Origin of the sequence: Bradyrhizobium sp. NBAIM14 (assembly GCF_020193895.1) — a bacterium.
Lineage (GTDB): Bacteria > Pseudomonadota > Alphaproteobacteria > Rhizobiales > Xanthobacteraceae > Bradyrhizobium > Bradyrhizobium yuanmingense.
The window spans coordinates 113,320-170,048 of the sequence record NZ_JADYVQ010000013.1; the positions used below are offsets into that span (position 1 = coordinate 113,320).

At 62.1% G+C, this 56,729-nt stretch carries 55 protein-coding genes, 1 tRNA gene and 1 pseudogene (1 of these 57 running past the window's edge); 30 read left to right on the forward strand and 27 right to left on the reverse strand.

Translation table 11 applies throughout. From position 1 onward, the window contains the following. From I6F28_RS26050 to I6F28_RS26075, 6 genes are all read right to left on the reverse strand, one after another. Positions 1-238: the start of an ABC transporter substrate-binding protein gene (locus I6F28_RS26050; RefSeq protein WP_225141811.1), read on the reverse strand. It extends 734 nt beyond the left edge of the window; only the first 238 of its 972 coding nucleotides appear in the window; the start codon lies at positions 236-238; its stop codon lies off the left edge, out of view. A gap of 112 nt (positions 239-350) precedes the next feature. Continuing rightward, positions 351-1,955, reverse strand: a complete 1,605-nt coding sequence (locus I6F28_RS26055) for an MOSC domain-containing protein (RefSeq protein WP_225141813.1) — start codon at positions 1,953-1,955, stop codon at positions 351-353. A 124-nt stretch (positions 1,956-2,079) separates the two neighbouring features. Then, a complete protein-coding gene (locus I6F28_RS26060; protein ID WP_225141815.1) occupies positions 2,080-3,126 on the reverse strand; it encodes a carbon-nitrogen hydrolase family protein in 1,047 nt (348 codons plus the stop codon). 215 nt (positions 3,127-3,341) lie between these two features. Continuing rightward, positions 3,342-4,259, reverse strand: coding sequence for a LysR family transcriptional regulator (locus I6F28_RS26065; protein WP_225141816.1), 918 nt, complete (start codon positions 4,257-4,259; stop codon positions 3,342-3,344). Between the two features lie 278 nt (positions 4,260-4,537). Next, positions 4,538-5,527 carry an NADPH:quinone reductase gene (locus I6F28_RS26070; RefSeq protein ID WP_225141818.1) on the reverse strand — a complete coding sequence of 330 codons (990 nt, stop codon included), beginning with the start codon at positions 5,525-5,527 and terminating at the stop codon, positions 4,538-4,540. A 394-nt stretch (positions 5,528-5,921) separates the two neighbouring features. Beyond that, entirely contained in the window at positions 5,922-6,545 is a 624-nt protein-coding gene (locus I6F28_RS26075) for an isochorismatase family protein (protein ID WP_225141820.1), read from the reverse strand. Positions 6,546-6,907: 362 nt separating this feature from the next. On the opposite strand from I6F28_RS26075, the gene I6F28_RS26080 reads away from it, so the two are divergent. The 5 genes from I6F28_RS26080 (at position 6,908) to I6F28_RS26100 (ending at position 11,964) form a co-directional block, all read left to right on the forward strand. Continuing rightward, complete coding sequence (locus I6F28_RS26080) at positions 6,908-7,525, forward strand: glutathione S-transferase family protein (RefSeq protein WP_225141823.1); 618 nt, start codon at positions 6,908-6,910, stop codon at positions 7,523-7,525. Between the two features lie 57 nt (positions 7,526-7,582). Beyond that, positions 7,583-9,661: an FAD-binding oxidoreductase gene (locus I6F28_RS26085; protein ID WP_225141825.1), complete on the forward strand. Its 2,079-nt coding sequence runs from the start codon at positions 7,583-7,585 to the stop codon at positions 9,659-9,661. A 182-nt stretch (positions 9,662-9,843) separates the two neighbouring features. After that, complete coding sequence (locus I6F28_RS26090) at positions 9,844-10,308, forward strand: nuclear transport factor 2 family protein (RefSeq protein WP_225141829.1); 465 nt, start codon at positions 9,844-9,846, stop codon at positions 10,306-10,308. 137 nt (positions 10,309-10,445) lie between these two features. Further along, on the forward strand, positions 10,446-10,676 hold the full coding sequence (locus I6F28_RS26095; protein ID WP_225141830.1) for a hypothetical protein: 231 nt from the start codon (positions 10,446-10,448) through the stop codon (positions 10,674-10,676). A gap of 397 nt (positions 10,677-11,073) precedes the next feature. Further along, positions 11,074-11,964, forward strand: coding sequence for a LysR family transcriptional regulator (locus tag I6F28_RS26100; RefSeq protein ID WP_225141832.1), 891 nt, complete (start codon positions 11,074-11,076; stop codon positions 11,962-11,964). Positions 11,965-12,026: 62 nt separating this feature from the next. Here the strand turns inward: I6F28_RS26100 and I6F28_RS26105 are convergent, their stop codons facing one another. From I6F28_RS26105 to I6F28_RS26115, 3 genes are all read right to left on the reverse strand, one after another. After that, positions 12,027-12,326, reverse strand: coding sequence for a hypothetical protein (locus I6F28_RS26105; RefSeq protein WP_346656747.1), 300 nt, complete (start codon positions 12,324-12,326; stop codon positions 12,027-12,029). Positions 12,327-12,669: 343 nt separating this feature from the next. Next, positions 12,670-13,152 (reverse strand): nuclear transport factor 2 family protein, encoded by a 483-nt coding sequence (locus I6F28_RS26110; protein WP_225141833.1) that lies wholly within the window; start codon positions 13,150-13,152, stop codon positions 12,670-12,672. A 99-nt stretch (positions 13,153-13,251) separates the two neighbouring features. Continuing rightward, positions 13,252-13,677, reverse strand: a complete 426-nt coding sequence (locus tag I6F28_RS26115; RefSeq protein ID WP_225141836.1) for a DoxX family protein — start codon at positions 13,675-13,677, stop codon at positions 13,252-13,254. Positions 13,678-14,017: 340 nt separating this feature from the next. Between I6F28_RS26115 and I6F28_RS26120 the strand changes: the two genes are divergently transcribed. Further along, entirely contained in the window at positions 14,018-14,530 is a 513-nt protein-coding gene (locus tag I6F28_RS26120) for a Dps family protein (protein WP_225141838.1), read from the forward strand. A 113-nt stretch (positions 14,531-14,643) separates the two neighbouring features. On the opposite strand, the gene I6F28_RS26125 is transcribed toward I6F28_RS26120, so the two are convergent. The 3 genes from I6F28_RS26125 to I6F28_RS26135 all read right to left on the reverse strand — a co-directional run bounded on the left by I6F28_RS26125 (position 14,644) and on the right by I6F28_RS26135 (position 18,747). Beyond that, positions 14,644-15,267 (reverse strand): isochorismatase family protein, encoded by a 624-nt coding sequence (locus I6F28_RS26125; protein WP_225141839.1) that lies wholly within the window; start codon positions 15,265-15,267, stop codon positions 14,644-14,646. 723 nt (positions 15,268-15,990) lie between these two features. Continuing rightward, a complete protein-coding gene (locus I6F28_RS26130; RefSeq protein WP_225141841.1) occupies positions 15,991-17,598 on the reverse strand; it encodes an MFS transporter in 1,608 nt (535 codons plus the stop codon). After that, positions 17,599-18,747, reverse strand: coding sequence for an HlyD family secretion protein (locus I6F28_RS26135; protein ID WP_225141843.1), 1,149 nt, complete (start codon positions 18,745-18,747; stop codon positions 17,599-17,601). A gap of 182 nt (positions 18,748-18,929) precedes the next feature. Here I6F28_RS26135 and I6F28_RS26140 point away from each other — a divergent pair, with 182 nt between their 5' ends. Next, positions 18,930-19,793, forward strand: a complete 864-nt coding sequence (locus tag I6F28_RS26140; RefSeq protein ID WP_225141845.1) for a LysR family transcriptional regulator — start codon at positions 18,930-18,932, stop codon at positions 19,791-19,793. A 455-nt stretch (positions 19,794-20,248) separates the two neighbouring features. Here the strand turns inward: I6F28_RS26140 and I6F28_RS26145 are convergent, their stop codons facing one another. Next, complete coding sequence (locus I6F28_RS26145; RefSeq protein WP_225141847.1) at positions 20,249-20,479, reverse strand: hypothetical protein; 231 nt, start codon at positions 20,477-20,479, stop codon at positions 20,249-20,251. Positions 20,480-20,642: 163 nt separating this feature from the next. Between I6F28_RS26145 and I6F28_RS26150 the strand changes: the two genes are divergently transcribed. After that, a complete protein-coding gene (locus tag I6F28_RS26150; protein WP_225141849.1) occupies positions 20,643-21,539 on the forward strand; it encodes an alpha/beta fold hydrolase in 897 nt (298 codons plus the stop codon). 497 nt (positions 21,540-22,036) lie between these two features. Continuing rightward, the gene (locus I6F28_RS26155) at positions 22,037-22,300 is read left to right on the forward strand and encodes a hypothetical protein (RefSeq protein WP_346656748.1); all 264 of its coding nucleotides are present in this window, start codon (positions 22,037-22,039) and stop codon (positions 22,298-22,300) included. A 109-nt stretch (positions 22,301-22,409) separates the two neighbouring features. Here the strand turns inward: I6F28_RS26155 and I6F28_RS26160 are convergent, their stop codons facing one another. From I6F28_RS26160 to I6F28_RS26180, 5 genes and pseudogenes are all read right to left on the reverse strand, one after another. Then, a complete protein-coding gene (locus I6F28_RS26160) occupies positions 22,410-22,955 on the reverse strand; it encodes a hypothetical protein (protein ID WP_225141851.1) in 546 nt (181 codons plus the stop codon). A 420-nt stretch (positions 22,956-23,375) separates the two neighbouring features. After that, complete coding sequence (locus I6F28_RS37855) at positions 23,376-23,519, reverse strand: hypothetical protein (protein ID WP_524536116.1); 144 nt, start codon at positions 23,517-23,519, stop codon at positions 23,376-23,378. A 172-nt stretch (positions 23,520-23,691) separates the two neighbouring features. Continuing rightward, a complete protein-coding gene (locus I6F28_RS26170; protein WP_225141853.1) occupies positions 23,692-23,916 on the reverse strand; it encodes a 5'-nucleotidase in 225 nt (74 codons plus the stop codon). Between the two features lie 9 nt (positions 23,917-23,925). Then, a pseudogene (locus I6F28_RS26175) lies at positions 23,926-24,275 on the reverse strand (SOS response-associated peptidase family protein); the annotation flags it as partial. Between the two features lie 174 nt (positions 24,276-24,449). Further along, positions 24,450-24,539 (reverse strand) — tRNA-Ser (locus tag I6F28_RS26180). A 137-nt stretch (positions 24,540-24,676) separates the two neighbouring features. On the opposite strand from I6F28_RS26180, the gene I6F28_RS26185 reads away from it, so the two are divergent. Then, on the forward strand, positions 24,677-25,540 hold the full coding sequence (locus I6F28_RS26185) for an alpha/beta fold hydrolase (RefSeq protein WP_225141856.1): 864 nt from the start codon (positions 24,677-24,679) through the stop codon (positions 25,538-25,540). 174 nt (positions 25,541-25,714) lie between these two features. Here I6F28_RS26185 and I6F28_RS26190 read toward each other — a convergent pair whose 3' ends face one another. Then, the gene (locus I6F28_RS26190; protein WP_036008710.1) at positions 25,715-26,842 is read right to left on the reverse strand and encodes an ROK family protein; all 1,128 of its coding nucleotides are present in this window, start codon (positions 26,840-26,842) and stop codon (positions 25,715-25,717) included. 332 nt (positions 26,843-27,174) lie between these two features. Between I6F28_RS26190 and rplU the strand changes: the two genes are divergently transcribed. The 3 genes from rplU to I6F28_RS26205 all read left to right on the forward strand — a co-directional run bounded on the left by rplU (position 27,175) and on the right by I6F28_RS26205 (position 28,690). Continuing rightward, a complete protein-coding gene (gene rplU / locus I6F28_RS26195; RefSeq protein ID WP_036008712.1) occupies positions 27,175-27,561 on the forward strand; it encodes a 50S ribosomal protein L21 in 387 nt (128 codons plus the stop codon). 103 nt (positions 27,562-27,664) lie between these two features. Further along, the gene (gene rpmA, locus I6F28_RS26200; protein WP_025032812.1) at positions 27,665-27,934 is read left to right on the forward strand and encodes a 50S ribosomal protein L27; all 270 of its coding nucleotides are present in this window, start codon (positions 27,665-27,667) and stop codon (positions 27,932-27,934) included. Between the two features lie 162 nt (positions 27,935-28,096). Beyond that, positions 28,097-28,690, forward strand: coding sequence for a GNAT family N-acetyltransferase (locus tag I6F28_RS26205; protein ID WP_225141857.1), 594 nt, complete (start codon positions 28,097-28,099; stop codon positions 28,688-28,690). Between the two features lie 174 nt (positions 28,691-28,864). On the opposite strand, the gene I6F28_RS26210 is transcribed toward I6F28_RS26205, so the two are convergent. Further along, complete coding sequence (locus tag I6F28_RS26210) at positions 28,865-29,779, reverse strand: DMT family transporter (protein ID WP_225141859.1); 915 nt, start codon at positions 29,777-29,779, stop codon at positions 28,865-28,867. 270 nt (positions 29,780-30,049) lie between these two features. Here I6F28_RS26210 and I6F28_RS26215 point away from each other — a divergent pair, with 270 nt between their 5' ends. The 4 genes from I6F28_RS26215 to I6F28_RS26230 all read left to right on the forward strand — a co-directional run bounded on the left by I6F28_RS26215 (position 30,050) and on the right by I6F28_RS26230 (position 35,028). Further along, positions 30,050-30,532 (forward strand): MaoC family dehydratase, encoded by a 483-nt coding sequence (locus I6F28_RS26215; protein WP_225141862.1) that lies wholly within the window; start codon positions 30,050-30,052, stop codon positions 30,530-30,532. A gap of 85 nt (positions 30,533-30,617) precedes the next feature. Then, complete coding sequence (gene obgE, locus I6F28_RS26220; RefSeq protein ID WP_025032816.1) at positions 30,618-31,658, forward strand: GTPase ObgE; 1,041 nt, start codon at positions 30,618-30,620, stop codon at positions 31,656-31,658. 230 nt (positions 31,659-31,888) lie between these two features. Further along, on the forward strand, positions 31,889-33,178 hold the full coding sequence (locus tag I6F28_RS26225; RefSeq protein ID WP_225141864.1) for an IS4 family transposase: 1,290 nt from the start codon (positions 31,889-31,891) through the stop codon (positions 33,176-33,178). A 215-nt stretch (positions 33,179-33,393) separates the two neighbouring features. Beyond that, positions 33,394-35,028 carry an alkaline phosphatase family protein gene (locus I6F28_RS26230; RefSeq protein WP_225141866.1) on the forward strand — a complete coding sequence of 545 codons (1,635 nt, stop codon included), beginning with the start codon at positions 33,394-33,396 and terminating at the stop codon, positions 35,026-35,028. Between the two features lie 160 nt (positions 35,029-35,188). On the opposite strand, the gene I6F28_RS26235 is transcribed toward I6F28_RS26230, so the two are convergent. Further along, complete coding sequence (locus I6F28_RS26235) at positions 35,189-36,154, reverse strand: Bug family tripartite tricarboxylate transporter substrate binding protein (protein WP_225141868.1); 966 nt, start codon at positions 36,152-36,154, stop codon at positions 35,189-35,191. Positions 36,155-36,345: 191 nt separating this feature from the next. Here I6F28_RS26235 and proB point away from each other — a divergent pair, with 191 nt between their 5' ends. The 10 genes from proB to I6F28_RS26285 all read left to right on the forward strand — a co-directional run bounded on the left by proB (position 36,346) and on the right by I6F28_RS26285 (position 46,110). Next, positions 36,346-37,467 (forward strand): glutamate 5-kinase, encoded by a 1,122-nt coding sequence (gene proB / locus I6F28_RS26240; RefSeq protein ID WP_036008728.1) that lies wholly within the window; start codon positions 36,346-36,348, stop codon positions 37,465-37,467. A 106-nt stretch (positions 37,468-37,573) separates the two neighbouring features. Then, a complete protein-coding gene (locus I6F28_RS26245) occupies positions 37,574-38,869 on the forward strand; it encodes a glutamate-5-semialdehyde dehydrogenase (RefSeq protein WP_225141869.1) in 1,296 nt (431 codons plus the stop codon). Positions 38,870-38,888: 19 nt separating this feature from the next. Further along, positions 38,889-39,533, forward strand: a complete 645-nt coding sequence (locus I6F28_RS26250) for a nicotinate-nucleotide adenylyltransferase (protein ID WP_036024650.1) — start codon at positions 38,889-38,891, stop codon at positions 39,531-39,533. A 209-nt stretch (positions 39,534-39,742) separates the two neighbouring features. Continuing rightward, positions 39,743-40,099 (forward strand): ribosome silencing factor, encoded by a 357-nt coding sequence (gene rsfS, locus I6F28_RS26255; RefSeq protein ID WP_024338888.1) that lies wholly within the window; start codon positions 39,743-39,745, stop codon positions 40,097-40,099. A gap of 93 nt (positions 40,100-40,192) precedes the next feature. Beyond that, positions 40,193-40,675 (forward strand): 23S rRNA (pseudouridine(1915)-N(3))-methyltransferase RlmH, encoded by a 483-nt coding sequence (gene rlmH / locus I6F28_RS26260; protein WP_036008734.1) that lies wholly within the window; start codon positions 40,193-40,195, stop codon positions 40,673-40,675. A gap of 32 nt (positions 40,676-40,707) precedes the next feature. Continuing rightward, complete coding sequence (locus I6F28_RS26265) at positions 40,708-42,105, forward strand: murein hydrolase activator EnvC family protein (RefSeq protein WP_225141935.1); 1,398 nt, start codon at positions 40,708-40,710, stop codon at positions 42,103-42,105. Next, complete coding sequence (locus I6F28_RS26270) at positions 42,102-43,463, forward strand: S41 family peptidase (protein ID WP_036008736.1); 1,362 nt, start codon at positions 42,102-42,104, stop codon at positions 43,461-43,463. The genes I6F28_RS26265 and I6F28_RS26270 overlap by 4 nt, the downstream gene beginning before the upstream one ends. A gap of 146 nt (positions 43,464-43,609) precedes the next feature. Beyond that, complete coding sequence (locus tag I6F28_RS26275; protein ID WP_225141872.1) at positions 43,610-44,830, forward strand: divergent polysaccharide deacetylase family protein; 1,221 nt, start codon at positions 43,610-43,612, stop codon at positions 44,828-44,830. Positions 44,831-44,905: 75 nt separating this feature from the next. Continuing rightward, positions 44,906-45,412: an RNA pyrophosphohydrolase gene (locus tag I6F28_RS26280; protein ID WP_225141874.1), complete on the forward strand. Its 507-nt coding sequence runs from the start codon at positions 44,906-44,908 to the stop codon at positions 45,410-45,412. Positions 45,413-45,609: 197 nt separating this feature from the next. After that, positions 45,610-46,110, forward strand: a complete 501-nt coding sequence (locus I6F28_RS26285) for an RNA pyrophosphohydrolase (protein ID WP_036024643.1) — start codon at positions 45,610-45,612, stop codon at positions 46,108-46,110. Positions 46,111-46,279: 169 nt separating this feature from the next. Here the strand turns inward: I6F28_RS26285 and I6F28_RS26290 are convergent, their stop codons facing one another. The 5 genes from I6F28_RS26290 to I6F28_RS26310 form a co-directional block, all read right to left on the reverse strand. Then, positions 46,280-46,687, reverse strand: a complete 408-nt coding sequence (locus I6F28_RS26290; protein ID WP_036008748.1) for a F0F1 ATP synthase subunit epsilon — start codon at positions 46,685-46,687, stop codon at positions 46,280-46,282. Positions 46,688-46,775: 88 nt separating this feature from the next. After that, positions 46,776-48,218, reverse strand: a complete 1,443-nt coding sequence (atpD, locus tag I6F28_RS26295) for a F0F1 ATP synthase subunit beta (protein WP_036008750.1) — start codon at positions 48,216-48,218, stop codon at positions 46,776-46,778. A 34-nt stretch (positions 48,219-48,252) separates the two neighbouring features. Next, positions 48,253-49,125, reverse strand: coding sequence for a F0F1 ATP synthase subunit gamma (locus tag I6F28_RS26300; protein ID WP_225141877.1), 873 nt, complete (start codon positions 49,123-49,125; stop codon positions 48,253-48,255). A gap of 171 nt (positions 49,126-49,296) precedes the next feature. After that, positions 49,297-50,826 carry a F0F1 ATP synthase subunit alpha gene (gene atpA, locus I6F28_RS26305; RefSeq protein ID WP_036008755.1) on the reverse strand — a complete coding sequence of 510 codons (1,530 nt, stop codon included), beginning with the start codon at positions 50,824-50,826 and terminating at the stop codon, positions 49,297-49,299. Further along, the gene (locus tag I6F28_RS26310; RefSeq protein WP_109141817.1) at positions 50,826-51,386 is read right to left on the reverse strand and encodes a F0F1 ATP synthase subunit delta; all 561 of its coding nucleotides are present in this window, start codon (positions 51,384-51,386) and stop codon (positions 50,826-50,828) included. Before I6F28_RS26310 ends, atpA begins: the two co-directional genes overlap by 1 nt. A 659-nt stretch (positions 51,387-52,045) precedes the next feature. Here I6F28_RS26310 and I6F28_RS26315 point away from each other — a divergent pair. Further along, the gene (locus I6F28_RS26315; protein ID WP_225141879.1) at positions 52,046-52,543 is read left to right on the forward strand and encodes a septal ring lytic transglycosylase RlpA family protein; all 498 of its coding nucleotides are present in this window, start codon (positions 52,046-52,048) and stop codon (positions 52,541-52,543) included. Positions 52,544-52,768: 225 nt separating this feature from the next. Here the strand turns inward: I6F28_RS26315 and I6F28_RS26320 are convergent, their stop codons facing one another. Beyond that, positions 52,769-54,973: a primosomal protein N' gene (locus tag I6F28_RS26320; protein ID WP_225141880.1), complete on the reverse strand. Its 2,205-nt coding sequence runs from the start codon at positions 54,971-54,973 to the stop codon at positions 52,769-52,771. Positions 54,974-55,086: 113 nt separating this feature from the next. Between I6F28_RS26320 and I6F28_RS26325 the strand changes: the two genes are divergently transcribed. Together I6F28_RS26325 and I6F28_RS26330 are read left to right on the forward strand one after the other, a co-directional pair. Then, positions 55,087-56,052 (forward strand): tyrosine recombinase XerC, encoded by a 966-nt coding sequence (locus I6F28_RS26325; RefSeq protein ID WP_225141890.1) that lies wholly within the window; start codon positions 55,087-55,089, stop codon positions 56,050-56,052. Between the two features lie 85 nt (positions 56,053-56,137). Further along, positions 56,138-56,725, forward strand: a complete 588-nt coding sequence (locus I6F28_RS26330; RefSeq protein ID WP_036008765.1) for a DUF4337 domain-containing protein — start codon at positions 56,138-56,140, stop codon at positions 56,723-56,725. The last annotated feature ends 4 nt before the right edge of the window (positions 56,726-56,729 follow it).

The following is a 56,729-nucleotide window of genomic DNA, read 5'->3' on the forward strand; positions in this document are numbered from 1 at the left end:
CGCCGGCGACGGAGATCAGGGTCGCGGTGCCGTGCGGCGAGGGAATGGTGGTCGGCGCGATGCCCTCGGCCTGCCAGAGCTTGCGCTCATAGGCGACGAACAATGGTAGCCATGCCACCGGTAAATCGTGCGCTATACGCAGCGGCGCGGCATCATTGGCCGATGCGGTGCGCAGCCCGCCCGCAAATGCGGCGAGCATCATCGCGCTCACCTGACGTCGTGTGATGTTCACGTTCATCTTCAAGTCCCTCGACAATCGCGTGAATCCGGCCGACCCGGCGCGTTCTTCCCTGACAGACATCGCACTCTTGATGGCGGCGCGACTTGAAGATCGATGACCATTCTCGACCTCAGAGATCGAGAACGAGCTTTTCGCTAAGCGGGAAGCCGCAGCACAGCAGCGCTTCCCCGTCTTTCACCGGCGCGACCGGTTCGAAATCGTATCCGACCTCGCCGGAGATCACCCGGGCGGCGCAAGCGCCGCAGGTGCCTGAGCGGCAGTCGCTCACGACCGGCAATCCCTCGGACTCCGCGAGATCGAGCAGCGAGCCGGAACCGTTCATTTCCAGCGATCGAGCCGACCGCGCGAAGCTGACGCGCGCGTGATCGGGACGGCGCTTTCGATCCGCGCTCGCTGCGGCGCCGGAAGGCACGAATGCTTCCGTCATGACGCGAATACCTGATTGCTCGATCTCGCCAATCCAGCGACTGACATTGGCCATGAAGGCGATGGGGCCGCAGATGTAGACGTTGCACGCGCCGAGCAGCGCAATCGTCCGATGGATCAGATCTCGATCGATGCGACCGACGCTGTCATGCGTGACGCCGATCCGGTCTTCCGCGCCCGGCCGGCTGAAGCGCGTGTGAAACGATACCGACGGATGCCTTGCACGGATGTCGGCCAGTTGCGCCCTGAAAGCGTGATGGCTGGAATCCCGGGCGCAGTGGATGAACGATACACCCTTCGGCACGATTCTGGCGCCGTTATTCGTCGTCGCCGCCTGCAGCATCGCCATCATCGGGGTGATGCCGACTCCGGCCGAGATCAGGACCAGCGGCAGTCCGCTGGTGCTTTCCAGTTGAAACGAGCCGCGAGGACCAAGCACGTTGAGCCGGTCGCCGGCCTTGACGCGCGTGTGCAGCCACTCCGAGAACCCGCCGGTCTCCCGTTTGACGCTGATCTGCAGGTGGCCGTTGGCGATGGCCGAAATCGAATAAGGACGAGACATCTTTCGACCGTCGGCCTGAGCGCTGATGACGAGATGCTGGCCCGGCTGAGCGGCCGGAATTCCGCCTCCGTCAGCGGGGGCGAGTTCGAACGAGCGGATCGTGGCACTCTCGTCGATGGTCTTGACGACGATGAATTCCCGGAATGCAGTCTTGCGCGCAGCAGCCTCTCCCGCGAGCGCTGCCGCCTGCACCTGGGCGCGCCAATTGCCGGCGAGTTCGGGCAGAGCGGCCAACTTGCGTAACTCAGTCGGATCAGCGTCGGGCTGAATGCTGAGGTCGTTGACGCGGCGGATGCACCATTCCGGATGCAGCCGCTCGAGAAGAACTGCCTCGTCGCCCTCCGCGATCGCGCCCGGCTCCAGCACGCGATAGTACCATCCGCAGCGGCCGGTCTCGACTAGTCGTCGCGGCAGACGCAGGTCGTCGAAGCGCAGCGCCAGTTTGAAGCACGGTTTCCGTGGCCGCGTGACCTGAAGGATGGCACCGCCAACGCGAACGATGTCGCCGATGCAGACATCGGTTTCTTCCCATCCGTGCATGGCGAGGTTTTCGCCCAATGCGCCGCTGCCCCACAGGCCTGCATGCTCGGGAAACTCCGCTATCCAGCGATCGTAATGCGAGCAGGCATAGGCGTAGATCGCCATATCCGGGCCGCCGTGTACCCTCCGATCAGCCTGTTCGTCGCCCGGCAGTCCATCGATACCAGCCTCGATCGATTTGCTCACCCGTGTCTTCACGAAACCGCTCGGTACGCGCCCGTCGCCAAGCGGTGCAGCGCGGCCAACGTAGATTCCCTGTATGCGAGCGTTAGTCACGGGCGTTATCCAACACGGCCATCACCAAGTGCCATTATTCCGCCGCCTGCGGCGAGCGCGACCAGACAATGTCGGCATCATCGGTGAGGTCGAGACCGACATGCTCGCGGCGGCCACGCACGGCCGAGAACGTCACGGGATCGTTGGTGGAGCGATCGACCGTCAGGTCGAAGATGTCGAAACGGTTCATATATCCGGCGAGATCGTGGAACTGCTTCTGCACGATGCAGTCGTTGACGTCGATGTCGGCGTAGAGGATGCCCTCGTCGTCGCGCAACACCGGCGCCTTCAGCTCGGCACTCGGGCCCATGATCATGCTCGGGTTGCGCTCGCCGGCGTCCATAGCCTCACGCAGCTTCATGTCGCCCTCGGCGAGGAGGTCCTTCGCGGTGTCCGTGAGATACATCGATGCAGCAACGGTGAAGACCTTGGCTTCGGTGCAGTGCGCCTCGGTGCGGATGCGGACGCCTTCGGCGAGACTCATGCCGCCGCCGTTCAGCCAGGTGGACGGGTAGGTCGCGATGTGCACCTGTTCGCCCTGCGCGATCAGGGCATGGCGCGCCAACGGGTTGCAGTTCTCCGCACAGATCAGCCCGCCGATGCGGCCGAGCGGCGTATCGACCACGCGGAGGCCGGCGCCGTCGCCGTTCGCCCAGGTCAGCTTTTCCATGTAGGTTGGCACGATCTTGCGATGATGGTTCAGCAGGCAGCCGTCGTTTCCAATCAGGATGTTGGTGTTCCAAAGGCAGCCGATGCTCGCCGTGGTTCCTTCGTTGATGCCCATGGAGATGACAACGTCGCGTCGCTTGGCAAGCTCCGCGAGGCGACGCACCTCCGGTCCCGGCACATGCACGGCGGCCGCAGCTAGACGTTGGAAATATCCATGGTTGAGGCCGGGTGCGCGCAGCGAGTGCCAGATCGGAAAGCATGGGATGAAGGCTTCCGGGAAGACGATCAGGTTGGCGCCGTTGTTGGCCGCCTCTTCGATCAGGGAGCAGGCCTTGTCCACCGTCTTCCTGGTATCCAGAAACACGGGACTTACATGCATGGCAGCGGCTTTGAACTTTGGGTAGGTTCGCATCGCTGCGCCTCCTTTTTCCAACAGAAGATGCATTCATATCGGCGAAAGAAACGCGGAAGCTCAAGTCCAAATAGTCCGCTGCTAGGGCAGCTTTGTTGAGCAAAAGCGCCTTATCACGCAGTCAATTTTACTTATGAGGTGACAGACACCTGCGTCCGAGAGAGATCAGCGCCCCCTCAAGAAGATGCAATACTTTGGGAAATCGGACGATCCGGTCAGTTGCGGTAACGGTCGAGTTGTTTGCCTATGAGGGCCTCCTGCGCGACTTCTACGAATGCCCGAATATTCGGTGAGATGGGATCGCGCTCGTGTATGACGAGACCGATCGTCGCAGTCGTCGCGGGATTGACGATGGGTATCGACCTGATGAACAGCCAGTCGCCCAAAAGATAGAAGTAGGAATGCGGTACGATAGTCAGCCAGTTCCCTGTTCGCATGTGCGCGAATAGCCCCAGACTGCAATTGGTTTCAATCACTGCCTTTGGCGCGACGCCGACGCTCGCGAAGATTCGATCGATGATGATCCGGTTGTGAAGGTTGGGGCTGAGCAGGCACAACGGCATCTCGCCGACCTCCGCCCAGTCGATCGATTTCCTGTCGCTAAGAAAATGGTCCTTCGGGACCAGCAGGTAGTAGGTCTCGTCATAGAGCGAGTAGGGTCGTAGACCGCCAAGTGTCAGGCCGTCCAGGTAAGTAACGCCCACATCATATTCGAACTCCTTGAGGCCGCGCTCAATCTCCGGCATCGTCTTGCATAGAACTGAAATCGTGATGCCGGGATAACGTTCTGCGAAGGGGGCCGTCAGGAGCGAAGTGATCGTCATGGCGACCGGAGACAGCGCAAGGCGCAGACTGCCCTTCAATTCGGTTGGGTTGTCGTGCTGGCCCGCATTCAACAGCCGGTCGTGGTCGGCAAGCGATTGTCGCGCCCAGCTGAGAATTGCTTCACCCTCCCGCGTGAAACCTTGGAATCCGCTTTGATCCCTCAACACGATCGGTGCGCTGAAATGCTTCTCCAGATGCTGAATGGCTTGCGAGAGGGCCGACTGGCTGATTGCCAAGGTACTCGCCGCCCGTCCGAAGTGCCGCTCCTTGGCCAAGGCAACCAGGTATTGAAGGTGCTTGAAATGCAAGTCGGTCTCCAATCTTGAATGGCTACTTCCTGTTGCACTTTCGCCCACTTTATGGGGTTCGAGCAAGTCTCCGGCGCCGTGGCCCTGCCGCACGCCGAGCAAGCTCTTTGACTTGCGTCGATCTGCGGGCTGGACGTTTATTGAAGTTGCGTCGAAAGTCCGCAATGAACATCAGGAACCGTTGTCGCGCCCGTCATACGGCGGCGTCGACAGAACATCTCGCGTCTACTCCCTGTGGGACCGAGCGGCCCCTGCAAAGAGCCTGTTTGCAGGGACGCTCATTCCGCATCCAATCGTATCAAGGTCTTTCCGATCGTTCCCGACTCCACAGCAAGATGACCTTCGACCGTCCTGCGCAGCGGCAGAATCAGTCCGATTTTCGGGTTGTATACCTTCGTCAGTAGGCACTCGCTGATCTCGCGTATGGCCATCCTCTTCGCACTCGTAGGCATCGTGTAGACGTAAACGAAACGGACTGCGGCGTTGCCGAGCATGGCCGGCATCGTCGGGAGTAAGATCGATTCCTTGGGATTGTGCGTCGAATAGGCGGAGATGGAGCCACCGCTTGCAAGACATTTCAAATCCACATCCAAGTTGGCACTGAGGTCTACTTCGACAATGCGGTCGACGCCTTCGCCCCTCGTATGGCTGGTGATTTCGGTCTCGACAGAGTCGGCAGCGAGGTCGATCACGAGATCGGCCCCAGCCGCGCGCGCGACCTCTAACTGCCCGGGGCGCCGGACGGTGGCGGCCACCCATGCCCCCGCCCACTTCGCAAGTTGTATTGCGCCGGAACCGACCGCTCCTGCGCCGCCCTGTACCAAGACGCGACGCCCGCGAAGTTCTCCACCGGCAAAAAGGCATCGATGCGCCGTCATAGCCGGAACGCCGAGTGACGCTCCGATCTCAAAGGAGGTCTCATCAGGAAGCGGAACGGCATTGTCGCTGGGCACTGCGACGTACTCGGCGGCAGTCCCTCTCGCACGGCCCGTCTGAGCTTCGAATATCCAGACGCGTTCTCCAACTCTGCTCCGCGATACGCCTTCACCGACGTCCTCAACGACTCCTGCGCCATCTTGATGCGGCACAATCAGAGGGAAAGGCATCTTGAATGCGAACCCGCTTCGATTCTTGATATCGCTCGGATTGATGCCGGAAACTTCGATTCGCACGAGAACCTCTCCTCGTGCGGGCACCGGCTTTGGTAAGTCGCCGAGCTCTAGAACCTCTGCCGCTGCACCCTGGCGCCTGTAATAGACCGCACGCATTCTCAACTCCGTACGTTGACAACTTTCAATCCACGCAATCATGGCGCCACAGATCCTGCGCGGTAGCACGCGCATCAGCACCGTCGGACTCTCAGATTGGTGAACCGACAGAACTGATGATCGGCCAGCAGGGTGCTGTCTTCGGCTCGCAGCAGAGATTCGAGGCCATTGGCGAACAGGTGCGTCATAAGACTCTTACATCGAGACCTGCGCGTATCGGCGAAAGCCCACAATCGAAATAGTCGACGTTGGCGATTGACACGCCGCCTCGAACTGCTACAGCCGCTAAGAATATGACGGGTTTGAAGCGTCGCTCAATTGAGTTGTGCCGGCCCGACCGACGGACCGGCACAGCCTTCCTGCCTTGCTTTTACTGTGCTCGTGCCGAATGATGTCACGCCTGCCCTTTTATCGAAAGATAGCCAGCCAGATTGTAGCCAGCGAACGGCAGGTGATCCCCCATAAGCTTGGCGTGCGCTTCTCCTGTAGAGGATTGCCAGGTACCCAATAGTTCGGCGCCAACCGCGACCCAGGTGATGGGATTGACGCCGGCCTGCACCATCCGCGCGATTGCCGCCTCCTCGACCAACTTGCTCCAGGTCCCGGACGCATCCAACACGGCGTACACGTCGTATCCGAGCTCAAGTGCCGAAAGCGCCGCAAACGCGACGCAGACCTCCGTAGAAATGCCCGCGATCAGCAGCTTCTTCCGACCGGTCGCCTTCACCGCCACCGCGAAGTCCTTGTTGTCGAATGCGTTGATCTGGCCCGGACGATGAACGATCGCTGCCTTCGGAAGTCCTTGTTCGACAACCGGCATGATGGGACCGTTTGGTCCGTCCGCCGCGCTCGTGGTGATCACTGCCGGCAGATTGTAGATCTGCGTAATCGTAACCAGCGCTTTCACGTTGTTGATGAAATCGGGAGGGCTTTGCGTCTGTACGCCGTTCGCAAGTCCGGTTTGATGATCGACGAAGAGTACCGCCGCATTTTCGGCAGTGAGGCGCTCGTAAGACATGACATTTCCTTTCGATGTTCGGAGTGATTCCGGATGCCGAAATCATTCTCAAACCGAAGATGTCTGCGTCCCCGTCGCTCAACTAGCCACCCGCTTTGATACGCCGCGTCTCCAATACGGGAACGCCGGACGAAGCTGCTTATCCTGCCATTTCGTCGGTTTCCGATTGCGCACGCACCCTGCCATAACAGACGGAGCAAACAATTCTTGCGATTTCAGCCACTTAAATCTCACGATCCATCATTGCGGTGGCGACAATGATGAAGTGCTTAGGATGATCGTTCTCGGGGCCAAAGAGCTCTGTCAAATTTTCCCCCGTTGATCGGGAGTTGAGCCTGGTCACTCACGCAGGAATCACGATCATGAAGCTTTACTATCACCCCCTCTCCGGTCACTCGCACCGCGCACGTCTTTTCGTCTCGCTGCTTGGACAGCCCTTCGACCTGATCGAAGTGGATTTGAAGTCCGGTGCCCACAAGACCCCAGAGTTTTTGGCGCTGAACCCCTTCGGGCAAGTCCCGGTGTTGGACGATGACGGTATCGTCATATCAGATTCAAATGCGATACTCGTGTACCTTGCCAAGAAATCTGGCAAGGCGGAATGGCTCCCCGAGGACCCGGAGGGAGCAGCAGCAATACAACGGTGGCTGTCTGTAGCCGCCGGCGAAGTGGCGTACGGCCCTGCCGCGGCGCGCTTGATAACTGTCTTTGGCGCGAAGTACAGTCCGGAAGACGTGATCGGAAGATCCCACGTGCTCTTGAAAAGGCTCCAAGATCATCTGGCCAACAGAGATTGGCTCGTGGGAGAGCGTCCGACGATCGCTGATGTCGCGTTGTACAGCTATGTTGCACGCGCTCCTGAAGGCAACGTTGACCTGTCCGGCTATCCAAAAGTGAATGCCTTCCTCCAACGCATCGAGTCACTGCCCGGCTTCGTTCCCTTCATCAAGACACCGGTAGGCCTTTCAGCCGCGGCTTGATTGTTGGACGGGTGCGCGCCTCCGGGCGCGCCCTTTATCTCGAATTGGAGATGCAAGATGATTGGTCGGCTATCGATAGCGAAGCTGGACACTTGGCACGCAGGCGAAAAGGCGATCCAGGAAAAGACGGGGGTCGCAGAGCGGATGGAAGTCGCGGGCCGGCGGGTCGTTCGGGACTACATGCCGGACCAGCACCGGGAGTTCTACGCCCAGATTCCGTTCATGGCACTCGGTAGCGTCGACCTGAGGGGTGATGCATGGGCGACCTTTGTCACGGGTCGGCCGGGCTTCGTGTCGTCGCCGAGTTCGCGCACACTCACGATCGATCTGCAACCAGATCCGAGCGATCCGGCGAGCGTTGGAATGCGCGATGGCGATGCGATCGGACTTCTAGGCATCGAATTGAACACCCGCCGCCGAAATCGCGTGAACGGAATTTTGAGAGCAACTGCTGGAGAACCGCTCGGATTCGATGTGGATCAGAGCTTTGGCAATTGTCCTCAATACATACAGCTCCGGGATTACAGGTTCGTCCGCAACCCCACGGAGCACTTCGGTGGCATCGTGGAGGAGAGCGCTGAGTTGGATGCATTCGATCGCGACATGATCCAAGCCGCCGACACGTTTTTTGTCGCCTCCTACATTGAGCGCGAGGATAGGCGACAGGTCGATGTTTCCCATCGAGGGGGCAAAGCTGGCTTCGTACGCATCAACGATGACGGAACGCTCACGATTCCGGATTTCAATGGAAACTACTTCTTCGCGACCCTTGGCAATATCATGATGAACGGCAAAGCAGGTCTGGCGTTCGTCGACTTCGAGACCGGTGACGTTCTTCAGCTCGCGGGGGACGCAAAGGTAATACTCGACTCTCCTGAAATAGCTGCTTTCCAGGGCGCTGAGCGCCTATGGAGTTTTCGCGCCCGCAAGGTCATCAGACGGCGCAACGCTATCGCGCTCCGTTGGACGTTCCAAAGAGGCGGGTGGTCTCCGGCCTCCCTCATGACCGGCGACTGGGAAGCGGCCGCCGATCGGTTGCGCGCGATTGAGCTCGCAGCAAGGTGGCGGCCCTTCAGAGTGACGAAGGTTGTCGATGAGAGCACATCGATACGATCATTTTACCTTCAGCCTGACGATGGTGCCGGTGGCCTGCCCCCATATCGGGCTGGCCAGCATCTTCCAATCAGAATCAGGCTGTCCCACACCGACAAGCCCGTCATCAGGACGTACACGCTCTCGGTAGCACCGTCCGAAGGCGTGTATCGCATCAGCGTGAAACGCAGCGGCACCGTATCTAATTATCTCCACGACGCTATCCGGCTCGGCGACCTGATAGAAGCGCGGGCGCCGGACGGACACTTCACGATCGACAGCGGTCAGAAGCGACCGGCTGTCCTGATCGCAGGCGGGATCGGCATCACGCCGATGTTGGCGATGTTGAGACATGTCGTCTATGAGGGCCTTCGTACCCGAAAAAGCCGACGCACCGTGCTCTTCCAGGCGGCACACTCGAAGCGTGATCTGCCTTTTGGCAAGGAAATCGACGAACTGATGAAATCTTCCGGCGGTTCGGCAAGAGTTGTCCGCGTGCTAAGCGACATTGAGGGCGCAGAAGAAGGGGTCGATTACGATGCGAGCGGCCGGGTCGATATCGGATTGCTTTCTCGCTTCCTGCCATTTGACGATTATGATTTCTATCTCTGTGGTCCACCTCAGTTCACGCAGTCGCTCTATGACGGTCTGCGCAGGTTGAATGTTGCCGACAACCGCATTCACGCCGAAGCTTTCGGACCTTCGTCGCTGACGAGATCTCGTGACGCCGACGCAGTGGTTGTCGAACGTCCGCCACCATCGACGCAGCCGGTACCGGTCGTCTTCACCAAGTCGCTGAAGGAAGCACGTTGGACACCGAAATCTGGAACGCTGCTCGAGCTGGCCGAAACTCGGGGACTCAGCCCCGATTTCAGCTGCAGGACGGGAACGTGCGGCACCTGCAAGACGAAACTCTCGAGGGGCACGATCACATACGTCAAAGAGCCTACCGCCACCGTCGCACGGGACGAAGTCTTAATTTGCTGCGCGGTGCCGGCACAGCCAGGCGGCGATGAAGTTGCCGTGATCGAACTCGCGCTTTGAAGCACATATCAACCGACCGTAACCGGCAGACAGGCTCTTGAGAGGATACAATGTGAAGATCGCTATCGCGCGATGCCGGAAACAGAGATTACTGTCCCTTCGATCGACAGTACCGCCGCTCGAGACGCCTTCGCCTGCCGCCCACAGGGTAACATATCGTCCTTTAACCCGGAGAAGCACCTATGTCCCGTCCACCGCTTCCGCCCTTCAACGAACAGACTGCCATCGAAAAGGTACGCCTTGCCGAGGACGGCTGGAACACCCGCGACGCCGCGAAGGTAGCGCTTGCCTACACGACGGAGACGCGATGGCGCAATCGAGCTGAATTCCTGACGGGGCGGGATGAGGTGCAAGCGTTCCTCACCCGCAAGTGGAACCATGAGTTGGACTATAGGCTTATCAAGGAGCTCTGGGCCTTTTCTGGCAATCGAATCGCGGTGCGATATGCCTACGAGTATCACGATGACAGCGGTCAATGGTTCAGGGCCTACGGCAATGAGAATTGGGAGTTTGCCGACGACGGTTTGATGCGTGTTCGACACAGCAGCATCAACGAGCATCCGATCGCCGAGGAAGACCGGAAGTTCCGATGGCCACTTGGACGCAGACCCGACGATCACCCGGGGCTCAGCTATTTCGGCTTTTAGCCTCGCTTGAGGATACCACGATGTCCAGCTTTACTCTCGACGATCGGGCGCGAATTTCGATCGAGCTTGCTATAACCGCAAGAAGCAAAGATGAGCCTCGGCTCAGGCGCCAAGAGGAGAGCTTGCGAGGCCTTGGGATGACCGGTGCCGAGATTGATGCGGCCCGTCGTGGAACGAGTTTCGATGCTAGGACATCCCTTGTCGTTGCTTTTGCGGTGGCGCAGAGAGACGGGGATATCGCGACCATAGGCATCTTACGAGAACGGATGCGTAGGGCGGGCATTGGCAGCGAGATCATTGGCCAGATCGAGGAAATCGTCCGAAGGGAAGATCGCGCGCCCTGTGGCCTGACTGACGCGGGCGCCTGATCGGAAAATGTCTGGAGCGAAGGCATTCCGGATTCTCCGACCAATCATGAACGAAGGGGCGCGCTGAACGCCCCCTCTTTTTCCTTCAACTCGCCTAGGTTTCGCTTGCGAGCGCTACCTCGTCTTGGTGCGACTCGTAAGCAAACTCGGGAGTCGAAGCCTTGCCGCTAGATGCCTCATTCTTCCTATGCCGGCGGTATGCCCGGCGGGTTTCGACTCATAGAATGGCTAAAGGCGCGCGCCGGCGATGTTGGGGGCAGTCGTCTCCCGTCACGACGAGCCAATCAGCCGATATATCCACGAGGAACCGATAGGAGCCGGTCAATAACTCCAATGTATAGATGGAGCTTGTCTCCGAGTTCAGCAGGTAGGAAGGAGCTAAAAGAGAGGGAAGGCCATGGATCGCTGGCAAGCGATGCGCATCTTCGTCAAAGTCGCTGAGGCTGAAAGTTTCGCGGAAAGCGCCCGGCTTCTCCATATGAGTGCGCCCGCAGTGACCCGGGCGATCGCAGCCCTCGAGGAAACGATAGGTACTCGGCTGTTCGTCCGCACGACCCGCTCCGTCAAACTTACCGAATCCGGGACCAGATATTTCGACGATTGCCGTCGCATCCTGTCCGACATCGTCGAAGCGGAAGCGGCTGCCTCGGGATCATACGCAAAGCCATCCGGCACGCTAGTGGTCACCGCTTCGACTCTCTTTGGCCAGATGTATGTGCTACCGATCATGATGGAATATCTCGACACCCATCCCGGGATGTCGGGCAGGACCCTGTTCCTCGATCGCCCGGTGAACATCGTTGAGGACGGTGTCGATGTCGCGATTCGCATCGGGCATTTGCCGGATTCCGGCTTTACCGCCATCAAGGTTGGCATGGTAAGGCGCGTGATCTGCGGGGCCCCTTCCTACTTCGAAAAGAACGGCATCCCTGCCAGCCCTTCGGATCTGAAGGATCATCGCATTGTAACGTCGACGAGCGCCTGGGCCTCACCCGAATGGCGATTCGCGGGTGACGAACGCGTCATCGTTCGCCCGGCCCTGCAATGCAACACAAATGAAGCTGCGATCGCCACCGCGAAGGCCGGTTGGGGGTTGACGCGCTTGCTCCACTATCAGATCGGTCCAGCCCTCGTTGAAGGTAACTTGCAAATCATTCTTGGTGAACATGAAGAACCACCACTTCCCATTCACGTGCTCTATCCAGAAGGTCGCCACGCGCCGGCAAAAGTGCGGGCATTCCTAGAACTTGCTGTTTCTCGCCTTCGCTCCAACCGACTCCTGAACTGATGCCGCCACGAGGACGGCGCGCGTAGATAAATCAATCGCGCGCCGCGACGTTCAATCGATGCTCATGATTCCTCCCCCAGACCATCCTGGATGTTCCTAACGTGAACGACCATGGCCTCGTGGTATTCGGTTCGACTGCTGTAGAACACCAGTCCCATGAGACCGCTTCCGATCAAAAGCGAGAAGAACACCCTGAGTCCCAATGCGATCCAACCATTGATCGACATCTGAACGTCGCTCGCAGACGTCCAGCCCAGCATGGCAACCACGATAGTAAACACCAGCAAACCAGATAAAAAACCGATAGTTGCGATCGTGCCAATGCCAACTTTTCTTCCTTGAGTCGAAGGCGCGTCGGCCACTTTCGTCTCCACACGCCAAAGCGGCCATCTTCTGCTCGGGCGGCGCCGCCCGTTCCCCTTTCCGTCGGCGACAATGCCGCTTTTCCTGGCTGAGCAGAACGGCCTCTCTCGGCAGCTCATTTACTACCGAGACCGAAAGAATGCCGGCAGGAAACTGAGACTCGAACAGCTACATGCAGCCTCTGGATGGAGAGACGCAAGGAACTGCATTCGGTGTACTGAATTTTTGATCAACGACTGCAACCAACGCGAACGATTGATAGATTGTTGATTATGCCCGTCGGCAGGCCGCTTGGCTCCGGTTGGCTTTTCGAAGGTCGAACGTCAAACTTCGCCGGGCTCGTCATCTCGTGCGCGGAACGATCTCGCCTGAGAAGGCAAAAGTATCTAGGAACCGGTACTCGTAATAACGGCGCTTGAAGCGCCAGCCGTCCGGGCTCAGGATATACTCGTCGTGATAAACAGCGAGATTCTCGTAGAAGTCGCCCTCGCCCTTTCCACGCTCTCGCTCCGTAAAACGTCCCGTGGCGCAGTCATTTCCCGTGAAGATAATGATGCCCGAGTGTGTCAGCTGTACGAAGAGAAGTTTCGGCTTGAAAAGCTCGTCGAGCATACCGCTAATGGCTTCGACTCCCGTCGCTTTGATGGAGAAAGGAGGACCGATTTCCCATACCGCATCATCGCTCCAAAGCCGCTTGAAAGCTTTCGTGTCGCGTTGATTCACAGCATCAGTGAATCGGGCCACTAGATTGCGGATCGCGAGTTCATCCTCCACCGTCCGAAGGCGTCCTTCAAAATCCGACATTCGAGTTCTTTCATCGTTCATTTCAATGGTTCCAATGTGTAGAAATGTCTCCGAGACTGGATGAGACGTTTTTCGTTCGACGACTTCGGTACAGCCGAACCTTCTTCGACTGATCTACGATCACCGCGCGGTCGAAAGCCCCGCGAAATTGCCGCTTCCCCTAGAAGCGCGCTGATCGATACTGAATGCGCCGGCGCCGAAGCCCGCGATCTGCAGCAGTCCACCGGCGATAATGACATTCTTAAAGAAGTGGACCAGCGTATTCTCGTCGGCGATGTTGCCGTGGAAATAGAATGCGGTGACGATGGAGAATACGGCCAGCAAAAGAGCAACCGGCTGCACTTTGTAACCGACGATAAGGAGGAGACCACCGACGATCTCGAGGCTGACGGCAGCTAAAAAGGCGAGCGACGGAAAGGGAAAACCTACTGCCGTGATCATTGCGACGGTCTTGCCGCAGGCGATCGCCTTGCCAAGCCCGAAAAAAGTGAATGTCAGGCCGATGAGGATACGGCCCACGAAGGGAAGATAGCGATCTGTACTCATAGTAATCCCCTGCTTCACCGTGAGGTTAGTTCCCGATCCGTTGGGCTAATGATGTGCTGACAACCCGGCCGACACTAGCCTCAATCTCGGCAACTCGCTGTTACATCAAGCGAAACAATGAATGGTCATGGACCTAGCGAGACGCGCAAGGGAGCACTTTTCCAGAAAAATCGCTGTCAAAGAAAACTTGGTAGATCACCGCTAGGTCTCTTCGCCACCCGAAGCCGCCGCAATCAAGACGACTTGTTCATCTGGGACGATGTATCATACCTAGAGATGCTTGCGACGGATGCTGAGTTCGGGCCCCACTAACAATGAATAAAAAGGAAAGGTAGCCGCCGTGAATAGACTAACAATCGCACCGACTGAACTTGAGACGCCGACCGATCTATCGACGGATAAGATCGAAAAGGTCGCAACCGTCGTCAATACGTTGCTGGCGGATTTCTTTGTCCTCTATCTCAAGACAAAGAATTTTCACTGGCATGTCAGCGGCCGGCACTTCCGCGACTATCATCTTCTTCTGGATGATCAGGCCGCACAGCTGTTTGCCGCTACTGATATCCTAGCCGAACGCGTCAGAAAGATTGGTGGCACCACGCTGAAATCGATCAGTCAGATCTCACGACTGCAGACGATCAGGGACAACGATGAAGCTTTCGTCAGGCCGCGGGAGATGCTCCGTGAGCTGATGAACGATAACAAGGCTATCACCGCCGCGATGCGTAGTGCCCACGGAACTGCGGACGATGCCGGAGACGTAGCGACCGCAAGCGTGCTCGAGAACTTAATCGACGAATCTGAGCGCCGGACTTGGTTTCTGTTTGAAGCCGGTCGAGGTGGCGATCTATGAGGAAGGAACGATGATGATGTAACCGTGCGGAGTGTTCGCTGAACCTCTGCCCGCGGTCGCTCGGCCCAACGGGCCGAGCGACTTCTATAGTTGATTTTCTCCCGACAGAATCTCTAGTGACCGCCCTTTGCTGCCATGAAGCCCGAAATGTTGTTCGCGGAGAATGGCAGGAAATCGCCCATGAGCTTGGCATGAGCCTCTCCCGTCGCCGCCTGCCAGCTGTAAAGAAGCTCGGCACCGACAGCTACCCACGTGATCGGAATGGCTCCAGCCTGCACGATACGCATAATCGCCGCATCCTCGACGATCTTGTTCCAGGTACCGGAAGCGTCGAGGACCCCGTATACTTGGTACCCTGCCTTTAGGGCCGACAGCGCGCAGAAGGCAAGGCAGACTTCGGTCGATATACCAGCAATTAGCAGTTTCTTTCGCCCGGTCTTCTTCACTGCCGCAACGAAGTCCTCGTTATCGAAGGCGTTGATCTGGCCAGGGCGATGCACGATCGTCGCGTTGGGAAGACCGTCTTTTACGACAGGCATGATAGGACCGTTCGGGCCGTCGGCAGCGCTCGTCGTGATCACCACGGGGAGCTTGTAGATCTGCGCGATCCTCACCAGTGCACCTACGTTGTTTATGAATTCTGGCGGGCTTTGGGTCTGCACGCCATTGGCAAGACCTGTCTGATGATCAACGAATAGCACGGCGGCGTTTTCTGCGGTGAGACGATCGTAGGACATTCGGATTTTCCATCTTGGATGCTGGAGCGAGATTGTAGGAAGTATTGGAAGCCCCTGATCCAAGAAAGAATTGGAGTTTGCGCGACGCAACAAGCATCTTTTGGTATGATTGAGGATGCGTCGTTTATACGTCAGGCCTAGGTTGAAGAGCTTTCTACCAACTGTCGACAGATCGGGCGGCCTCGGCGAGGCCGACCTTGGACATCCCCATCTATATATGGCCGCTGCCCATCCGGCTCACCATGTCCTACCCGTGCTCTCGCGAAGTTGAGAACGGGCCAAGTGGAGGATTTCATGGAGCCAAGTGATTATACCGACTTATGGAAGATAATGTCGTCCACCTATTTAGCGAGCGAGACCCCAAATCCGTATGCTGTATGCAGATAATGCCGTCCTTTACGGACCCGATCACCAAGCCAGCTGCGCAGCTTCGATTTCGGAAGCAGTGACGAACTTGCTCGCAAGTTTGCCGAGTGAATTCGTCTTCACGTCGATAGGGTGGGTCACCATGATGTCGGCCGGCTTCGTTGGAGGACGGGGCCCGTCAATGGGCCCACTGCGGTGACGGGCTTGGATGTTGAGCACTTCAAAGCTGGGCGCATCCAGGCACTGTATGTCTCCCTCGATGCCATGCCATCCGAGGAGTAGACAGATCGAATATCGTGCTTCACTTGGGTGAAAGCACCAGCCGCAGGATCGCAAGCATTTCTCGCTGTGATGCCGTCATCTAGGTTCTCGAGCGCCGAAGAGGCTTTCCGCAGACCTGAATGGGACCGGAGAAAACGGCCCCTTGGGCGCAACGCCAACCAGCGCCAAGACTAGCAGTGCGGCAATGGCTGCCCAAAAGCACAACCAGAAAGCATCGATGTAGGCCAGCACGTTCGACTCGCGTTGAATCCGGGCGGCGAGGCTCGCGACCGCTTGCGAGCGAGCCTCGTCTGCACCACGGGCGAAGAACTGCCTAGTTGCGGCATCAATCGCTGCCACGACGTCGGCGCCGCCGATATCGATGTTAATGCCAAGATAGTAAGAATGTATCTGCTCACGCACCCTAAGCCAGGTTGACATCAAAGCGATGCCGATCTCGGTACTCCCCAGCCGAATGCTGTGAACGTACGCGGCAACCGCCGTAGTCCGGTCGGTCCGGAGATGTGAGAAGCCGATAATGATTAAGGAAGTCAGCGCCAACGCCTGTCCTACTGCGGTTGCAAAAACGATCCCTACGAAATCGTCGCGCGCCCAATCTCCGGTGATCTGCGTACCTGAGAGATTGGCTACCGCGAAGATAAAGAGTCCAGCCATCGCGGTCCACCTGGCGTCAACGTATCTCAACACGAAAATGAGGAACGGAATCAGAAGGGCGGTGGGAATTGCCCCTGAGACCAGCAGGAGCTCCCCGACTTGCTCGGGTCGCATGCCCCGGACGGCGCCGAGGAAGTTCGGCACTAGCGAGGAGTTGGATAGGCTGGCAACGTTGAAGAGTACTACGACCACCAGCGACAAGCCCATCCCGGGCGAAAACAGCCCCTTGAACCTCGCCCAAGGCTCTTTGACAACAACTTCGTTGGCGAGAAAAGCAGCAAATAGAGCTACTCCCAAGACGAGCAGAGATATCACCGTTCCGGAGTTGCTCCAATCGAGTCGGTTTCCTTGGTCAAGGCCCGAATACACCATCGCAAGGGACGCGCCTAAGAGCATCATGCCGCCCCAGTCGGCTCGGTACATCAGCCCGCGATCTACGGTCAGCGGGGGAGTTCCAAGGTAGGCAAGCACGGCCATTACTGGACCCACAACTGTCCCCTGCCAGTAGAGCGCAGGCCAACCGAAGTGTTGTTCGTAGACTCCAACCAGAAAGTGCGAAACATCCAGGGAAAATCCGACCCTAGTAGCGTAGATGACGATGAGAGGCATCCACCAACGCGGCGGCAAGGTTTTGAAGATTATCATCATCGTCGCAGGGACGAAGGTACCGAGCAGCAGACCGTGCAGTACGGTCAACGTCAGAAGGATCGGATAATCGCTCACAAAAGGGATGGCAAACGAAACGAGCCCGTAAGCGGCAGCCGGAAGGCCCAATACCCTTCTCAATCCGAACGCCGTTGTGAGCCAAGCGACCGCCGGAGCTATAAAAATTTGTGGTGCTGTGGCGGCCGTGGAAAGCCAGGCCCCTTCGTCGAAACTCAATCCTAACCCACCACGGATATCCGCCAGTGCCACTGCGGTGAAGCGGCCGTCGATGCTCGCCGTCAAGGAAGCAAAGAGCACAGCGGCCACAGCCAACGCCGGATACGGCGCACCGCTATGCGGCTTTTCTGCTTTGGTTGCGGACATCTACGTACCGCCGTTGGTACGGATGCTCGTTTGCACGGACATTCCTGGTAGAAGATTGTCCACGTCCTTTTGTCCCTCGTCCAACTTAATGCGCACGGGTATTCGTTGGACGACCTTCGTGAAATTTCCTGTCGCATTGTCGGGCGGCAAAAGCGCAAACTGAGAACCACTGGCAGGAGCGATCCGCTCGACCGAGCCGCGGATCTGGACCGCAGGAAAGCTATCGACACTGATTACGACCGAGTGACCCACCCTCACGTTGGTCAGTTGCGTTTCCTTATAGTTCGCGATGACGTATACGCTCGGCAAGGGAACGATGCTTATCAGACTGCTGCCGACATTGACATAGTCTCCAACTTGCACCTGTCGTTCGGAGGTAACTCCATCGAATGGTGCCGTGATACTAGTATAGTCGAGCTTGAGCTTTATCGCCGAGAGCGCAGCACTCGCTGCCTTCAGTTCTGCTCCACGCTGCTTCTGCATGCTCATGAAGACCTGTAGTTGATGCTGCTGCGCTGCCACTGTCGCTCGAGACGCGAGGACGTCAGACTGCATTTTAGCCTGCGAGGCCGTCGCCTGCTCAAGTCGCTGCCTTGTTCCCGAACCGGACTGCGAGAGGGTTTGTTGTCGTTCCAGTTCCTGACGCGCCTCAATTTGTTGCGCCTCTGCGGACGCTTGAGCCGCCTTGGCGTGGAAGATCATCGCATGTTGTAATTCGATTTGGTTCTTGAGATTCTCAAGCGCAGCTTCCGCTGCCAAAACAACTGCTTCTGCTTGACCTACCTGAGCCACATATTCCGCGGGATCGATTTGAACGAGAAGGTCTCCTTTCTTGACCCGCATGAACGCGCCGATCGGCACCGACATTACCTGGCCGGAGATACGGGCGCTTAGGCGCGATATATCGGCTCGCACAAAAGCGTCATCGGTCGTTTGAATTCTTGCTCCTCCTACCCATGAATTCCAACGGGAGGTCGCCAGAACGACACATCCAATTGCGATGGCGATCGCCACGACCGGTATGGAGAGCCTGTTCAAGAGAGTGACTTGCGTACGCGGCGATGTCGGCTGCGTGGCGGAGGATTGCGTACTGGCGCCCACGGCGGGTTCAGGTACGGGCGGTGGTGGCACTGTAGCTTGATCGCTCATCCTTCTTCCGTCTTTCTCGGCCTCTTACTGCGCCAAAGCGATCCGTAGCTTTGCGTCCCTGGCTGCCTGCAGTGCTGCAGTACACGGCGCGAGCCGTGGCGAGACGGTTTTAAGCTATGCCAACGGTTGGCCGGGGAGCCTCAGAACGTGTAAGCTCCGTTTCCGACAGCGGAATGAGGCTCATGGAATTCGAGGATCTGCAGACTTTCGTCGAAGTGGCCCGATCGGGGGGCGTTTCTGCCGCGGCACGTAATCTTGGAGTCGCCAAATCCATTGTTAGCCGGCGCGTGCTTCGGCTGGAGGACGAGCTTAGCGTCCAGCTTCTGGCGCGAACTACGCGGGGAGCCGCGCTGACTGAAGCGGGACTGATTCTTCGCGATCATGCGTCGCGAGTGTGCTCCGAGATTGAAGCTGCGCGCGAAGAGATGTCCCCAAGCGGTGAACTGCGGGGCCTTCTCCGAATAGCAGCTCCGGCATCCTTCGGCCCAACTCATTTTGCGCCCGTACTCGCTGAATTGGCGAGGAAGCATCCATCGCTTCACGTCCACACTCGATACAATGACCGATATGTCGATATCGTCGGTGAAGGCTTCGATTGCGCTATCCGCGTCGGCTATCTCCCGGAATCGGACCTTGTCGCACGTCGGATCGGTTCTTTCACCGTGCAGCTGTACGCGAGTTCCGATTACGTCAGGGAGCGGGGCGCGCCGAAAACGCCAGCCGATATCGATCAGCATCAGGCCGTCATGATCGGCACCGAAACCTGGAAATTCAGTGAGGGCAAGAAGACGACCACCGTCCACCCGCAAGGGCGTTTCAAGGCGGACAACGCGCTTGCCATCGCTGAGGCGATAGCCATGGGCATCGGCATCGCTGCACTTCCCGCAATCATCGCAGAGAGCTGCCCGGTGGCGGATAAGCTTGTGCCCATCATGACGCGCTACACTCTTCCTCCCGTAGGCATATTTGTGGTCCGGCCGCCTGGACGGCATCTCGCCAGAAAAATCAGGGTCTTGATCGATTTGCTCGTTCATAAATTCGGGTAGCGCATTTTGGAAAGAAACAGCTCTTATGGCTGAGCTTGGGATCTATTTCGACATCCACTTTCCGGACAGTGCTCGCAAACTCGATTCATACTTGCTGCACGCGACCGGAGCCGAAACTATACTGACGTATAGTTTCGGCATTTTGCGCTCCAACCGAGCTTGGTCGGCCGAGGGCCTTGGTCCTCAGTTGCTGGGCTCGCTGCTGGATACGACGCTACGTTGCTCGATCATGTGTGGCATTCGGGACCGCAATCATCGGACGGCGTATTCTACAACTCTCGTCACGGTCCTGCCACGATCCGAAGCTTCTCGGCGCTCGTCCACCGCCGTCGCCCCTCAGGACCGGACAGAATTGTAACCGTCGTCACATTGCTCATTTTCTTGCGAATTGATGAGCAGATCATCTCACGTTCACGTACAATCGGGGAAGACGATCCCCACCGGAGGCTTACGCATTAGCGACAGATGATGTCTTTCTTCAAAAAGTTGGCTTGCAGTTCGCGATCGCTGCGCCCTTCCAAATGAGTGTCACTGTGCTGGAGCATATTGACTGCATCGTTGGAGCAGACGGTCATTGCCACCCATTTACGGCCAATGCGGCTTACAATGGTCACGCGTTTGCCATCTGCTTTGCACTCTCTGTTCAGGTCAATGTCCCATCCTCGAATGTGGGATGCTTCGACCAAGCTGCCTTTCCAGGTTGAGGCGGCCCTACCGAGCGGTGCGACACCGGGCTATAGCTCACGTGGACCGGGGCCGGCATTGCGCTCCGCAACCAACCGTAGGGATGATTGGCGATGCTCGCGGTCGCGCGTACTGGGGCGTGATCTCGTCGCGGCTGGAGGACACATGTATCGCCATTCCATGTCGGTTCCTATTCGTTACCGCTATGCGACGGTCGAGGGGCTGAAAGTGTTCTATCGGGTGGCTGGCCCCGCGAGCGCACCGGTCATCCTAGCGCTCCACGGTGTTCCAAGCTCGTCCCGGATGTATGATCCTTTTATGCGCAAACTTGCGCCTCGCTACCGTCTGATCGCGCCCGACTACATCGGCTTCGGCAACAGCGACACTCCGCCCCCAAATAAATTCACCTACACGTTCGACAACTTGGCGGCGTTTACGCTCAAGTTCGCCGACATTCTCGGCCTTAGGCGCTTTACGCTCTTGATGCAGGACTACGGCGGCCCCGTCGGCATGCGTATGGCCACCGCCCGGCCGGAGGCCGTCAGAGCCATGATCTTTCAAAATGCCAACGTCTATGACGAAGGGCTCGGCCTAGTATGGGAGACGCGGCGTCCGTTCTGGTCCGATCGTTCCGCCCATGAGGCGACTGTTCGGCAGGGAGCGTTGGCACCCGCGACGGTGCGCAACCGTCACCTCGGGAGCGACCCCAACACCGAGGCGTACGACCCCGATCTCTGGATGGATGAGCTCGCCTACCTGCATCGGCCCGGGATCGACGCGATCCAGGCGGAGCTGATCTACGACTACCAGAACAACCTCGCGTCTTACCCGACTTGGCAAGCTTGGCTTCGTGAGCACAAACCGCCGAGCCTTATCCTCTGGGGCCGCTACGACCAGTCGTTCATCCCCCCGGGCGCCGATGCATTCAAAAGGGATCTACCCGACGCCAAAGTCGTGCTCTTGGAGGGTGGCCACTTCGTCATGGACACTTGCCTCGATGAGGTCGCCGAAGAGACGGAGGCCTTCATGCGGTCCCTGCCCGAGGCCTTAGGATACGAATGAGTTTGTGGTTGGAGCTGCCTCCACCTCACTGCCTCGAGGTCTAAGTGAGCGGAGGGGTCCCACATACCCGTCAAACCACTTCTGTCACGCAAGCTCGAACGCGCTCCACTGCCGAACCGCGATAAGCCATAGCGGCCGAATTCCTCGACCTCAAAGTCCTAAGAAAGGGAAACAAGAATGAGGATGACTTCTGTTCCGGCGCAGCTCGTCTTAGCGCTATTCGTCGCATGGACTGCGACTGGCCAGGCTAATGCGACTAGGTCAGCCTCACAATTCGACGGAGTTTGGACCCTCCTGTTCGTTACGGAACGCGGCCTAGCATGTGATTCGTCGTACAATTTCACCGTGGACGTGAGGAAGGGGATCATAAGCCACCCCAATCTCCTCAAATTCAGGGGACGCGTGACCGCTTCGGGCGCTGTTTGGGCCTCAGTAAGCGTTGGCGAGAAATACGCGTCCGGCACCGGAAGGCTGTCAGGGTCGACCGGACGTGGTAGGTGGACCGGGAGATCCCCTGGCGCGACATGCAGCGGTTACTGGACTGCTCAGCGAGGTTGATGAATGCAGAGCGTTTGCAGGCAGGAGCAGACGCGATCAACCAACGCATCTATCGAAACGTGAATAACGGCGTCGATCGAGCCGGATTTGCGGGTTCGCAGAAGGCCTATGAAGAGGCAGCAGAGGCGTTATTTGAAACGCTTGATTGGCTTGAGGGCCGGTTGAAACGATCTCGCTATCTGGGATATGAATCGGTGGGATGATCGGCGGTTCGGACAGAGAGCGCGTCTTGTGATTCTCTGTGTGCCCGTAGGACAGAATCGAGTCGATTAGCGAACTTCAAGTCGGACCGTGGGCATTGGCACTTGGCGGTCACGAAGCCGTCGAAATCACGCCCTCGCCAGCCATCATTTGATTTTGTGAATATGGACAATATCCTAGCCGGGGGGCGTCGGCCCCCTTCTTGTCGGTCGTAATCCTTATCGTCGTCCGGGCGGCTGCCGCTCCCTTGATTCCGAACCGTTTCACGAGCCATTCGAGGTACGTTTCGGTGGCCATCAGATCGATGTCGACATCTTCCAGGGTCTTGATCACCGTTCTTGCCTTTCTGTCGTCGATGATCGCGATCACGACCTCACCTTCGGCAACCACTTCCTCCACACTGTTGAGCACCTCCAAAATGCTTCGTTCGCCTCGGCCTTTCCACGAGGGCTTCAATTCCATCGGCATCCCGGCCAACCGCCAGGCTTCCATGGCTTCGCGATATTCGTGACCCTCGTCGCATGGCTGAATCAGGTGGTTATTTCTCTCGAACCAGTTAGCAATTTCGCGGCGATGTAGCTCCCGCCGGTCTCCGCCCTCACCTGTCAGGAAGCGCTTCGTATTTAGCCATAGACCAAACGGAAACGACGGATCCAACCGGGGTCTTCACCGGATGCATACTCGTGACACGCCGGCTACAAGATAGAACAAGCAGCGCGCTTCTCACTCCCGTATTACGAGTTGCTTTGCTATCTGGAGTAAGATCTCAACTTCTTTGGCTGAAGACATTTTTATTCCAATCGGGCGGTTGCGCTCGGTTGCATGCTGAATGCCTACCATTGCGACTATAACGATCACGAACTCTGACAGAGTCCAGACCCGAAGGGCGACTGAGTCAAGCTGGCGATGTTGCGCGCCGTGACGATGGCGATCCGAACTCTGCTGACGCCGTTGTCGTTCATGAAGTTCTGCCGGAGGATCGAGAGTTTCCGCAGGAGTTTGCCGAATCGCCCGCCGGACATCGGTCGTTTTGGCGTTCTCGCGTTCGTGAGCCGGGAAGGCCTGCAATCCTTGATTCTAAGAGTTCGTCGGATCGGCGCTGAACGCGATGGCGTCCCCGTCGGAGGCGATGCGAACTTCGTCGCTGGGATCCTCTTGGCGAGCCACACGAGCCGTGCCCAGCTTCGCTGCGGCGGCTCCCGCTTCTATCGGCGCCTGCACGTCGGCGATTGCATTGGACAGGAAGAGGTCCAGCTCCCGGGCGGAGATGAAGAGCCGAGCGAGCGGCCGCTGGTCAAGCTGCCCGCCTTTATGCCGAGTCGTAATGGTCGATGGAATTGAATGTCCGGAGGGAAACGTCGGGCGAATTGCGCGAGAGAAGGAAGACCTCGACCTAGGGTTTTTGATCCGGCTCGTTCAGCCGCAGGAGCCGCTCCACGACTTCGTATCCAGGTCCTTTTCCGATGAGGGTTCCCTCTTGCTCGAGCTGCAGCTTCGAGTAGGCCTCGCCCCCTTGGCTCTCGACGACGGCGTGCTCCTCTTCGAGATTGAAGAGGTCGCGGGTCGAAATGCCTATGCGCAGCGGTTGGGACCTGAGGGTCTCGCGGATGTCGGTCATGAGGATCGTCTACCCGACCTGATCTTCCTTTGCGCCCCGGGCGGCGATTCTCAGCTCCCCGTCCCGACGGGGCTGCTGCAGCTTCAGAGCCTCGTCGCGCGGCGCGGTCATCCAGGTGTCGACCTCTTCGGGCGTCGTCAGGATCGCGGGTCATCGCCTTCGGGGGATGGCGAAAACTTCGGCGTTGGCCTCGGTCGTCAGGAAACCACAGAGATCGTTTGACCGTCTCGCCTTGCTTTGCCTTCCGGACCGATGTCCAGTTGGTCCAGATGCCGGCAAAGCATGCGAGGGGCGGCTTTCGTTGAGCGCGAACCAAAAGTCGCCCCCTCGGCCTCGTTGAACTCGCTGAACGAGTTGAAATCTCGATTGGACGAGTCATTCGTCGCAGATCCGCGCACTTCCGCACGTTGCCTTCGGCCGTCTGGCATGGCAAATTGGAGCCACCCTAGGGGCTACACCGTGGGGCTACACCAGAGACCTCTGGCGTGCAGTAAGACCTGGTTTTACGGGGCTTTCTCGAAGCCGTTTTATTATGGCGGAGAGGGAGGGATTCGAACCCCCGATAGGCTTGCACCTATGCCGCATTTCGAGTGCGGTGCATTCAACCACTCTGCCACCTCTCCTGAAGGCGCCATATTAGGAGCTGGGCCCCTGTGGTTGGGGGCGTTAATAGGCGAGGATGGCGGGCCAGACAAGGCGCGAAAGAGCAAAATCCGCTGCCTCTTTTGCCCCCGCGCGGCCGCCTCTGGAAGGAACTGCCATGGAGCATCTCACGATCTCGGCCAATGGCGCCGATTTCCACCTGGTCCGCGCCGGACAGGGAAAACCGCTGCTTTTGCTGCATGGTTGGCCCGAATTCTGGCTGACCTGGGAGCCGGTGATATCGAGGCTTTCGGACCGGTTCACGCTTGTCGCGCCTGACCTCCGCGGCTTCGGCGACAGCGACAAGCCAGGTGGACCTTACGGACCGGACGGCCATGCCGCCGACATGCTGGCGCTGATGGACCGGCTCGGCATCGACCGATTCGGCGTCGTCGGCCACGATGTCGGCGGCGCTGTCATGCAGCCGCTGGCCCGGCAGGCGCCCGAGCGGCTCGCGGGACTCTTCTTCTTCGATTTCGTCTATCCCGGGATCGGGCCGCGCATGGCCGCGCCCGATAGGCTCAACCACATCTGGTACCAGTCCTTTCACCAGATGGAGATGGCCCCACAGCTCGTCGGCGCGAGCCGGGAGAGCTGCCGGCTCTACATCAGCCATTTCCTCAAAGGCTGGGCGCACCGGACAAACGCCTTCGACGACGTGCTGGACGCCTTCACGGACAATTTCCTGAAAGACGGCAACCTCGCCGGCGGCTTTGCGCATTACCGCGCCTCGCATGCCGGGCGCGTGGCGATGATGAAGGGCGAGGCGCCCAGGCTGCCGCCGATCGCGGTGCCGACCTGCGTGCGCTGGGCCGAGCACGATCCGCTGTTTCCCTTTGGCTGGACCGACCGCCTGTCCGAGACCTTCAGCGATCTCGACCTCGAGATGTTTCCCGGCGTCGGCCACTTCCCGCATCGGGAAAATCCGGATCGCGCGGCACGCGAGATCGCCGCGTTCTTTGCGCGCATCGGCTGGAGCTGAGGAGAAAAACGGGGTGGGACCGCCAGACGCGGTAAACACTGGCGGTCCCGTGCCGCTTATTGAAATACTGGCCGTGAAGGGCGGCTTCGCCGGCCGAGTGGAAGCGACGATTCGACCCTAGCGTGCGACGGGCGGTCCGCAACGCAATCCGGTCCTTAACCTAACCGGTCAAGGTTACTCCTTGTCCGCTTTACCTTTTTTCTTCCCGTTCTCCGTGGAATCCCGGTCCTTGCCGTTGCCTTCCTTGCGGCGATTGGTGAAGCGCGCATTGCCAAGTCCGGTGCCGATGGTGAGCACGCCCCAGCGGTCAACGTCCTGCATGAACGGTACTTCCGAGAGCCCCTGCACCACGCCGTCATTGTGCATCAGGATCGCGGTGTCGTGCTCGCCAATAGCGGGGATGCCCTCGATCAGGCTCGCCGGCAGGTTGAACTTGCTGCTCTCCCAATTGCCCGGCAGATTCTGCGCGCCCTTCTCGATCGAGCCGTCCGGGTTGATCACACCGGGACAGGCGATGCCGATGAACGGCGCGAGCTTGTAGCCTTCGGCCTCGGCCTCCGTGATCAGCCCTTTCAGCATCTTGGTCAGCCGCTTCACCGCGCCTTCGCGCGTCGGCTCGTCGTCGGCGTGACGCCACAGCTCCGCATGCACCACCTTGGCCTTGGACAGATCCTTGGCTTTCTTCCAGCCGGTTTCCACCACGCCGCAGCGGATGTTGGTGCCGCCGATGTCGACGGCGAGAATGCTGTCATGAGCCTCGAAGATCCAGGACGGCGCCAGGTGCAGCGCGCCGATCAGGCCGGCCTCGTCAGGATGATGGCGGATCGGCTGCAGGTCGATCTTGAAGCCCTCGGATTTCAGGATGATCTCGGCGCGGGCGATCACGAGCTCGCCGAGCCTTGAATCGCGAAAGCCGCCGCCGACGACGATGCGCTCGGTCTTGGCCCAGGCCTTGGTCTTGAGGAATCGGCGCGTGACATAAGCGAGCTCCTGGGAGAAATCCTCGATCGCGCTGTGCACCACGGCCGAGGCCTCGGTGTCGTCGCCGATCAGGATGGCGTCCAGCGTCTTCTTGTTGATCTCCTCGGTCGGCACCTTCCCGAACGGGTCCTCCCCCGTCTTGCGCAGCGGCTTGCGCCAGCGCTCGAGCACCTCCCGGAACGCGCCCTTGCTGGCGCGGTCGCCGAGAAAGCCGTCCTCGTCCTTGATCTCGATGTTGAAGCTGTCGACATCGACCGATGGCAGCCGTTCGGCGCCATGCTGGGCAATGCCCGTTGTTTTGACCAATTCGTCTGTTGCCATGAGAGCCCTTGCCCCGCTTTCCTGTTCCGGCCGGGACAACTGCGGGGGAACCCGTTTGTTGCAAAGCCCACCCGAGATTCGGCTGCGCGCTTTCAGCGCGGCCAAAGCCTTCAAATCCGGGCGGTTTTCGCCCAGTTTTCCTTGACTTGCGGCTGTTGGCCGCTATAAGTCCCACAGCCGGCGCGGGGCGTTTCTCGCGCCGCTTGTTTTTGCTTGGGTTTTCAAAGGGATAACTCCCGCCCACGCAGACTCGCATAAACCATAGCGACTGACAAAAAGCCGACCCGGACGCTCCGCGTCCCGAGGCCGGGATTGAACACGGAGAAAGAACGATGTTCGCAGTCATCAAAACCGGCGGCAAGCAATACCGCGTCGTGCCGGATGATGTTCTCGAAGTAGGCAAGATCGAAGGCGAAGTCGGCTCGATCGTGCAGCTGAATGAAGTGCTCGTGGTCGGCGGCGACACGCCGGTGCTGGGCGTCCCGACGGTCGCAGGCGCGTCCGTCGCGGTCGAGGTGCTCGACCACAAGCGCGGACCGAAGGTCATCGCGTTCAAGAAGCGCCGCCGCAAGAACTCGCGCCGCAAGCGCGGCTATCGCGACGAGATCACGGTTCTGCGCATCAGCGAGATTCTGACGGACGGCGCCAAGCCCACCAAGGGCCCGCGTCCGAAGAAGGAAAAGGTGACGAAGGAGCCGGCAGCGGAAGCCGCCGAGTAACGCAAAACCGATCACGCCAATTCACGAATTGATGCGTGCGACGTTTTGAAATGATTCCGTCAAGGAATTGACCTAGAATTACGCAGGATTTCGGAGACGAGCCATGGCTCACAAAAAAGCAGGCGGTTCATCGCGCAACGGTCGCGATTCCAAGGGCAAGCGCCTCGGTATCAAGGCGTTCGGCGGCGAGATCGTCACGCCCGGCAACATCATTGCGCGTCAGCGCGGCACGACCTGGCACCCCGGCCTCAATGTCGGCATGGGTACGGACCACACTCTGTTCGCCAAGATCGAGGGCCGCGTTGCGTTCCAAGCCAAAGCCAACGGCCGCACCTTCGTATCGGTGCTCCCGCTTGCCGAGGCTGCTGAATAGACGGTGGACAAAAACGGAGTCCGCCGGTCCCGACTGAACCGGCGGAGTCCTAGAGATCGCAAGAGATCGAAGGCTCCAAGGGGAGGCGGGAAACCGGCCTCCCCTTTTCTTTGCTCACTTTGTTCTTTGCACTTTGACTTAGTGACTTTCACGGAGCCGGACATGTTGCAGGATTTCTCGAGCGTGACCTTGGCCGAGGCGAGACCAAGCGTCGTCGCCACCGAGCGGCTGACCTTGCGGCGGCCGACGCTGGCCGACGTCAGGACCATCGCCCGGCTCGCCAACGACCGCCGTGTCGCCGAGAACACGCGCCGCCTGCCGCATCCCTATTCGCAGGACGACGCCGCCGACTTCATCCGCGCCACCGCCGAACTCGGCAGCGAGACCGTGTTCCTGATCGAGCACGACAGCGGGCCGGTCGGCATGGTCGGCATCGATTGCTCTAAGCCCGGCAATGCCGAGCTCGGCTACTGGCTCGGCGTCGAGCATTGGGGTCGGGGCTTTGCCACCGAGGCGGCGCGCGGCGCGATCGATTTCTTCTTCGAGGAGTTCGAGGACGAGCATCTCTACGGCGGCGCGCGCGTTACCAATCCGGCCTCGCGCAAGGTGCTGGAGAAGTGCGGCTTCCAGTGGAGCGGCGTGCAGTTGCACCGCTTCCTGGCGCTCGGCTCCTCGACCCCCGTCGACTGCTTCCGCCTGTCGCGCGGGGTGTGGGCCTCGCTGAAGAGCTGGAGCAGTGCGAGGAGGGTGCGGTAGGGCGAGGCGCCGCACTCACAATTGTCATCCCGGGGCGCGCGTAGCGCGAGCCCGGGATCCATAATCCCGGAGCGCAGTGTGGGGCAAAGCGCCCACTCCGGGTCGTCGTCCAATTGCTCCCTGGGGCTATGGGTCCCGGGCTCGCGCTGCGCGCGCCCCGGGACGACGTCGTGGCTACGCCGGCGGATTGACCTCGTCGCTCTCACGCCCCAAATCGCGCTCCCGAAGATAAATGTAGAACCCGGCGCCGATGATGATTGCGGCGCCGACGAGTGTTGCGATGGACGGGACGTCGCCGAACACGACGAAGCCGAAGATCACCGCCCAGACGATCATCGAATATTGATAGGGCACCACGACGCTGGCCGGCGCCAGCTTGAGCGAACGGTTGACGCAGAACAGCGCGGTGACCGAAACCAGCCCGGCGGCGGCGAAGATCGCGAGGCTGCCCGGCGTCGGCGGCACCCAGTTGAACACCGACAGCACCGCGCCCAGCGAGAACGTGCCGAGGAATTGCGAGGACGCCATCACGATGTCGGGCGTCTTGCGCAGGCTGCGCGTGATCAGCATCAGGGTCGCGAAAGAAAGACTGCCGCCGAGCGCGATCAGCGCCGGCAGGCTGACGGTCTGCGCGGAAGGGCGCAGCGCGATCAAGACGCCGCAGAAGCCGATCAGGATCGCGGTCCAGCGCCGCCAGCCGACCTTCTCGCCCAGAAAGATTGCCGACATCGCGGTGACGAAGATCGGGCCGGCGAGATAATAGGTGATGACGTCGGCGAGCGGCAGATAGACGGTTGCGAGAAAGAAGGCCGCGACTTCCAGCGTCGACAGCACGACGCGAACCAGCTGCAGGCGCGGCCGCTCCAGATGCAGAAACTGGTGACGCTGCTTCCAGATCAGCGGCGACAGCAGGAGCAGTGCCGCGCAGGCGCGCAGGAATAGCAGCTGCCCCACCGAATAGGTCCCGACCAGGAACTTGCCCATGGCATCGCCGAACGAGAACATGAAGATCGACAGCACCATGAGCCCGATGCCGGCCAGGCGCGCGGAGCGATCGTCATAGGCGGAGAGATTCTTGAACAGGGGCATTGCGACGAGTTGCAGGTTCGGGGGCTCGTCATTGCGAGGAGCTCTTGCGACGAAGCAATCCAGAATCTTTCCGCGGAGGGATTCTGGATTGCTTCGCTGCGCTCGCAATGACGGGGAGATAGCGGCGAAAGCAGGCGAATAGAGTCGCTTGCAGTCGTTTTAATGACGGCAGCCGCCGCGACAAGCCCGCGCAAGCCGAATTGAACGGATTGTCGCATTGTTTGCATCGCGGTAGCGATAAGCGCCCAGCGACGAAAAGAGAGCTTTGACATGACCGATTTCGATCCGGCCCGGCATCGCATGATCCCGACGCAACGCTGGTTTGAGGATTTCGTCGTCGGCGAACGCTTCGTGCTGCCGAGCCGCACCCAAACCTCGGCATTGTTCGCCGCATTCCAGACCGCGAGCGGCGACACCCACCCCGTGCATTACGACGTGGAATATTGCCGCGCCCGCGGCATGCCGCATCTGCTCGCCCACGGCTTCCAGACCCTGATCCACACCGCGCCCGGCGCCGGCCTGTTTCCGTTCATGGTCGAGGACTCCCTGGTCGGCTTCCTCGAGCAGTCGAGCCGGTTCCTCAAGCCGGTGTTCGCCGACGACACCCTCTATCCCGCGCTCGAAGTCACCGAGCTGGTGCCGGGGCGCACCACCGGCGTGGTGACGCTGCGCAGCACCGTGTTCAACCAGCGCAAGGAGCTGGTGCTGGAGGGCACGCAGAAATTCCTGATCCGGCGGCGGCCGGTGGATTAAGCAAGGGGTCCAATTCGCGGAATTTCAGCCGATTTGCGGACCGATCCGGGTTGCCGCAGGGGGCCGGCTGGCCTACCTATGGCCCATGAAATTCCTTGACGAAGCAAAGGTCTATATCCGCTCCGGTGACGGCGGGAACGGCTGCGTGGCGTTCCGCCGCGAGAAGTTCATCGAATTCGGCGGTCCCTCCGGCGGCAATGGCGGCCGCGGCGGCAATGTCATCATCGAGGTCGCCGACGGCCTCAACACGCTGATCGACTACCGCTACCAGCAGCATTTCAAGGCGCAGAAGGGCGAGAACGGTTCGGGCTCGGACCGCCACGGCGCCAACGGCAAGAACATCGTGCTGAAGGTGCCGGTCGGCACGCAGATCTTCGACGAGGATCGCGAGACCTTGATCCACGACTTCACCAAGGTCGGCGAAAAGTTCGTGCTGGCCGAAGGCGGCAATGGCGGGTTCGGCAATGCGCATTTCAAGTCCTCGACCAACCGCGCGCCGCGCAACGCCAATCCCGGCCAGCCCGGCGAGGAGCGCTGGATCTGGCTGCGGCTGAAGCTGATCGCGGACGCCGGCCTCGTCGGCATGCCCAATGCGGGCAAGTCGACGTTCCTCTCCAAGGTCAGCGCGGCGAAGCCCAAGATCGCCGACTATCCCTTCACCACGCTGCATCCGCAGCTCGGCGTGGTTAATGCCGACGGACGCGAGTTCGTGCTCGCCGACATTCCCGGCCTGATCGAAGGCGCGCATGAAGGCACCGGCCTCGGCGACCGCTTCCTCGGCCATGTCGAGCGCTGCCGCGTGCTCTTGCATCTGGTCGACGCCACCTGCGAGCACGCCGGCAAGGCCTACAAGACCGTGCGCAAGGAGCTCGACGCCTATGGCGGCCAGCTCACCGACAAGATCGAGATCGTCGCGCTGAACAAGATCGACGCGGTCGAGCCGGACGAGCTGAAGAAGCAGAAGGACCGCCTGAAGCGCGCCGCGAAGAAGACGCCGCTGCTGCTGTCGGGCGCCACCGGCCAGGGCGTCAAAGAGGCGTTGCGCGCGCTGGCCGATGTGATCGGCGAAAGCCCGGTCTCCGCCAAGGCCAAGAGCGCGGCCGAAGCGGAGCCGTGGTCGGCTTAAACTCTCTCCCCAACGTCGTCCCCGCGAAGGCGCTAGGGCATGCACATATCTGGTGCGACGGATTGACTCGGGTCGAGCGCGGGGGATTCCAGAATCGGAAGTCTGTGTGCTTCCTATTGCTGCACTCCATGGTTTTGACGGGGTGCCGCGATGTTGTCACGAATTGACTGGACGCTGGGCCGGTTCGGGGATCGTCGTCTCGATAAAGGGGGGCGGCGCTCGCTGAACGCATGGTTGCAGGCAGAACTGTCTGCCTTCGGCAGCTCTCCAGGGGGAACCGCGCGCTGGAAGTGCGGTTCAACCGCTTTCTTGGCCATGAAAAGGTAACGGCGGAGCGGATCATCGAAAGCTGGAGCGAAAGCACGGTCACTGCGGTAGAAGGCCGCCACGTGCTGGCGATCCAGGACACCAGTGAGATCCACTTCAACACCACATCGCAACGCCGGCGTGGGCTCGGAGAAATCGGAAAAGGTAATAGCCACGGCGTGCTGCTGCATCCGCTGCTGGCTGTGGATGCCGACGACGGCAGCTGTCTTGGGCTTTTGAGCGGACAGATATGGACGCGCAAAGGCCGCCGCACGACCTCGCACGACGAACGTGAGCTGTCGGACAAGGAATCGCAGCGCTGGATATCCACTGCCGTGGCGGCAAGGCCGCTGCTTACCAAGGCCGCGGCGGTGACGGTGCTGGGCGACCGCGAGAGCGATATCTTTGCCCTTTATGCCAGCTCGGCTGAGCAACACTTCCACGTCATCGCGCGCAGCATGCATGATCGCAAGCTTGCCGACCGCAGCAGCCTATATGAGGCCAGCGATGTTATGGCCGTGGTGGACCGGCGTACGATCCAACTGCCTGCGCGCGCCGCGCGGCCAGCTCGCCTAGCCCACCTCGAACTTCGCTTTGACGCAATCGAGCTCGCCCGCCCGCAGAGTAAGTTCCTGCACCATCTGCCGAAAAGCTTGCCATTGGCGGTGGTCGATGTGCGCGAGGTCAATGCCGAGGCCGGCGTAGAGCCGCTGCACTGGCGGCTTCTCACCTCTCACGAGGTTACCGGCACCGAGGACGCCTGGCGCATCGTCCAATGGTACAAGCAGCGCTGGATCATCGAGCAGTTCTTCCGTGTCCTGAAGACACAAGGCCTCAAGCTCGAAAACAGCCAGATCGGATCCGCCGATCGTCTTCTCAAGTTGGTTGCGATCGCCGCCAAGGCGGCCGTCATCACCATCCAGCTTCTGCAGGCCCGCAACGGTAGTCGCCAGCTTATTGTCGCGGCCTTCGATAACCGCCAAATAGGCGCGCTCATTGCCCTCAACCAGCAACTCGAAGCCGCGAGCAAGCGACTAAAGAACCCGCATCCGCCCAACAGCCTCGCCTGGGCCGCCTGGATCATCGGCCGTCTCGGCGGCTGGGACGGCTACCCATCGTCCAAGCCGCCGGGCCCGATCACCTTCAAAAACGGCCTCGAATACTTCCACGCCGTCTCAGCAGGATGGAGCCTCAGAGATATGTGCATGCCCTAGCGCGAAGGCGGGGACCCATACCGCGTGATCTATCTGTTGCGAAGGGTCGAAGTACCGAACGACGAGTCTTCGCCAAACGACTCCCTGTGGTTATGGGTCCCCGCCTTCGCGGGGACGACAGCGGAGTCTATCGCTGCGAGCGCGCGCATCACCGGCTTGTCTTCGCGCCCGCGATAGCGCAGCATCAAACAATCAAGAAACGGCAGGGACAACGCATGGCGCGCGCGAAGAACGTTCTCTGGATCATGTGCGACCAGCTTCGCTACGATTATCTCGGCTGCACCGGCCATCCCACGCTGAAGACACCGAACATCGACGCCATGGCCAAGCGCGGCGTGCTGTTCACGAAGGCCTATGTGCAATCGCCGATCTGCGGCCCGTCGCGGATGTCGTTCTACACCGGCCGCTACATGCGCTCGCACGGCTCGCACTGGAACGGCTGGCCGCTGCGCGTCGGGGAGCCCACGCTCGGCGATCACCTCAACAAGATCGGCGTGCGCAACGTGCTGGTCGGCAAGACCCACATGGCGCCTGACATCGAAGGCATGAAGGCGCTCGGCATCCCGCCGGAATCGATGATCGGCGTGCATGTCGCCGAATGCGGCTTCGAGCCTTACGAGCGCGACGACGGCCTGCATCCGACCGGACGGCCACGCCCGAAATACGACGAATATCTGCGAAAGCAGGGTTTTGAAGCCACCAATCCCTGGGAGCACTGGGCCAATTCCGGCGCTGCCGAGGATGGCAGCTTGCAGAACGGCTGGCTGCTGGTGCACGCCGACAAGGCCGCGCGCGTGCCAGAAGAGCATTCCGAGACGCCCTACATGACGCGGCGCGCGATGGACTTCATCAGCGAGGCGGAAACGGACGGCCGCCCCTGGTGTTTGCATCTGTCCTACATCAAGCCGCACTGGCCCTATATCGCGCCGGAGCCCTATGCCAGCATGTATTCGACGGATGACATGATCCCGGTGATCCGCTCGGAGCGCGAGCGGCAGAATCCGCATCCGGTGTTCGGCGCCTACATGGACATGCGCTATTCCCGCAACATGGCGCGCGATGATGCACGCGAGAAGGTGATCCCGACCTATATGGGCCTGATCACCCAGATCGACGATCAGATGGGCGTGCTGATGAAGTTTTTAGGTGAGCGCGGCCTGCTCGACACCACCATGATCGTGTTCACCTCCGATCATGGCGACTATCTCGGCGATCACTGGATGGGCGAGAAGGACCTGTTCCACGAGCAATCGGCAAAGATCCCGCTGATCATCATCGATCCTTCGCGGGAAGCCGACGCCACGCGCGGCACGCGCAGCGATGCGCTGGTCGAGGCGATCGATCTCGCGCCGACCTTCGTCGATTATTTCGGCGGCAAGGTGCCGGGCCACATTCTCGAAGGACGTTCGCTGCTGCCGCTGCTGCGCGGGCCCACGCCATCAGATTGGCGCAAGGTGGCGTTCTCCGAATACGACTATGCCATGCAGGACGTGCGGCTGAAGCTGAACCAGCCGATCGAGCGCTGCCGCCTGTTCATGGTGTTCGACGGTCGCTGGAAATACATCCACGCCTCCGGCTTCCGCCCGATGCTGTACGACCTCGAAACCGATCCGGACGAATATCTGGATCGCGGCGACGATCCTGATTGCGCCGGCATCATCGCGCGGCTGCAGGCCGAGCTGTTCGACTGGGCGCTGCATCCCAACGATCACATCACCACGCCGCGCGAGAAGATTGCCGCCTATGCGGATAATCAGCTCCAGGTGAAGGGTGGGGTCTTGATCGGCATCTGGGATGAGAAAGAGCTCGCCGCGATCAAGGACGGGATCGCGCAGCGCGCGAAGATGTGAAGCAGCCCCTCCCCGCTTGCGGGGAGAGGCCGGAATTTGCGAGAGCAAATTCCGGATGAGGGGGACTCTCCGCGAGTTCAATTGCCAGCGCTTTCGCGGAGACAGCCCCTCACCCCAACCCTCTCCCCGTAAGAACGGGGAGAGGGAGAAGAGGCAGCCTTCAATTCGTGATCTTGTAGCCCGTCGCCTTCACGATCGGCTGCCACAGCGCGGTGTTCGCGGCGAGCTCCTTGGATAGCGCGTCCGCATTGCTGCCGATCGGAATCAGCCCGATCGCCGTCAACTTCTCCTTCACCTCCGGCTTGGCAAGCGCCGCGCTCGCCGCCGCCCCGAGCTTGCTCGCGAACTCCGGCGGGCTGCCGGCGGGAAGCCACATGCCGTACCAGGCGTCGGCAACTAGATCGATGCCGCTCTCCTTCAGCGTGGGCACGTCAGGCGCGAAGGGTGAACGTTCCGCGCTCGCGACCGCGATGATCTTCACGCCCTTGGCGCGGTGCTGCGGCAGCGCGTCCGCCAGCGTGGTGATCCCGAAGGAAATGTGGCCGCCGACGAGGTCGTTAAGGATCGGCGCGCTGCCGCGATAGGGCACGCGGGTCAGGGGAATACCGAGATCCTTCTCGAGCTTGGAGCCGGTGAAATGCGGAATGGTGCCGTTGCTCGGCACTCCGAACGAGGTCTTGTCCGGATGCGATTTCAGCCACGCTACGAACGCTTTGAAATCGGCAGCATCGATGCCCGGGCCGATCACCAGCGCGAATTCAAACCGTGCCAGCAAGGAGACCGGCATGAAATCCCTGGCCGTGTCGAAGCTCGGCGTCGCCTCCACCATTGGCAGCAGATACATGGTCGGCCCTGTTGTCACCAGCACCATGCTGCCGTCGGGGCTCGCGCCTTTCACCGCCTTGATGCCGATCAGGCCGTCGCCGCCGGTGCGGTTCTCGACCACGACGGTCCGCTGCAGCAGCGGAGCCATCTCCTGCGCGACCAGCCGGCACAGCGTGTCGCCGCCGGCTCCGGCCGCAAACGGGAAGATGATCTTCGTCAGCCCGGCCTGCGCCCGCGCACCACCCGCCTGCGCGAACAGCGGCAGGCCGAGGCATCCGGCCATGAATTTGCGGCGATCCATTCGTTTCCTCTTTCGGCCCGTTTATCGTTGATCGCCATTAGAGCCAGACGGACGGCTGACACAAGGCCGACATGCGTCGTTTACCATCCCGGCTGCCTTGCGCCGGTCACCGTCCTGCTGCAAAAGCAGGGCTCATCGGCGCCGCCTGTCGCTCCGCCGTCATTCGCATCCAGCGCCAGCACACAAGAGACATGGCCAGCCCCGAACTCAGCCAATTCCGCCGCATCGTCGTCAAGGTCGGCTCAGCGCTGCTGGTGGATTCCGACAGGGGCGAGGTGCGTGCGTCCTGGCTGGCTGCACTGGCCGACGACATGGCCAAGCTGCACAAGGAAGGGCGCGACGTCCTCGTGGTGTCCTCCGGCTCGATCGCACTCGGCCGCAGCCGGCTGAAATTGCCGCGCGGCCCGCTGAAGCTGGAAGAGAGCCAGGCCGCGGCCGCCGTCGGTCAGATCGCGCTGGCGCGAATCTGGTCGGAGGTGCTTGGCGCCCACGGTATCGGCGCCGGCCAGATCCTCGTGACGCTGCAGGACACCGAGGAGCGCCGCCGCTATCTCAACGCGCGCTCCACCATCGGCAAGCTGCTGGAATGGCGCGCGATACCCGTGATCAACGAGAACGACACGGTGGCGACCACCGAGATCCGCTACGGCGACAACGATCGCCTCGCCGCGCGCGTCGCGACCATGGCGAGCGCCGACCTGCTGGTGCTGCTCTCAGATATCGACGGGCTCTACGATGCCCCGCCGAAGAACAATCCGAACGCAAAACTCATTCCCGTCGTCGACAGCATCTCCTCGGAGATCGAGGCCGTGGCCGGCGATGCCGAGTCCGAGCTGTCGCGTGGCGGCATGCGCACCAAGGTCGAGGCCGCCAAGATCGCGACGACCGGCGGCACGCATATGCTGATCGCCTCCGGCAAGATCGAGCATCCCTTGCAGGCGATCGCCGATGGCGGCCGCTGCACCTGGTTCCTGACGCCGGCCAATCCCATCACCTCGCGAAAGCGCTGGATCGCGGGCACGCTGGAGCCGAAGGGCACGCTGACCATCGATGCCGGCGCGGTGACCGCGCTACGGGCCGGGGCCAGCCTGCTGCCGGCCGGCGTGAACAAGGTCGAGGGCCAGTTTGCCCGCGGCGATGCCGTGATCGTGCGCGGCCCCGACGGCAGCGAGGTCGGCCGCGGCCTGATCGCCTATGACGCCGATGATGCCGAGCGGATCAAGGGCCGCTCCTCCCCCGACGTGATGACCATCCTCGGCATCAGCGGCCGCGCGGAGATGATCCACCGGGATGATCTGGTGGTGGGCGGGTAAGGGCCCCGCCCCGCTCGCCGCCGGGAGACCAGTCATACCCTCCCCGCCCTTCGCAAAAGCGGGATTTCCGTGCTAGGACACCGCCTTAGCAGAAGGTTTTGACCCCATGGCCGCCCCCCTCAAAGCCGTTGACGGCAATGCCGATCTTCAGGCGCTGATGTCCGATCTCGGAACCCGTGCCCGCGCTGCCGCGCGCGTGCTGGCACTGGCGCCGCCGGAGCAGAAAAACCGTGCGCTGGAAGCCATGGAGCGGGCAATCCGCGCCGACTCGGCCGCGATCCTCGCCGCCAATGCGGAGGACGTCGCGGAGGCCCGTGCCGCCGGCAATGCCACCTCCTCCTTCATCGATCGCCTGACGCTGACGCCGGCACGGGTCGAAGGAATGGCCGAAGGCATCGGCATTGTGCGCGGCATCGCCGATCCCATCGGCGTCGTCACCGAGCGCTGGCAGCGGCCGAACGGCATGTCCATCGAGCGCGTGCGCGTGCCGCTCGGCGTCGTCGGCGTGATTTTTGAGAGCCGGCCCAATGTCGCGGCCGATGCCGGCGTGCTGTGCCTGAAGTCGGGCAATGCCGTGATCCTGCGCGGCGGCTCCGACAGTTTCCGCTCGTGCCGCGCCATCCATGAGTGCCTGGTGCAGGGCCTGCGCGAAGCCGGCCTGCCGGAAGCTGCGATCACGCTGGTGCCGACGCGCGACCGCGCAGCGGTCGGCATGATGCTGTCGGGCCTCAACGGCGCCATCGACGTGATCGTGCCGCGCGGGGGCAAGAGCCTCGTCGCGCGGGTCGAGCAGGAGGCGCGCGTGCCTGTCTTCGCGCATCTCGAAGGCGTCAACCACGTCTATATCGATGGCAGCGCCGACCTCGCCATGGCGAAGTCGATCGTGCTCAATGCCAAGATGCGACGCACCGGCGTCTGCGGCGCGGCCGAGACGCTGCTGGTCGATCGTGCCGCCGCTGGCAAGAACCTGAAGCCGCTGGTGGAGATGCTGCTCGATGCCGGCTGCGAGGTGCGCGGTGACGAGGCCGTGCAGAAGGCCGATGCGCGCGTCAAGCCGGCGAGCGAGGAGGATTGGGACACCGAATATCTCGACGCGATCATCGCGGCGAAGGTGGTGGACGGCGTCGACGGCGCGATCGCGCACATCCAGGACCACGGCTCGCATCACACCGATGCAATCGTGAGCGCGGATGAGGCTGCGGCGAGCAAGTTCCTGAGCGAGGTCGATTCCGCGATCGTGCTCCACAACGCCTCGACGCAGTTTGCCGATGGCGGCGAGTTCGGTTTCGGCGCCGAGATCGGGATTGCCACCGGCCGCTTCCACGCCCGCGGCCCGGTCGGCGCCGAGCAATTGACGAGCTTCAAATATCGCGTCCGCGGCACCGGACAGACCCGGCCGTAGACGTCGCGGGGCGCGGGCATTGAGCAACAATCTCGTCGTGCCGCGCTTCGTGGCGCAAGCGGTTCCGCCCTCGACGCCGGGCATGCGCATCGGCCTGCTCGGCGGCTCGTTCAACCCGCCGCATCAGGCGCACCGCGCGATCAGCCGCTTCGCGCTGAAGCGATTGCAGCTCGATCGCGTCTGGTGGCTGGTTACGCCGGGCAATCCGCTCAAGGAGAACGGCACGCTGCACGAGCTCGGCGAGCGCATGCAGGCCGCGCGCGAGGTCGCCGATGATCCGCGCATCGAGGTGAGCTGTCTCGAATCCGTCATTCGCACCCGCTATACTATCGACACGATCAACACCTTGCGCCGCCGCTTTCCTGGCTTGCGCTTCGTCTGGATCATGGGCGCCGACAATCTCGCTCAATTCCATCGTTGGCAGGACTGGCGGCGCATCGCCGCCCAGGTGCCGATGGCCGTGATCGATCGCCCCCCGCAGAGTTTTCGCGCGCTCGGCTCGCCCGCGGCCCAGGCGTTATCGCGCTACCGTCTGCCCGAGAACAAGGCCGTCCAGCTTGCGGATCGGCCGGCACCGGCCTGGGTGTTCCTGACCGGATTGAAGCTGAATCTCTCCTCGACCGGCCTACGGAACCCGGACGGGAGCTGGAAAGGTACGAAGTGAGACGAAGTGTGCCGACCTGGTGGGGATTTCGGTCTCTCTGGCATATTGAAACCCTTAACCCCACATGATGTAGTGTAACCAGTGGGCGCCCGGATTCGGCGTTCGCGATACAGTGAAAGGAATGGTCCCTGACCGCATCTGTATTGTCCAAGTCTGTTTTACCCAAGGTTGCCAAGCCTACGCGTAAAACATCGACCAAAGCTGCGGCCTTGAAGGCGCAACCCGACGCCGACAAGACGCTGAGCCTGATCCTCTCCCGCCTCGAGGACATGAAGGCGGAAGAGACGGTCACCATCGACCTTCGCGGCAAATCGGCGTACTCCGACTACATGATCGTCACCACCGGCCGGGTGAACCGGCACGTCGGCGCGATCGCGGAAAACGTCACCAAGAGCCTCAAGGAAAACGGCATCAAGAACATCCATGTCGAGGGCTTGCCCAATTGCGACTGGGTGCTGATCGATTCCGGCGACGTGATCGTGCACGTGTTCCGACCCGAGGTCCGCGAGTTCTACAACCTCGAGAGGTTGTACACGCAGGGCCCAGGGGCGGCGAAGGCGATCTAGGCTCAACTGGCCGATTTCGAATCGGCTGACGCGCATGCTAGCGTCGTGCGCGCGCCTGTTGCGCGCGGTCTCGTCAACGCGACTCCTAAAATCATGCGTGTTGCTGTCATTGCGGTGGGCCGGCTGAAGCAGGGCCCCGAACGGGAGCTTGCAGACCGCTATTTCGAGCGGTTCGAGGAGGCTGGCCGCAAGCTTGGATTCCGCGAGCTCGGCATCCACGAAATTCCCGAAAGCCGCGCGCGCGACGCCGCGACACGGATGGCCGAAGAGGCCGCGGCGATCTCGGCGCATATTCCTGACAAGGCGATCCTGGTGGCGCTGGACGAGCGCGGCCAGAATCTCGAGTCCACCGTATTCGCACGGCATCTGGCGCGCTGGCGCGACGAGGGCGCCGGACATACTATTTTCGTGATCGGAGGGGCGGACGGACTTTCGCCCGAATTGCGCCGTAAGGCCAAGCTCGCGATCGCGTTCGGCTCTGCGACCTGGCCGCACCAAATGGTCCGCGTCATGCTTCTGGAACAGCTGTATCGGGCCGCCACCATCCTGGCCGGCCATCCCTATCACCGCGCGTGATGCGCGCCACAACGAGCACCTTTGCCGACACGATGCGAGCGCCGCTCCTCAACCTGCTGCTGATCACCGGCCTTGCCGGCGCAAGCCTCTTCGCCGAAGCAAGCCTCTTCGCCGAAGAAAGCCTCGCGCAAGCTCAGACGCAAGGTCAGACAGTTGCGCCGTCGCCGCAGACTGCCGCCGTCTCGCCCGACGCGATCAAGCAGCGCGAGCAGGAGCTGGAGGCCGCGCGCGCGAGGCAACGAAGCGCGGAAGAAGCGCAGGCCAAGCTGAAGGCCGAGATCACCGCGCTCGGCCAGGACCGCACCCAGCTCAATCAGCAGCTGATCGACACCGCCGCCAATGTGCGCGCCGTGGAAACCAAGATCGACGAGGCCGAGGCGCGGCTGCGAACGCTGAACGGCCGCGAGCAGCAGATGCGCGCATCGCTGGATTCGCGCCGTGCCGACATCGTCGAGGTGCTGGCGGCCTTGCAGCGCGCCGGCCGGCGCACGCCGCCGGCGCTGCTGGTGCGGCCAGAAGATGCGCTGCAATCCTTGCGCACCGCGATGCTGCTTGGCGCCGTCGTGCCGGAATTGCGCGGCCGCGCCGAGAAGATCGCAAGCGAGCTCGGCGAGCTCGTGGCCTTGCGCAGGACCATTGCCACCGAGCGCGATCAGCTCGCCTCCGACCGCGACAAGGTCCGCAATGACCAGGCCCGGCTCACCGCCCTGATCGAGGAACGGCAGCGTCAGCAGTCCGCACGGGAAAAAGACCTCGATGCCGAAAGCGCGCGCGCGATCGCGCTGTCAAGGCAGGTCGGCGATCTCCAGGGGCTGATCGCCAAGATGGAGCAGGACCTGCAAACCGCCGCCAGGGCGGCCGAGAAGGCCGCCGAGGCCGCAGGGCAGGCCGAGGCCAAGGAGGCCAAACTGGCGGCGGCAAACGCGGCCGCCAGCGCCAAGCAGGGCCCGGGCGCGTTCAAGGACAAGTCCCGCACCACCCCGGCGATCGCCTTCGCTTCGGCCAAGGGCCTCCTGCCGTTTCCGGTTAACGGTAACAAGATCAGGGACTTTGGCGGTTCCGACGGGGTCGGCGGCGTCCAGAAGGGCATTTCGCTGGCGACCAAGCCCGGCGCCCAGGTCACGACGCCGTGTGATGGCTGGGTTGTGTATGCCGGCCCATTCCGCAGCTATGGACAACTCTTGATCCTAAACGCCGGGGGCGGGTATCATGTCCTGATCGCCGGGATGGAGCGCATTTCGGTCAACATCGGCCAGTTTGTGCTCACGGGGGAGCCGGTCGCGACCATGGGGTCGACCTCTCAGGTCGCTTCCATTCTCGCCACCAATGCGAGTCAACCTGTGCTGTATGTCGAGTTCCGTAAAGACGGCACTCCAATCGATCCAGGCCCATGGTGGGCCGCAAATGAAGGCGAGAAGGTTCGCGGATGATGCGCAAGACTTCAGTAATCCTCCTCAGCGCCGCCACCGGTGCAGCGCTGACGCTGTTCGTGACCCAGCCGCGCGCGGTGTTCATGGGCTCCAGCGCGCGAGCCGCCACCGCGGACACCTATCGCCAGCTCAACCTGTTCGGCGACGTGTTCGAGCGCGTGCGCTCCGATTATGTCGAGAAGCCCGATGACACCAAGCTGATCGAATCCGCCATCAGCGGCATGCTTACCGGCCTCGATCCGCACTCGAGCTACATGGACGCGAAGAGCTTCCGCGACATGCAGGTGCAGACCCGCGGCGAGTTCGGCGGCCTCGGCATCGAGGTCACGATGGAGGACGGCCTGATCAAGGTGGTCTCGCCGATCGACGACACGCCCGCCTCGCGCGCCGGCGTCATGGCCAACGACATCATCACCAATCTCGACGACGAGGCGGTGCAGGGCCTGACCCTGAACCAGGCGGTCGAGAAGATGCGCGGTCCAGTCAACACCAAGATCAAGCTCAAGATCATCCGCAAGGGCCAGGACAATCCGCTCGACGTCACGCTGGTGCGCGACAACATCCGCGTCCGCTCGGTGCGCGCGCGCGTCGAGCAGGATGACATCGGCTATATCCGCATCACCACCTTCAACGAGCAGACCACCGAAGGCCTGAAGCGCGAGATCGGCAACCTCACGAACCAGATCGGCGGCGACAAGCTCAAGGGCTTCATCATCGACCTCCGCAACAATCCGGGCGGCCTGCTCGAGGAAGCGGTCACCGTCTCCGACTCGTTCCTCGAGAAGGGCGAGATCGTCTCGACCCGCGGCCGCAATGCCGAGGAGACCCAGCGCCGCGCCGCGCATACGGGCGACCTGACCAAGGGCAGGCCGGTCATCGTGCTGGTCAATGGCGGCTCGGCCTCGGCGTCGGAAATCGTCGCCGGCGCGCTGCAGGACCACAAGCGCGCGACCATCGTCGGCACGCGCTCGTTCGGCAAGGGCTCGGTGCAGACCATCATTCCGCTCGGCAGCGGCAACGGCGCGCTGCGGCTGACCACCGCGCGCTATTACACGCCGTCGGGCAAGTCGATCCAGGCCAAGGGCATCGTGCCCGATATCGAAGTGCTGCAGGACGTGCCGGACGAGCTGAAGTCGCGCACCGACACCAAGGGCGAGGCTTCGCTGCGCGGCCACCTGAAGAACGACGGCGACGAGAAGACGGGCTCGCAGTCCTACGTCCCGCCGGACGCCAAGGACGACAAGGCGCTCAAGCTCGCCGGCGACCTGCTCCACGGCATCAAGAACAGCGCCTCCGCGGCGCCGACGCCCGGCAACGACAACAAGGCGGCGACCGACAAGGCCAAAGCGGCGAACTAGGTCGGCGTATCACGCGATCCAGCGAAAGGGCGGCTTCCCGAAGCCGCCCTTTTTGCTTGGGAACTGCTGCTGCCTCCGGCCTATCCCGGCCTGCCGCCGCTTGACCTCGGCGTGGTATCGTCGGCTGGAGTGATTCGGGATCGCGCATGACTGAAACGGCCGATGATCTGAGCGCCCCGCTCGGACAGGATAAGCCGCGCCGCAAACGGCGGCTGCGGCTGCCGTTCACGTCTATGCAGCTGCTCGCTGTTCTGCTCGGCCTGTTCCTGGTTACCTTTGCCGGCTTCGCCATCTTCAACAAGGACCCGCTCGGCGGTGAGCCGATGAGCCGGATCGCGATCAACCAGCTCAGGCCGGCCGAGAAGGCCACGGACGACAAGTCTGCCATCGGCCAAGGCCAGGAAACCAAGCACGAGACCAACGAAACGCCGAAGCAGGCCGCGCCCGGCGAGCAGAGGACCATCACCATGATCGATGGCTCCACCGGCGCCCGCCGCGACGTGGTGATCGGCGGGGGCGATGCCGCCGACAAGGGCGAGGCTGCATCCGCCCCGCCGCCCGTCATGACCGGGATCAATCCGAAGCTGCTGGAGAAATCGCGCTACGGCATGATCCCGGTGGTCGCCGACGGGCTGAGGCCGTTCAACGTCTATGCGGCGGACGCCGACCGCGCCAAGGCCGCCAAGATGCCGGTGGTCGCGATCGTGATCGGCGGCCTCGGCGTCGGCGCCGCCAAGACCCTGGACGCCATCATGAAGCTGCCGCCGGCGGTGACGCTGGCCTTCACGCCCTACGGCTCCGACCCCGGCAAGCTCGCTGAGCGGGCGCGGGCGCAGCGCCACGAGATCTTCCTCCAGATCCCGATGGAGCCCTACGACTTCCCCGACAACGATCCGGGGCCGCAGACGCTGCTGACCTCGCTCAGCCCCGACCAGAACATGGACCGCCTGTACTGGCACCTCAGCCGGATGCAGGGCTATGCCGGCCTCACCAATTTCATGGGCGCCCGCTTCATCGCCACGGAGCCGGCGATGCAGCCGATCATCCGCGAGGCGGCCAAGCGCGGGCTCGGCTTCTTCGACGACGGCTCCTCGCCCCGCAGCATCGCGCCCCAGGCCGCGGCGAACCAGGCCGTGCCGTTCGGCAAGGGCGATATCGCCATCGACGCGGTGCCGACAGCGACCGAGATCGACCGCGCCCTCAACAAGCTGGAATCGGCGGCGCGCGAGCGCGGCATCGCCGTCGGCACGGCCTCCGCCCTGCCCGTCTCGATCGAGCGCATCAGCGCCTGGACCAAGACATTGGGCGACCGAGGTATCCTTTTGGTGCCATTGACAACCGCGATGCTGAAATCAAAATCCAGCTAAATCAACGAATTGGTTCGGCGCGGGTCTCGCGGGGCCGGCATGCCTTCCCAAGAAGCAGGCAAGAGGTCTGGCGGAATGGCGCGTTACGAGGATCTGCCCTACCGGACCTGCGTCGGCGTGATGCTGATCAATCCAAAGGGACTGGTGTTCATCGGCCGCCGCGCCGGCGGCATCGAGCATGTCGACGACACCCATGTCTGGCAGATGCCGCAGGGCGGGGTCGATCCCGGCGAGGACACCTGGGAAGCGGCCAAGCGCGAGCTCTACGAGGAGACCAGCGTGCGCTCGGTCGAGCGGCTCGGCGAGGTCCCGGACTGGCTCACCTATGACATTCCGCGCACCGTTGCCGGGCGCGCCTGGAAGGGCCGCTACCGCGGCCAGCGCCAGAAATGGTACGCGGTGCGCTTCACCGGCAAGGACAGCGAGATCAACGTCGAGCATCCCGGCGGCGGCGGCCACAAGGCGGAATTCGTGAGCTGGCGCTGGGAGTCGATGAAAAGTCTCCCTGAGCTGATCATCCCGTTCAAGCGCCCGGTCTATGAGCGCGTGGTGCAGGAATTTTCTGCGCTGGCGGAGGGGTGATCAGATCACCTGTCGCGGCTCGCTCGGTCGTCATCCCCGCGAAGGCGGGGATCCATACTCCCAGGCAGAAGCTGTGCGAAGGATCGCAGCCACGGCCTTTCAACCTATTGTGGCCTGTGGTTATGGATTCTCAGGTGCGCAATTGCGCACCAGAGCTCGCGCTTCGCGCGCCCCGGAATGACGAGAGAAGGTTACGCGTGACGACCCACAAACCCTACCGCCCGAACGTCGGCATCGCGCTGTTCAACGCCGACGGCCGCGTGCTGATCGGCCATCGCTTCAAGGGTGACGGACCCGAGATCATCCTGCCGGGGCTCGACTGGCAGATGCCGCAGGGCGGCGTCGACGAGGGCGAGAACCTGCGTGATGCGGCGATGCGCGAGCTGTGGGAGGAGACCAACGTCGTCAGTGCCGATTATCTCGGCGAGACCGACTGGTTCACCTATGAATTCCCGCCTTACGACGGACCGCAGACGCACCGGCTGGCGAAATTTCGCGGCCAGCGCCAGAAATGGTTCGCGCTGCGCTTCACCGGCACGGACGACGAGATCGATCCGCTGACGCCGCGCAACGGCCAGCCCGCCGAGTTCGACGCCTGGCGCTGGGAGCGCCTCGGCCGTGTCGCCGACCTCGTGGTGCCGTTCCGCCGCGAGGTCTACCGCGCGGTGGCACAGGAGTTTGCGCACCTCGCCGACTGAACTCTCGAAAACAACCCCATGCACAGTAGCGAAGTGTCTGGCGCGCCGCGATAAAATAGGCGACAGCGCCAGCGATAGCGCAATAAAGTTCAGCGCCCGCCACGACCGTGACGAGCGCTGAAACTGTTCAGGAATTTGGAGATCGAGCCCCGGAGCGGTGCCCCGGGGCTTAGTGCATAGCCGTGGCGTTGAGCTGATGCTGGATGCTCTTGAAGTGGTCGAGCCGCTCGATGGCCTGATCGAGCTCGGTGCCTTCGTGCTCCTTCAAATTCTCTTCCATCTCCGCGATCGTCTCGGCGAACTGGACACGGTCGAGCTCGTCCAGCGAGGTCGCGACGTCGGCGAGCACGGTGAGGCCCTTTTCGGAGACTTCGGCAAGGCCGCCGAGCACGATGATCTTCTCGTGGCGGCCGCCGGTGGTGACGGTGAGGATGCCGGGCCGGATCGCAGCCACGACCGGCGCATGCCCCGCCAGCACGCCGAAATCACCCTCGGCGCCGGGGATGTCGACCTGATCGACCTCACCCGAGAAGGCGAGCTTTTCCGGAGAGACGAGATCGAAATGGAAGGTGGCCATGGGAAACCTTGCGAATGGTGAGTAGCGAATGGCGAGTGGCGAAGAGAGCAGCGCGTCTATTCGCTACTCCCTATTCGCCATTCGCACCTTAGGCCGCTTCCGCCGCCAGCTTCTTGCCTTTCTCGACGGCTTCTTCGATGGTGCCGACCATGTAGAAGGCAGCTTCCGGCAGGTGGTCGTACTTGCCTTCCACCAGGCCCTTGAAGCCCTTGATGGTGTCGGCGAGGTCCACGAACTTGCCCGGCGAACCCGTGAAGATTTCGGCGACGTGGAACGGCTGCGACAGGAAGCGCTCGATCTTGCGGGCGCGGGCCACCGTTAGCTTGTCCTCTTCCGAAAGCTCGTCCATGCCAAGAATGGCGATGATGTCCTGGAGCGACTTGTAGCGCTGCAGCACCTGCTGGACCTGACGGGCGACGGTGTAGTGCTCCTCGCCGACGACCAGCGGCGAGAGCATGCGCGAGGTCGAGTCGAGCGGGTCCACCGCCGGATAGATGCCCTTTTCCGAGATCGCGCGCGACAGCACCGTGGTGGCGTCCAAGTGCGCGAACGAGGTCGCGGGCGCCGGGTCGGTCAAGTCGTCGGCCGGCACGTAGATGGCCTGCACCGAGGTGATCGAGCCCTTTTGCGTGGTGGTGATGCGCTCCTGCAGCGCGCCCATGTCGGTCGCGAGCGTCGGCTGATAACCCACCGCCGAAGGAATACGGCCGAGCAGCGCCGACACTTCCGAACCCGCTTGCGTGAAGCGGAAGATGTTGTCGACGAAGAACAGCACGTCCTGGCCCTGGTCGCGGAAGTGCTCGGCGACGGTCAGACCGGTCAGGCCGACGCGGGCGCGGGCGCCCGGCGGCTCGTTCATCTGACCGAACACCAGCGCGCACTTCGACTTCACGCTCGGATCCGGATTGTGCGGGTCGGCGTTGACCTTGGACTCGATGAACTCGTGATAGAGGTCGTTGCCCTCGCGGGTGCGTTCGCCGACGCCGGCGAACACGGAGTAACCGCCGTGCGCCTTCGCGACGTTGTTGATCAGCTCCTGAATCAGCACGGTCTTGCCGACGCCGGCGCCGCCGAACAGGCCGATCTTGCCGCCCTTCGCATACGGAGCGAGCAGATCGACGACCTTGATGCCGGTGACGAGAATTTCGGCTTCAGTCGACTGGTCGGTGTAGGTCGGCGCTTCCTGGTGGATGGCGCGGGTGCCTTCCGACTTGATCGGGCCGGCCTCGTCGATCGGCTCGCCGATGACGTTCATGATGCGGCCCAGCGTACCGTCCCCCACGGGAACCGAGATCGGCTGACCGGTGTCGGTCACTTCCTGGCCGCGCACCAGACCTTCGGTGGCGTCCATCGCGATGGTGCGGACGGTCGACTCGCCGAGATGCTGCGCGACTTCCAGCACCAGGCGGTTGTTGCCGTTCTTGGTTTCGAGCGAGTTGAGAATGGCCGGCAGGTGGCCTTCGAACTGCACGTCGACGACGGCGCCCATGACCTGGGTAACGCGACCGATCTGTGTGGCTGCTGTAGCCATTTACTGTCTCCTTCGATCCGAATTTCGTGTCCGGTCAGACTGCTTCTGCGCCGGAGATGATTTCGATGAGTTCCTTGGTGATCTGAGCCTGACGCGTGCGGTTGTAGACCAGCGTCTGCTTGCGGATCATTTCCCCGGCGTTGCGGGTGGCGTTGTCCATCGCCGACATCTGCGCACCGTAGAACGAGGCGTTGTTCTCGAGCAGGGCGCGGAAGATCTGCACGGCGAGATTGCGCGGCAACAGGCGCGTGAGGATCTCGTCCTCTTCCGGCTCGTATTCGTACGACGTCGTGTTGGCGGCACCGCCCTCCTCGATGACCAGCGGGATGACCTGCTGGGCGGTCGGGATCTGCGCGATCACCGACTTGAATTGCGAGTAGAACAGCGTGCAGACGTCGAACTCGCCGTTGTCGAACCGCGCCAGAACCTTCTTGGCGATCTCCTCGGCGTTGACGAAACCGAGCTGGCGGACGCTGCGCAGGTCCATGTGCTCGACGATCTGCTTGTCGAACTGGCGGCGGAGCTGCTCGTAACCCTTGCGGCCGACGCAGAAGAACTTCACTTCCTTGCCCTGCGCGATCAGCGCCAGAGCGCGCTCGCGGGCGAGACGCACGATCGAGGAGTTGAAGGCGCCGGACAGGCCGCGCTCGCCGGTGCAGACCAGCAGCAGATGAACCTGGTCCCGGCCGGTGCCGGCCAGCAGCACCGGTGCGCCGGGCGAGCCGACCGCGGCGCTGGCGATGTTGGAGATCACCGCGCTCATCTTCTCGGCATAGGGACGCGCCGCTTCCGCGGCGGTCTGCGCGCGGCGCAGCTTGGAGGCCGCGACCATCTGCATGGCCTTGGTGATTTTTTGCGTCGCCTTGGTGGAGGCGATGCGGACGCGCATGTCTTTAAGTGACGCCATTCTTCGTCCCCAGCGATCAGCCTGCGGCTCGACCGCGACCCTATCCTTTCGTCATGCCCGGGCGTGTCCCGGGCATCCACGTTCTCCGTCTTCCACGCACAAGACGTGGATGGCCGGGACTTCAGTTGCGAAGACGCGCTTCGCGCTTTGGCCCGGCCATGACGGCCCTTCTTACGAGAAAGACTTCGCGAAGCCCTCGACCACCGACTTCAGCTTGGCAGCGGTATCGTCGGAGAGATCGCGGCTGTCGCGAATCGCGTTGAGGATGTCGGCGTGCTTGCCGCGCAGCAGCGAGAGCAGGCCGTCCTCGAACGCGCGCACCTTGTTGAGCGGGAGCGGATCGAGATAGCCGTTGGTGCCGGCCCAGATCACGCAGACCTGCTCTTCCATCTTCAGCGGCGAGAACTGCGGCTGCTTGAGCAGCTCGGTGAGGCGCGAGCCGCGGTTGAGCAGGCGCTGGGTCGAGGCGTCGAGGTCGGAGCCGAACTGCGCGAACGCCGCCATTTCGCGGTACTGCGCGAGCTCGCCCTTGATCTTGCCGGCGACCTTCTTGGTGGCCTTGGTCTGCGCCGACGAACCGACGCGCGACACCGACAGACCGACGTTCACGGCAGGACGGATGCCCTGGAAGAACAGGTCGGTTTCCAGGAAGATCTGGCCGTCGGTGATCGAGATGACGTTGGTCGGGATGTAAGCCGACACGTCGTTGGCCTGGGTTTCGATGACAGGCAGCGCCGTCAGCGAGCCCGAGCCCATGTCCTTGTTCAGCTTCGCCGCGCGCTCGAGCAGGCGGGAGTGCAGATAGAACACGTCGCCGGGATAGGCTTCGCGGCCCGGCGGGCGGCGCAGCAGCAGCGACATCTGACGGTAGGCGACGGCCTGCTTGGACAGATCGTCATAGATGATGACCGCGTGCATGCCGTTGTCGCGGAAGTACTCGCCCATGGTGCAGCCGGTAAAGGGCGCGATGTACTGCATCGGCGCCGGATCCGACGCGGTAGCGGCGACGACGATCGAGTATTCGAGCGCGCCCTGCTCTTCCAACACCTTCACGAACTGGGCGACGGTCGAACGCTTCTGGCCGACCGCGACGTAGACGCAGTACAGCTTGATGTTCTCGTCCGGCTGCGCGTTGAGCGGCTTCTGGTTCAGGATGGTGTCGAGCGCGATCGCGGTCTTGCCGGTCTGGCGGTCGCCGATGATCAGCTCGCGCTGGCCGCGGCCGATCGGGATCAGGGCGTCGATGGCCTTGAGGCCGGTCGCCATCGGCTCGTTCACCGATTTGCGCGGAATGATGCCGGGCGCCTTGACGTCGACGCGCATGCGCTTCTCAGCCTGGATCGGGCCCTTGCCGTCGATGGGATTGCCGAGCGCGTCGACGACGCGGCCGAGCAGGCCCTTGCCGACCGGCGCGTCCACGATGGCGCGAGTGCGCTTGACGGTCTGGCCTTCCTTGATCTCGCGGTCGGCACCGAAAATAACGACACCGACGTTGTCGGTTTCGAGGTTCAGCGCCATGCCGCGGGTGCCGTTCTCGAACTCGACCATTTCACCGGCCTGGACGTTATCCAGACCGTAGACGCGGGCGATACCGTCGCCAACGGACAGCACCTGTCCGACTTCGGAGACTTCAGCTTCCTGGCCGAAATTCTTGATCTGGTCCTTGAGGATCGCGGAAATTTCCGCGGCGCGGATGTCCATCAGCCTGCCTCTTTCATCGCGTGCTTGATCGAATTGAGTTTGGTGCGAAGCGAACCATCCACCATGCGGCTGCCCAGCTTGACGACGAGGCCACCGATGATCGAGGGATCGACTTTCACGTTCAGCGCGACGTCCTTGCCGGTCACCGACTTCAGGGCAACCTTGAGGGCATCGAGATTCTTGTCAGAGAGCGCCTCCGCCACCGTGACGTCGGCCGTCGTCTCGCCCTTGAACCGGGCCACGAGGGCGCGGTAGGCGCGGCTGACGTCGGCCACCGCGAACAGGCGGCGGTTGGCGGTCAGCACTTTCAGAAAGTTGGCGGTGATGCCGGCGATGCCCGCCTTGTCCAGCACGGCCGAAAGGGCCTTGGACTGGGCGTCGGCGGCGAACACCGGGCTGCGGACGAGGCGCTTGAGATCAGCGCTTTCGTTCAGCAAGGCATCGAATTTATCAAGATCGGCTTTGACCTCGTCGACCACGTTCTGGTCGCGGGCCAGCTCGAACAAGGCCGTTGCATAACGGCCGGACACACCTGAAACGGACGTATCTTCTGCAGCCACAGACGCGCTCTTTTTGCTGTCAAACTCGCAAGGGAAAAACCGTCGCCACGAAGCGGCGCCTAGCGATCCAAGCCCTTGGAATTCAAGCGGGACTTCGATTTTCGACCAGCACGGGAGGTGCCGGGCTCGTTAAAATCGCGGCTTTGCTAACATAGCAGGTGCGCAGGTGCAACATGACGCCAAACTAAAGGCATGAGGTTCTGTCGCCAGTTCGTCGCAGCCCCGCAACACATTTGCGCGCGGGAGGGGCGGCCGAGGCGGTGACCTGCCACGTCACGGAAAGCAGCGCCGGCCCCGGCCGCGACACCTCCATTGGTTCCTGCCTCCAGCGCATAGCGGCCATGAACACGGATCGCTGAGGCGTGAATCCGTTCCCACCGGTTCCACCCGCCGAATACTTATCGAATTCTAAACGCTAGAGGCGATGACTTCGCTTTACAGTATTCGCAAGTAATATAGAGGTTAATAAATCGTTAAAGGCGAAGATTACTGGAGATCGGATGAATATCTCGCGACGGTAACAAGATATTTCATGACGACACATACCGGATTTACTGCCCAATTCACGCCTCATTGGGAATCGAAACGCCAAATCGCTCACAAACTGATGGGGGCTCCACTTGCCACACATGTGGCAATACTAGCTTAGGGACCATTAAATGCTGTCTTTGAAGACGCTGGGCTTTGCGACCCGGCCGCGTACGGCGATTGCTTTCGTCGCCGCAACTCTCCTCGTCGGTGGAACTGCCACCGAAGCTTCCGCCAAATCCCGGCATCACCGGCATCACCACCGCCACCACGCCCAGACCGAGGCCAACGCGACCGCCGATTGGCGCAATGCCAATGCGTCGATGACGCCGACCTCCGGCACGGGCCGCAGCTTCTCCGGCATCGCGTCCTTTTACGGCAATGAGTCCGGTAGCAAGACCGCCTCGGGCCAGCGCTTCAACCAGAACGCCATGACCGCGGCGCACCGTTCGCTGCCCTTCGGCACCAAGCTGCGCGTCACCCATGGCAGCCAGAGCGTCATCGTCACCATCAACGACCGCGGCCCGTTCATTCGCGGGCGTGTGCTCGACCTCTCCACGGGTGCCGCCCGCGCCATTGGCCTCACCAGCCGCGGCGTCGGCCGCGTCACCGCGGAAGTCGTCTCCTAAGGCGCGATCCGCGCCTGATCGAGCGCGCAGTTTTCATCAGTTTGCTGCGCACGTGAAACAAGCCCGCGGTCTTGGGGGACCGCGGGCTTTTTTTGTTTTGTCATTCCGGGGCGCGCGGAGCGCGAACCCGGAATCGATTCATCCACAAACTCTGCCGCCCGATGGATTCCGGGCTCGCGCTACGCGCGCCCCGGAATGACAGCGGAGGGTATGGCTGCGGTGGCCCTACAAAAAGCTCTGCGGATCGACGTCGACTTCCAGCTTCAGATTGCCTGTCGGCTTCGGGCAGACCGCGAGCCAGTTGCGCAAGTAGTCCGACAGGTCGAAACCGCGCGCCGATTTCACCAGGATGCGGAAGCGGTAGCGGCCCTTGATGACGGCGAGCGGCGCTTCGGCGGGGCCGAGCACGACGACGCGCTCGTCGCGCGGCGCGAGCGCGACGAGCTTGCGGCCGAAGCCTTCGGCGCCCGGGCGATCGCCGGCAGAGATGATGAGGCTGGCGAGCCGGCCGAACGGCGGATAGAGCGTCTTTTCGCGCAGCTCGATCTCGCTGTCGTAGAAGGCCTCGCGGTCGCAGGCGATCAGCGCCCGCATCACGGGATGGTCGGGCTGATGGGTCTGGAGATAGCCGACGCCGCGGCCCTGCTCGCGCCCGGCGCGGCCGATCACCTGGTTGAGCAATTGCCAGGTACGCTCGGCCGCACGCGGATCGCCGTTGGAAAGGCCAAGATCGGCATCGACGACGCCGACCAGATTGAGCCGCGGGAAGTTGTGCCCTTTGGCCACGAGCTGCGTGCCGATGATGATGTCGACGCGGCCCTCCGCGATCTCGGCGAGCTCGCTTCGCATCGTCTCGATCGAGGTGATGAGATCGCTCGACAGCACCATGGTGCGGGCTTGCGGGAACAACGCGGCCGCCTCCTCCTGCAGGCGCTCGACGCCGGGGCCGACCGCGACCAGCGATTCCTCGGCCGAACAGTTTGGGCAGATGTGCGGGCGCGGCATCGAGAAGCCGCAATGATGGCAGACGAGGCGCTGGCGAAAGCGATGATCGACCAGCCAGGCATCGCAGATGGTGCAGGCGAAGCGATGGCCGCAAGCACGGCACAGCGTCAGCGGCGCATAGCCGCGGCGATTGAGGAACAACAGCGCCTGCTCGCGCCGCTCGATCGCGGTCCTGATCTCGCCGGCGAGCCGCGGCGAGATGAAGCGGCCGCGCGCGGGCGGCTCGCGGCGCAGGTCGATGGCCTCGATATGCGGCATGTGCTGGCCGCCGAAGCGCGAGGGCAGCGCGATGCGCTGATAGCGGCTCTTGCGCGCATTGACCTCGGATTCGACCGACGGCGTCGCGGAGGCCAGCACAACCGGGATTTTTGCGATATGCCCGCGCACCACCGCCATGTCACGGGCGTGGTAGTGCACGCCGTCGTCCTGCTTGTAGGCCTGGTCGTGCTCCTCATCGACGACGATGAGGCCAAGATTGGCGTAAGGGAGAAACAGCGCCGAACGCGCGCCGACCACGACCGGCGCCGAACCTTCGGAGATCGCGGCCCAATTGCGCGCGCGGGTGCGCGGGGTGAGCTCGGAATGCCATTCGATCGGCCGCACGCCAAAACGCTGCGCGAAGCGATCGAGGAACTGGCCGGTCAGCGCGATCTCCGGCATCAGGATCAGCGCCTGCTTGCCGCGGCGGATCACCTCGGCGACCGCTTCGAAATAGACCTCGGTCTTGCCCGAGCCGGTGACGCCGTCGAGCAGCGCGACATGGAAGGTGCCATTGGCCGCGAGCGCGCGCATCGCATCCACACCGGCACGCTGCAGCGGCGAAAAATCCGGCCGGCCGAATTCCGGATCGGGTGCCGGCGGCGGAGGCGGCGGCGGCATTGGCTCAACCGTGAGCGTGCCTTCATCGACGAGGCCGTCGATCACGCCCGAGGAGACGCCGGCCTCCTTGGCCGCCTCGGACTTGCCGTGCAGCAGCCGGTCCGACAGCAGCGCGATGACACGCTGGCGCGCCGGCGTCAGACGCTTCGGCGGATCGCCGGTCAGGCGCACGCCGGCGCGCACCCGCTCCGGGCCGAGATTTTCGCCCATGCGCAGGCACATGCGCAGCACCATGCCGCGCGGGCTCAGCGTGTAATTGGCGACCCAGTCCACCACCGAGCGCAGCTCCGGCTTGAGCGGCGGAATGTCGAGCTTCTCGCTGACCTCCTTGAGGCGGTTATGCAGGCGCGGATCGGGATTGGCGTTCTCGCCCCAGACCACGGCCAGCACCTCGCGCGGACCGAGCGGCACACTGATGAGATCGCCAGCCTTCAGCTCCATGCCGCGCGGCACCTTGTAGGAATAGGTCTGGTCGAGCGCGACCGGCACCAGCACGTCGACCATGCGGGTGGCGGGGGCGGTGTCTTTGCGCGGCGATTGGTCCATGAGCGGGGGAATCGGAACCTTGAGGCTTTGAGGCTAGCGCCGCGCGGCGGCCTTAGCGAACGATAAACGAGTGTGATGCGATATACTGTGCGGAATCACCACGTCCAGAGCGCATGAGCAAAGCGGCCGCCCCACACATCGAGCTCGCCAGCGCCGATCCCTCGATCGCGCAGGAGATGGCGCGCTGGCTGGCGCATCTCGGCGCCGAGCGGCGGCTGTCGCCGAAGACGCTGGAGGCCTATGGCCGCGATCTGCGGCAATGCCTGGATTTCCTCTGTGCCCATTGGGGCGAGCGGGTGACGCTCGAACGGTTTGCAGCGCTGGAAGCCACCGACGTGCGCGCCTTCATGGCGATGCGCCGGGCCGACGACATTGCCGGCCGCAGCCTGATGCGCGCGCTGGCGGGCCTGCGCTCGTTCGGACGTTTTCTGGAGCGCGAGGGCAAGGGCAAGGTCGGCGCATTGTCGGCGATCCGCGCGCCGAAGGTCGCCAAGAGCCTGCCGAAGCCGCTGCCGATGGCCTCGGCCAAACGTCTGGCCGATGCCGACGAGCGCGCCGGCGAGGAGCGCGAGACCTGGATCCTTGCACGCGACGCCGCGGTGATGGCGCTGCTCTATGGCTCGGGCCTGCGCATCTCCGAGGCGCTGGGTCTCAAGCGCCGCGAGGTGCCGAAGCCCGGCGAAGGCGACGTGCTGGTCGTGACAGGCAAAGGCAACAAGACCCGCATGGTGCCCGTGCTGCAGAACGTGCTCGCGCTGGTGCAGGAATATGTCGCGATGTGTCCCTATCCGCTGCCCGCGGATGGCCCGATCTTCGTCGGCGCGCGCGGCGGCCCCTTGAGCCCGCGCATCATCCAGCTCGCGATGGAGCGGCTGCGCGGCGCGCTCGGGCTGCCCGACAGCGCCACGCCGCACGCGCTGCGGCATTCCTTCGCCACGCATCTGCTCTCGCGCGGCGGCGACCTGCGCGCGATCCAGGAGTTGCTCGGCCATTCCTCGCTCTCGACGACGCAGGTCTATACCGGGATCGATTCCGAGCGGCTGCTCGAGGTGTATGCCAGCGCCCATCCGCGGCGCTGACACACTCTCGTCATAGCTCGCGTGCCTCTTGCACAGCGCCCACGGTTCGGTCAAATCGTGGGAACCGGCACAGGAGGGACATTATATGGGCGCACATGAAAGCATGGAGCATGCCGAGCACGCCGAACACGCGTCCGGCTCGAACAAGAAGATCGCTCTTCTGATCGCCGTGCTGGCGCTGTTCCTGGCGATCTCGGAGACGCTCGGCAAGGGTGCCCAGACCGAATCGATCAGCAAGAACGTCGAGGCCGCCAATCTCTGGGCATTCTTCCAGGCCAAGAGCATCCGCCGCACCGTGGTGGTGACCGCGGCGGAGCAGGGCAAGCTGACACTGGCCGCCGCGGCCGAGGCGCAGAAGCCCGCCGTGCAGAAGCAGATCGACGACTGGACCAAGACCGCGCAGCGCTACCGCTCCGAGCCCGAGACCGGCGAAGGCACCGAGCAGCTTGCGGACAAGGCCAAGCACGCCGAGCACGCCCGCGACGAGGCGACCGCGAAATACCACCATTTCGAGCTGGCCTCGGCCGCCTTCCAGATCGGCATCGTGCTGGCGTCCGCCACCATCATCACCGGCATGATCGCGCTCGCCTATGTCGGCGGCGCGCTGACGATCGCCGGCCTGTTCATGACCGCGCTCGGCCTGTGGTGGCCGCATCTGCTGCATTTGCATTGAGGTG

Coding starts and splice junctions, on each gene's coding strand:
- I6F28_RS26060 (WP_225141815.1), bottom strand. CDS start 3,126: ATGCGAACCTACCCAAAGTTCAAAGCCGCTGCCATGCATGTAAGTCCC.
- I6F28_RS26070 (WP_225141818.1), bottom strand. CDS start 5,527: ATGCGTGCGGTCTATTACAGGCGCCAGGGTGCAGCGGCAGAGGTTCTA.
- I6F28_RS26075 (WP_225141820.1), bottom strand. CDS start 6,545: ATGTCTTACGAGCGCCTCACTGCCGAAAATGCGGCGGTACTCTTCGTC.
- I6F28_RS26080 (WP_225141823.1), top strand. CDS start 6,908: ATGAAGCTTTACTATCACCCCCTCTCCGGTCACTCGCACCGCGCACGT.
- I6F28_RS26085 (WP_225141825.1), top strand. CDS start 7,583: ATGATTGGTCGGCTATCGATAGCGAAGCTGGACACTTGGCACGCAGGC.
- I6F28_RS26090 (WP_225141829.1), top strand. CDS start 9,844: ATGTCCCGTCCACCGCTTCCGCCCTTCAACGAACAGACTGCCATCGAA.
- I6F28_RS26095 (WP_225141830.1), top strand. CDS start 10,446: ATGACCGGTGCCGAGATTGATGCGGCCCGTCGTGGAACGAGTTTCGAT.
- I6F28_RS26100 (WP_225141832.1), top strand. CDS start 11,074: ATGGATCGCTGGCAAGCGATGCGCATCTTCGTCAAAGTCGCTGAGGCT.
- I6F28_RS26110 (WP_225141833.1), bottom strand. CDS start 13,152: ATGAACGATGAAAGAACTCGAATGTCGGATTTTGAAGGACGCCTTCGG.
- I6F28_RS26115 (WP_225141836.1), bottom strand. CDS start 13,677: ATGAGTACAGATCGCTATCTTCCCTTCGTGGGCCGTATCCTCATCGGC.
- I6F28_RS26125 (WP_225141839.1), bottom strand. CDS start 15,267: ATGTCCTACGATCGTCTCACCGCAGAAAACGCCGCCGTGCTATTCGTT.
- I6F28_RS26130 (WP_225141841.1), bottom strand. CDS start 17,598: ATGTCCGCAACCAAAGCAGAAAAGCCGCATAGCGGTGCGCCGTATCCG.
- I6F28_RS26135 (WP_225141843.1), bottom strand. CDS start 18,747: ATGAGCGATCAAGCTACAGTGCCACCACCGCCCGTACCTGAACCCGCC.
- I6F28_RS26140 (WP_225141845.1), top strand. CDS start 18,930: ATGGAATTCGAGGATCTGCAGACTTTCGTCGAAGTGGCCCGATCGGGG.
- I6F28_RS26150 (WP_225141849.1), top strand. CDS start 20,643: ATGTATCGCCATTCCATGTCGGTTCCTATTCGTTACCGCTATGCGACG.
- I6F28_RS26170 (WP_225141853.1), bottom strand. CDS start 23,916: ATGACCGACATCCGCGAGACCCTCAGGTCCCAACCGCTGCGCATAGGC.
- I6F28_RS26185 (WP_225141856.1), top strand. CDS start 24,677: ATGGAGCATCTCACGATCTCGGCCAATGGCGCCGATTTCCACCTGGTC.
- I6F28_RS26190 (WP_036008710.1), bottom strand. CDS start 26,842: ATGGCAACAGACGAATTGGTCAAAACAACGGGCATTGCCCAGCATGGC.
- rplU (WP_036008712.1), top strand. CDS start 27,175: ATGTTCGCAGTCATCAAAACCGGCGGCAAGCAATACCGCGTCGTGCCG.
- rpmA (WP_025032812.1), top strand. CDS start 27,665: ATGGCTCACAAAAAAGCAGGCGGTTCATCGCGCAACGGTCGCGATTCC.
- I6F28_RS26205 (WP_225141857.1), top strand. CDS start 28,097: ATGTTGCAGGATTTCTCGAGCGTGACCTTGGCCGAGGCGAGACCAAGC.
- I6F28_RS26210 (WP_225141859.1), bottom strand. CDS start 29,779: ATGCCCCTGTTCAAGAATCTCTCCGCCTATGACGATCGCTCCGCGCGC.
- I6F28_RS26215 (WP_225141862.1), top strand. CDS start 30,050: ATGACCGATTTCGATCCGGCCCGGCATCGCATGATCCCGACGCAACGC.
- obgE (WP_025032816.1), top strand. CDS start 30,618: ATGAAATTCCTTGACGAAGCAAAGGTCTATATCCGCTCCGGTGACGGC.
- I6F28_RS26225 (WP_225141864.1), top strand. CDS start 31,889: ATGGTTGCAGGCAGAACTGTCTGCCTTCGGCAGCTCTCCAGGGGGAAC.
- I6F28_RS26230 (WP_225141866.1), top strand. CDS start 33,394: ATGGCGCGCGCGAAGAACGTTCTCTGGATCATGTGCGACCAGCTTCGC.
- I6F28_RS26235 (WP_225141868.1), bottom strand. CDS start 36,154: ATGGATCGCCGCAAATTCATGGCCGGATGCCTCGGCCTGCCGCTGTTC.
- proB (WP_036008728.1), top strand. CDS start 36,346: ATGGCCAGCCCCGAACTCAGCCAATTCCGCCGCATCGTCGTCAAGGTC.
- I6F28_RS26245 (WP_225141869.1), top strand. CDS start 37,574: ATGGCCGCCCCCCTCAAAGCCGTTGACGGCAATGCCGATCTTCAGGCG.
- rlmH (WP_036008734.1), top strand. CDS start 40,193: ATGCGTGTTGCTGTCATTGCGGTGGGCCGGCTGAAGCAGGGCCCCGAA.
- I6F28_RS26265 (WP_225141935.1), top strand. CDS start 40,708: ATGCGAGCGCCGCTCCTCAACCTGCTGCTGATCACCGGCCTTGCCGGC.
- I6F28_RS26270 (WP_036008736.1), top strand. CDS start 42,102: ATGATGCGCAAGACTTCAGTAATCCTCCTCAGCGCCGCCACCGGTGCA.
- I6F28_RS26275 (WP_225141872.1), top strand. CDS start 43,610: ATGACTGAAACGGCCGATGATCTGAGCGCCCCGCTCGGACAGGATAAG.
- I6F28_RS26280 (WP_225141874.1), top strand. CDS start 44,906: ATGGCGCGTTACGAGGATCTGCCCTACCGGACCTGCGTCGGCGTGATG.
- I6F28_RS26290 (WP_036008748.1), bottom strand. CDS start 46,687: ATGGCCACCTTCCATTTCGATCTCGTCTCTCCGGAAAAGCTCGCCTTC.
- atpD (WP_036008750.1), bottom strand. CDS start 48,218: ATGGCTACAGCAGCCACACAGATCGGTCGCGTTACCCAGGTCATGGGC.
- I6F28_RS26300 (WP_225141877.1), bottom strand. CDS start 49,125: ATGGCGTCACTTAAAGACATGCGCGTCCGCATCGCCTCCACCAAGGCG.
- atpA (WP_036008755.1), bottom strand. CDS start 50,826: ATGGACATCCGCGCCGCGGAAATTTCCGCGATCCTCAAGGACCAGATC.
- I6F28_RS26315 (WP_225141879.1), top strand. CDS start 52,046: ATGCTGTCTTTGAAGACGCTGGGCTTTGCGACCCGGCCGCGTACGGCG.
- I6F28_RS26320 (WP_225141880.1), bottom strand. CDS start 54,973: ATGGACCAATCGCCGCGCAAAGACACCGCCCCCGCCACCCGCATGGTC.
- I6F28_RS26325 (WP_225141890.1), top strand. CDS start 55,087: ATGAGCAAAGCGGCCGCCCCACACATCGAGCTCGCCAGCGCCGATCCC.
- I6F28_RS26330 (WP_036008765.1), top strand. CDS start 56,138: ATGGGCGCACATGAAAGCATGGAGCATGCCGAGCACGCCGAACACGCG.